The following is a 56,891-nucleotide window of genomic DNA, read 5'->3' as shown; positions in this document are numbered from 1 at the left end:
CGAACTGACGCTGGACTTCGCCGGGCAGCGGCGTGCCGATCTCTGCAACTTCCAGAACCGTTTCGCGGTGCGGCAGTGCCTGGAATTCGGACGAATCCAGAACTGCCTGGACCGATGGCAGGTGGCCGGTGCGGGCCCAGTCATAGTCGTTGTCATACATGAACTTCAGGAACTTGCCGATTGCGGCCTGCTCCTCATCCGAACGGTCCATGCGCGAAACGGCGAGGCTGTGGCCGTCGGCATACTGGCTGCGGGTGCCGGAGAAGATCTGCGGATAGGGAACGACGGTATAGCCGCCGGCATTCAGCGCCGTGCCGTCCTTTTCGGACTCGGCATTGTAGTCGCCGATCACCCATGTGCCGCCCTCATGCACGCCGGCATCGCCCGCCAGAAACGCATTCAGCGATGCGCCGTAGTCGAGGTCCTTGGTGACATAGCCTTCCTCATAGAGCGTCTTGTAGAGTTCCAGAACGGCCTTGGCTTCCGGTGTCTCGACGTTGATTTCCATCGGGTCGGCGAAGAAGTCGGAATCCTGCTGCTGCAGATAGGTGTAGAAATCGCGGGTATAGAGCGCGGTTTCATTGGCAAACGGCATGGTGAAATAGGGTTTGCCGGTCGCTTCCTTGAACTGTTCGGCCTGCGCCAGCAGTTCCTCGACCGAGGTCGGCAGGATCGGCGTGCCGTCGTCGTTCACAAGGCCGGCCTCGTCGAACAGCGCCAGGTTGATGTGCCAGAGCTGGCTCCAGTTATCGATCGGCAGGCCGTAGACCTCGCCGTCGCGGGTCACGCCGGTCAGGCTGGCCTTGGTGAAGCTGTCGGGCGAAATGCCTTCTTCGGACAACAGGTCATTGAGCGGTTCGAGCAGGTTTTTGGAAACATAATCGCCCAGAACCGACTGGTGGATGGTCACCACATCCGGCGGATCGCCGGCGGCGAACTGGGCGGTCAGCTGGTCGTAGCCGGGCCATTCGACGGTGGTGACATTGACCGTGATATCCGGATTTTCGGCCTCGAACTTGTTGACCAGCGAGGTGATGATGCCGCATTCGCCGACGGATGCGGAAACATCGGTATTGTCGCCCCATTCGGCATCGCAGGCGCCGAAGAAGCGCTGGAAATCGATGGTGGTGTCGGCAAGTGCCGGACTTGCCGCCGTCAGTGCTGCAACGGAAAGCGCGCCAAGCAGCGCTGTTTTCATACGGTATTTCATGTCTCTACTCCTCCACGAAGCGGGCCATGATCGGCCCTTGGTGTTCGCCCCGAAGGGCGGTAGCTGGATCGGTCGTGTCTCCCGCCTGCCCCTTTGCCGGGGCGCGGGCGTCTTCTCCTCCGGTTTATTGGCGCGCGCAAACGCTCTGCCGTTCGCGCGACATCACTTCTCCGCCGAACCGGAAACGGCGGTGACGATGTATTTCTGGAAAAACAGATAGACGATCAGGATCGGCGCGCTGGCGAAGACCGCCTGCGCCATCAGGAAGCCGAGCCCTTCCGTCTGTGCGAAATTCATCTGCGAGGAGGCAATCCCTACGGTCAGCGTGTACATCTCCTTGCGGGTCGCGGTGATCAACGGCCAGAAATAGTCGTTCCAGGCAATCAGGAAGGTGAAGATGCCAAGCGTTGCCTGCGCGGGCAGGGTCAGCGGCAGCAGCACCTTCCAGAAGATCTTGAACCGGCTGGCATTGTCCAGCAGTGCAGCCTCGTCATAATCCTTGGGGATCGCCCGGAAGAACTGTGTCATCAGGAAGACGCCGAAGGGCGCGGACAATCCGGGCAGGATCAGCGCGTAATAGGTGTTGTGCAGGCCGATCTTGGCGAAGATCTGGTGGCGGGCGATCAGCACCGCCTGTTCGGGGATGGCAAGGCCGAGCAGCACGATGATGAAGATGGTGTTGCGGAACGGGAAGTTGAGCCGCGCAAAACCGTAACCGGCAAGCGAAGTCAGCACCAGAATGCCGATCGTGATCGAGCCGGAAACGATGATTGAGTTCAGCACCCAGCGGAACACCGATGAATTGCCGAAGATATTGAGATAGTTCGCCAGCGTGTAGGGCCCATGAAAGACGGAATTCATGTTAGCCATCAGCTCGCCATTGTCTTTCAGCGAAAGCGCGATCACCCATAAAACCGGCGCCACCATGATCAGCGCCAGCACGATGACGGAGCCGAGAACGAGGCGGTCGCCGAGCGTGTTTTTCTTGGAAAGGCCGAAGGAACTCATTGGCCGTCTCCCTTCTTGCGCGAGACCATGAACTGGGCCATGGCGGCGATCAGGATCAACACGAACAGGACTTCGGAAGCCGCGGCACCCAGGCCGATATCCCAGCGAGTAAAGGCCATCTGATAGATGTAGAGCACCAGCGGCAGGGATTCGTTGTTCGGGCCGCCCTGTGTCATCAGGCGGGCCTGACCGAAGAGTTGGAACTGCATTACGATCTGGATGATGACCACCAGAATGATGGTGCGTTTGATCGAGGGCAGGGTGATGTAGCGTAAGGTCCGCCATCGCCCGGCATTATCCAGCGCGGCGGCCTCGTAGATCTCTTTCGGGATCTGCTGCAGCGCCGAGAGATAAAGCATCATTGGCAGGCCGATGCACCACCAGACGGTGGCAATGGCAATGCCGATCATCACCAGATCGGGATCGGAGAGAAAGGCCGGCGGGGTTGCGTCGAACCAGGCGTAGATCGTGGCGAGCAGGCCGAACTGGCCGATGAAGACGATGCGCCAGATCAGCGTGACGATGGTGACCGAAAGAACCGACGAGGAGAAATAAAGGGTCCTCAAGGCGGCGGCGGTCTTGGTCTGCCGGTTCAGCGCCAGCGCCAGAAACATACCGATCAACGCCAGCGGCGGGACGGTCAGAAAGACGAAATAGAAGGTGTTCCAGACGGCTTTCAGAAAGACGCCGTCATGCAACAGGCGGACATAATTGCCGATGCCGATGAAGCGCCCCATGGAAAAGGCATCGGCCCGGTGCAGGCTGAGCCAGATGTTCCACACCATCGGAAACACAAGCAGGGCGACGAAGAACACCATATAGGGCGCGATGAACAGCGCATTGGCCCAGCGCGGCGCGTTGATGTTGGCGGTTCCCGTCTTCAGCCCCTTCTTCCGCTCGTTGCGGGCAAGGGCCGCGCGGGTGGACTGGGCGTCAGACATGATCGGCCTCCCGCCCGGCGGCATTTTCTGCCGGGTGATAGGCCTTGCCGTCCGCATCGAAGAGGTGGCAGGCCGAACCGTCGAAAGCAAGATGCACCGTATCGCCGATCCGCGCCCGGCTGAGCCCGATATCCTCGGCGACGATGATGCTGTCATCGGTAAGCCGGGTGTAGAGCAGCGTACGGTCGCCAAGTCGCTCCAACACGTCGACCTTGCCCTCGGTGGTCGCCTGCGCCGCATCCGAAACGCATTTGACGGCTTCAGCACGAATGCCGAGCTTCATCTGCTTTTCCGGCAGGTCTGCCGTCGGAATATCGGTCTGCAATGAAGCGCCATCGGGGAATTTCGCCCGGGCAAAGCCGTTTTCGTCGGTGATCTCGACATCGAGAAAATTCATCGTCGGCGAACCGACAAAACGGGCGACGAATTCGCTGACCGGACGGCTGTAGATCTCCATCGGTTCGCCGATCTGCTCGATCTTGCGGTTGTTGAGCACCACGATCCTGTCGGCAAGCGTCATCGCCTCGATCTGGTCATGGGTGACGAAGATCATGGTGGAGGCAACACGGTTTCTCAGCTGCGCCAGCTCCACGCGGGTTCTGACCCTGAGTGCGGCATCGAGGTTCGACAACGGCTCGTCGAAAAGAAAGGCTTCCGGTTCCTTGACGATGGCGCGGCCGATGGCGACGCGCTGGCGCTGGCCGCCGGAAAGCTGGTTGGGCTTTCTGTCAAGCAGGTGGCTGATTTCCAGCATCCGCGCGGCTTCCTTGATCCGCGCATCGATGATCGACTGCTCGACCGCGATGTTCTTCAGCCCGAAGGCCATGTTTTCCGAAACACTCATATGCGGATAGATGGCGTAGTTCTGGAACACCATCGCCAGCCCGCGCTTGCCCGGCGGCAGATTGTCGATCCGCTTGCCGTTGATGGCGATCTCGCCTTCATCGACAGCTTCAAGACCCGCGATCATCCTGAGCAGCGTGGACTTGCCGCAGCCCGAGGGGCCAAGGAACACCATGAACTCATTGCCCGCAATCGACAGCGAGATGTTGTCGAGAACGGTCAGGCTCCCATAGCGCTTGGTAACATTCTTGATTTCGATCTGAGCAGTCATTCTGCCGTGCTCCCCGGCCGGAAAACCGGCCCATCCGACGACTTTTCCCAAGCTCCGCGCTTAAAGACGGGCCATTCGGCCTGTCTGAAAGCGCGCCGTCGAAGAGTGTGCGAGACGGAAACTTCAGTTCCCATCGTTTCCTCCCGATGCACATCCGACGCTTGCAAGGAAGCCTAAGACAAATCGTCCATTTGTCAACATGATTTCAGGTTCAAACCAAATATCATGGTTTAGTTAAGTTGCAGTCGAATGAAACGATAGCTGAGTGGCGCGACCGAGGCCGTCATACCCTTGCCGCCGATGGCCGCATCACCCGCATCGGCAGGCTTGACCGCATTCGGCGCCGCTGCCGTGTTGGTGACATTGATATCCGTATGGGCGATCACCTTGTCATCGAGCACGGTTTGCGGATCGAAACCTTCAAGCGCGATATCGAGGTCGGCCGCTTCGCTTTCACTCCGGTTGACGATGAAAAAGGACAGCGTTTTTTCATTCGCGTCATGGGTCGCCGAAACATCCACATAGGGAACTTCGCCAATGCCCTCGGAAGCGTAGGCCGGGCAATCCACGGCAAGCTTCAGCGCCGTGCCGCGGCCGAAGCGCGAGGCGAAATAGAACGGATAGAAGATCGTCTGCCGCCAGGCCGCGCCGCCGGGCTCGGTCATGATCGGGGCGATGACGTTGACCAGCTGTGCCAGGCAGCCGATCTTCACCACATCGGCGCGGTTGATGAAGGTGTTGAGAATGCAGCCGACCTGCAGCACATCCTCGAAATTGTAGTCGTCTTCCAGAAGCGGCGGGGCGAAAGGCCAGCCCGCTTCACCGGCAAGCGTGGCCTCATCGCGTTTCTTGGAATGGTACCAGACATTCCACTCGTCAAACGAGATGTAGACGTCCTTGTTCGAGCGTTTCTTGGACTTCACATAGGCAATCACGCCGGCAACCGTGTCGATATAATCGGCGAGCACCTTGGACTTGGCGAGGAAACGGGCGGTGTCCTTCTCGTAATTCTCGAAATACATATGCAGCGAGATATAGTCGACGGCATCATAGGTGTGGTCGAGAACCGTGGCTTCCCATTCCGGATAGGTCACCATATTGGCCGATGACGAACCGCAAACCACCAGTTCCAGGCTGCTGTCGAACTGGCGCATGGCCTTGGCGGTTTCATAGGCGAGACGGCCGTATTCATCCGCCGTCTTGTGGCCGGTCTGCCAGGGGCCGTCCATCTCGTTGCCGAGGCACCAGAGCTTGACGTTCCAGGGTTCCTCGCGGCCGTTTTTACGCCGCAGATCCGACCATTCGCTGCCGCCGGGATGATTGACATATTCGAGGAAATTGCGGGCCTCGTTGATGCCGCGCGTGCCCAGATTGATGGCCAGCATCATTTCCGTGCCGACGGCATCGCACCATTCGGAGAATTCGTGAATGCCGACCTGGTTGCTTTCCGATGTATGCCAGGCGAGATCGAGGCGGACCGGGCGGTCTTCCTTCGGGCCGATGCCGTCTTCCCAGTTATAGGCGGACACGAAATTGCCGCCGGGATAGCGCACCACCGGCACGTCGAGTTCGCGCACCAGCTCGATCACATCCTTGCGCATGCCGTTTTCGTCTGCGGTGGGATGGTCCGGCTCATAGATGCCGCTATAGACGGCGCGGCCCATATGTTCGACGAACGAGCCGTAGAGCCTCGGATCGATTTCGGAAATCGTGTAGTCTTTATGGACGGTAATCCCGGCGCGCATCTTGTCTCCTCCAAATTCCAGAATTTTGGTTTAAACCAATTTTCGTGATTAATAGAAACCCGATTATGCTTCCCGTCAAGCGTCTTTGCCGATGGCGGGGAAGTTTTTTGTTACCGCCCGCGCTTATGACGCGGTGGTGATCCTGAGGATGATGTCCTGGTCGTAATTGCCGAAACCCCGGCCGAAAATATTGACGCCGCCGGGGTGCCGGGCATCCTCGCGCACGCTGATTGACAGGCGGATGGAGTGGTGGCGGTCAAGCTGAAGATCGGCGAGACAGATATCCGAAATCCTGACGCCGTCGACATAAGCGCCGGTCGCGGTAACCCGGAAACGCTTCAGCATGCCGTATTGCGAGCCCTTGAGTTTCCACCAGCCGGGGGTGAAGACGCCGCGCCGGTCGCCGAAATCGCCGGGGGATGTCCATTCGCCGATATCGACGCCATTGATGCCGATGGTGATGTCCGACGGCCAGTCCGGATTGGTGCCGGGCACCTCGGAAGACAGCTCCATCGAAAATTCGATTTCGTCGATCGCCCGGTTGTCGAGCCGGGCATTGTTGGGAAACTGGTATTCCACGGAACCGCGGGTAAACCAGATCAGCCCCGCCTTCATGCGCGACGGGTCGAGGAAGGAATCGGGCACATCCAGAAGCCCGATAATGCCTTCATTGGTGCAAAGGCCGCAGGGGGCGCTGACATCGAAGGCGGTATAAAGCCCAACCGGCATCGCCACTTCGATGCCGTCATTGCGCCGCTCCTCGGAAGCGTCGCCAAAGACCACGACAACTTCATCATAAATACTGGTGCAGACTTTCTGATTGCCCTTGCGCGCCCGCTGGCTTTCCGTGCGGATCAGCCCGGCCTCTTCCAGAAGCTGCACGCTGAGCGATACCGTGGACTGCGGAAGCTCCAGTATCTGCCCGATTTCCTTGACGTTAAGCGGTCCCTTACGGCGCAGAAGCTTGAGCACGGCGATGCGCGCCGGCGCGGCCAGTCCCTTGATGACATTCATGTCCTTTTCAGGATCAACGACGAGGAAATTGCGCGGCATGGGTGGACTTCGCTGCTGGCGGTCAGTGTCAGAAAACTTTCATATCAGGATTTTTGGCGCGGTCAAACCGGAGCGGGGCCGCAGCCCGTCCGAACCGGGCAATCCCGGCCTGTGTGAGGCCTGTTTGAACAGGAAAATGCAAAATTGGTGCAAACTTTTTGCCGGGGATTGCCGCCGGTGTGGTTTCCCGGCTTATTGAGCGCGCCCGGCGCGTGATTCGGTCAATGTCTGCATCCTTTTGAAAAAACACAAGGAAATTGCAGAATTGCGTATTTTGTGAGCAATGCGCAATGTTGACAAAAGTTTAAGCGCCTTCTAGGATTTTGAACCAAATGGTCAAAGAGGGGTCTGTTTACATATGACGTTTGATTTTTCGCTGAGCCGCCGCTGTCTGCTGGCGTCCACGCTGGTTCTTGGCGCTGTCACGCTTGCGCCCGCAATCAGTGCCGCCGAGCCGTTCAAGGTTGCCGCCATCCATGCTTCGCCGGTTGAAAACGCATGGAACTCGGTCATGCATCAGGCGCTTCTGGAAGCGGCCGAAGAAGGCAAGATCGAATATGTGTTTTCCGAAAGCGTTTCCGGCACGGATTACCCGCGCGCCATGCGCGAATATGCCGAGCAGGGCGTCGACCTGATCATCGGCGAATCCTACGCGGTTGAATCCGAAGCCCGCGAAGTGGCGGCTGACTATCCCGATACGCCCTTCGTCATGGGCTCGTCGGGTGGTCCCTCCGGCGACAATTTCGGCGTGTTCGGCACCTGGAACCAGGACGGCGCCTATCTCGCCGGTATGCTGGCCGGCACGCTGACGGAAACCAACAAGGTCGGCTCCGTCGGCGCCATGCCGATCCCGGAAGTCAACATGCTGATTAACGCCTTTGCCGAAGGCGTGAAGGCGACGAACCCGGACGCCGAACATTCGGTGACCTTCATCGGCACCTTCTTCGACCCGCCCAAGGCGCGCGAAGCCGGTCTCGCCCAGATCGACCAGGGCGCCGACATTCTCTTCGGTGAACGGATCGGCACGGCTGACGCTGCCAAGGAACGCGGCATTCTCGCCGTCGGCTCGCTGATAGACTACACGCCGCGCTACCCCGATACTGTCTTTGCCAATGCGCTCTGGGGCTTCCGTCCGATCCTCGACGCCGCTGTCGCCGATGCCGAGGCCGGTAACCCGGTCGGTAAGAACTACACGGCCTATGGCATGCTGAAGGAAGGCGGCAGCGATATCGCCTATGTCGAGGGCGTTGCCTCGCCGGAAGCGGTCGAGGCCATGCTGAAGACCCGTCAGGAGATCATTGACGGCACGTTCGAGGTTCCGCGCAACATGGAAGAGCCGAAATAGGACATCGCCATGCAGGCCGATGCGACAACGCTTGCCGTTGCAATCGGCAAAGGTGAGATGACGGCGCGGCAGGCGATGGAAACATCGCTTGCCGCTTCTGCATCATGGGCAGAGCTGGGCGCGGTTATCCGCATTGATGCCGAAAAGGGGCGTGCTGCCGCCGGCCGGTTCGATGCGCGCTCTGCCGCTGAAAAGGCGGGCATGCCTTTCGGTGGGGTTCCCACACTGGCCAAGGATCTTGGCGGGCCGTTTGCGGGCTTTCCGGTTTCTGCGGGCTCGAACGCGCTGGAGGGGGCGGATGGCGAGGCCGACAGCGACCTTGCGGCGCGGTTTCGCGATGCCGGTTTCTGCCTTTTCGGCCTGACGACCAGTCCCGAATTCGGCCTGTCTCTCGGCTGCAAACCCGAAAAAGGTCCAATCTGCCGCAATCCGCTCGATCCTTCGCTGTCGCCCGGCGGTTCTTCCGGCGGCGCTGCTTCTGCCGTTGCGGCAGGCATTGTCGCCATCGCGCATGCCACGGATGCCGGCGGCTCCATTCGCGTTCCCGCAGCCTGCTGCGGTCTTGTCGGGCTGAAACCTTCGCGCGGGGCAATGGCGTCCGGGCCGGGCTATGGCAATTATCTCGGCGGCATTGCCACGGAACTGGCTATCTGCCGCTCCGTGCGGGATGCGATTGCGATTTTCACCGCTGTTTCCGGCAATGCACGCGGCCCGCTTCCGCCGCCGGCCTTTGACGCGCCGCAAACGGCAGGGCTGAAGATTGGCCTTCTCACCGAAACCGCCGCCGATGCGCCAGCCGATCCGCAACGGCTTGGCGCACTGGAAGAAGCGGCGAAAACGCTGGAAGCGCGTGGACACACGATCTGTCCGTTGCGCTGGCGCGATATCGAAAAACCGGCGCGTGCAGCGGCTGACGCTTTCACCGGAATTGCCGCGATCAACCTGGCTGAAACCGCTGACCGGTTTGCACTCGACATAACGAAAACCGAAAAACTGACGCAGGCCGTCATCGCTCGCGGGCGCAAGATGAGCGGCGCGGCCGTCTGGTCTCTTGTCAACGATATCGCCTTCATTGCCCGCGATTTCTGGCAGGTGTTTGACCGGATCGATGCCTTGGTTGCGCCGATGCTGACCACTGCGCCAAAGCCGCTTGGCGCGTTTTTGACAGATCACAGCGATATCGACGCGCATTTTGAGCGGATGCGCGCCTTTGCCCCGCTTGCAGCCCTTGCCAACCTCTCCGGCTTTCCGGCAATAACACTGCCGTTCGGTGCGGATTCGCGTGGGCTTCCGCTGCCGGTGCAGATGTTTGCGCCGATGGGGGCGGAAGCAACGCTTCTGGCGCTTGCCGACACACTCGAACGGGAAGAACGCTGGACGCATCCCTTTGAAATCGCAGGATTGGGCGCATGAGTGAGAGAGTGCTGGAAATTGCCGGTGTCAGTAAACGCTTCGGCGACACGCTTGCCAATGACGATATCTCGCTGACGCTCGACAAGGGCGAAATCGTTGCGCTTTTGGGGGAAAACGGCGCCGGCAAGACAACGCTGATGAGCATTCTCTTCGGTCATTACGTACCGGATACGGGGTCCGTCTCGGTCATGGGCGCGCCGCTGCCGCCGGGAAAGCCGCGTGCGGCCATTCGCGCCGGTGTCGGCATGGTGCACCAGCATTTCTCGCTGGCCCCCAATCTCACCGTGCTTGAAAACGTCATGACCGGCACGGAAAATCTCTGGAAGCTCGGCTCGGACCGGAGGGCCGGCCGGCAGAAGCTTGCGGATATTTCCGAGCGTTTCGGCCTTGCCGTCGATCCGGAAGCGCGCGTCGGTGACCTGTCCGTCGGCGAGCAGCAGCGCGTTGAAATTCTCAAAGCCCTTTATAACGACGCCCGCATTCTGGTGCTCGATGAGCCGACGGCGGTGCTGACCGGGCCGGAAGCCGAAAAACTGTTTTCGACGCTGAAGGAAATGGCAGCCCAGGGCCTGTCGCTGATCTTCATTTCCCACAAGCTGGATGAGGTGATGGCGACCGCCGACAGGGTCGTGGTGCTGCGCGGCGGGCGGCAGGTGGCCGAACGCAGGGCGGCGGACACCAGCAAGGCGGAACTGGCCGAACTCATGGTTGGCCGCAAGGTGGAGCGCCCCGTGCGCGAGGCGGCAACGCCCGGTCCGGTGGTGCTGGAAGCCGTCGGTGTGACGGTGCGCATCGATGGCGTCGACCGGCTGAAACAGGTGGATTTCACCCTTCATGCAGGCGAGGTGCTCGGCATTATCGGCGTGTCCGGCAATGGCCAGTCGGTTCTGGCCGGGCTTTTGAGCGGCACGGCGAAGCGCTCTGCCGGCGATCTCGTTCTCTTCGGCAAGGGTGTCGGCGATCTTTCGGTGGCAGAGGCCATCGCCCTTGGCATTGGCCGCGTTCCCGAAGACCGCAACGGCGAAGGCGCCATCGGCGAAATGGCCATCTGGGAAAATGCGGTTCTGGAACGTATTGACGATTTTTCGAAAAATGGCTTTGTCGACCGAAAGGGCGCTGTCGCCTTTGCAGGCGATATTATCGAAAGTTTCGATGTGCGCGGCGGCACACCGGTAAGCCGCACCCGGCTTTTGTCCGGCGGCAATATGCAAAAGCTCATTCTCGGCAGAAACCTGATTGAAAACCCGAAAATCCTGCTCGCCGCCCAGCCTGCGCGTGGGCTGGATGAAGGGGCCGTTGCCGCTGTGCATGAGCGCATTCTGGCGGCAAGACGGGCCGGAACGGCGGTTCTGCTGATTTCGGAAGACCTCGACGAGGTGATGGCGCTGGCCGACCGGATACAGGCGATTGTCGGCGGCAGGCTTTCCCCGCCTGTGGCTGCGGAAGACGCCAATGCACAAAAGCTCGGCCTGATGATGGCCGGTGAATGGACGGAGAATGCCGATGCGGTTTGAACGGCGCGAACACCGGCCCACGGCCCTTGTCATTGCCACGCCGCTGATTGCGGTTGCTGCCGCTCTCGGTATTGCCGGCATATTGATTGCGCTGGCAGGCGCCCCTGTTCTGGAAGCCTACTGGAAAATCCTGGTCGGCGCGTTCGGCTCGAAACTGTCGATCACCGAAACGTTGACGCGGGCAACGCCGCTGATCCTTACCGGTCTGGCCGCCGCCGTCGCCTTTCGCGCGCGGCTCTGGAATATCGGCGCGGAAGGCCAGTTTTATCTGGGCGCCATTGCCACCGCCGCCGTCGGCGCGCGCATCACCGAGGGCATGGCGCCGGTGATCCAGATCCCGATCTTGCTGGCGGCGGGTGCGGTGGCGGGGATGATCCTGCTGCTTCTGCCGCTCTGGCTTCGGCTGAAGTTTTCCGTCGATGAAGTGGTGACGACGCTGTTGTTGAACTTCATCGCCATCCTGTTCGTTTCGATGCTGATCGATACGGTGCTGAAAGACCCGCTGGCCTTCGGCTGGCCGCAGTCGGAAGCGGTGGAACGCGCCGCGCGCCTGCCGAAACTCATCGATCGCTCGCGGCTTCATATCGGCCTTCTGATTGCCGTGGCCTTTGCCTTCATTGTTCATTTCATCCAGTCGCGCACCACATTCGGCATGCGCTCGCGCGCCGCCGGGCTGAACCCCAAGGGCGCGGTCTTTGCCGGCGTGCCGCTCGGGCGCACGCTGGTGCTGGTCGCGATGTTGTCGGGCGGGCTTGCGGGCCTTGCCGGCAGTATCGAGGTGCTGGGCGTGAAGGGCTATGTCACCACCGATCTCTCGCCCGGCTATGGCTATTCCGGCATCGTGGTGGCGATGCTGGCCAATCTTCATCCCATCGGCGTGGTGCTGGCGGCACTCTTCACCGCCGTCATGTTCGTCGGTGCCGATGGCATGAGCCGCTCACTCGGCATCCCGACCTATATCGCAGACGTCACCGTGGCGCTGTCGCTGATCTCCATGCTGGTCGCCGTCTTCTTCACGCAGTACAGGATACGCCGATGAACACGATTGTCGATATTCTGGCCTCTGCCGGTCTCTGGGCCGCGGTTCTGCGCATCGCCACACCGTTGATCCTCGGCACGCTCGGCGCGTTGTTGTCGGAACGCTCCGGTGTGCTGAACCTCGGCATCGAGGGCATCATGACCTTCGGCGCCATGGTCGGCTGGCTGGCCGTCTTCAATGGCGCGGACCTGTGGACCGGGTTGCTGGTCGCCGCCCTCGGAGGCGCGGTGTTCGGCGCGTTGCATGCGCTGCTCACCGTCACGCTCGGGCTTTCCCAGCATGTTTCGGGCCTCGGCGTCACGCTGTTTGCCTCGAGCTTTGCCTATTATGTGTTCCGGCTGATGGTGCCGGTTTCAGGTTCGCCGCCCACGGTCGAGCCTTTCCAGCCGATCAGTATTCCGGGTTTTTCCGATCTGCCCTTCATCGGCTCTGCCTTTTTCACCCAGACCGCGCCGACCTATCTCGCCATCGTTCTGGCGCTGGTTCTGGCCTATGTGCTGGCGAAAACGCCGCTCGGCCTTGCCATCCGCATGGCCGGTGAAAACCCGCATGCGGCCGAAGCGCAGGGCGTCAACCCGATGGTGATGCGCTATGGTGCCGTGATCGCCGGAAGTGCGCTGATGGGCGTCGGCGGCGCGTTTCTCACGCTTTCGGCCTTCAACTCCTTCTTCCCGACCATGGTGCAGGGCCGGGGCTGGATCTGCATCGCGCTCGTGGTGTTTGCCTCGTGGCGGCCGGAGCGGGCGCTGTTCGGAGCGCTGCTGTTTGCCTTTTTCGACGGTTTTCAGCTGCGTTTGCAAACTGCGCTCGATGGCGCCGTGCCCTACCAGATTTTCCTGATGATCCCGTATATCCTGTCGATTGCCGCGCTGGCGGTGATGGCGCGCCGCGCACGGGTGCCGCAGGCGCTGATGCAGCCGTACCGAAGGGGCGAGCGGTGAGGCTCTGAAGGTTGCGCCGGTTTATCACGCAGGTATGCGATAACGGGTTCCTGAAGTAGTTTGTTTACAGGCCTCTTCTCCCTTTCTGCGTCATGCTCGGGCTTGACCCGAGCATCCATTGGCCTCTCCCTGCTGAGGGCCTTGAGTGGATCCTCGGGTCAAGCCCGAGGATGACGCATCTGAGAGAGGGAGGCGTTCAGAAAAAGAGAGTGCGAGCCAAGACCATGTTCGACCTGATCATCAAAAACGCCAACCTTCCCGATGGCCGCAGGGGCATCGATATCGGCATTGCCGGCGGTAAGATCGCCGCGATCGAGAAGAACCTCGCGGCAGAGGCCGGCGAGGTCATCGACGCGACCAACCGGCTGGTATCGCCGCCCTTTGTTGATCCGCATTTCCACATGGATGCGACGCTGTCGCTTGGTCTGCCGCGCATGAATACCTCCGGCACACTGCTGGAAGGCATTGCGCTTTGGGGTGAGTTGCGGCCGACGTTGACGAAAGAGGCGCTGGTCGAGCGCGCGCTTGCCTATTGCGACCTTGCCGTCAGCCAGGGCCTGCTGCACATCCGCTCCCATGTCGACACCTCCGACCCGAAGCTTGTCACCGTCGAAGCGATGCTGGAGGTGAAGGAGCGTGTTGCGCCTTATTTCGACCTGCAGCTCGTGGCCTTCCCGCAGGATGGTTATTACCGCGCTGAAGACGGCGTCAAATCGCTGGAGCGGGCGCTGGATATGGGCGTCGATGTCGTTGGCGGCATTCCGCATTTCGAGCGCACCATGGCGGACGGCACGAAGTCGGTGGAGGCGCTCTGCCGCATCGCCGCAGACCGCGGTCTGCCGGTCGACATGCATTGCGACGAAACCGACGACCCGATGTCTCGCCATATCGAAACACTGGCCGCCGAGACCGTGCGCTTCGGCCTTCAGGGCCGGGTGGCCGGCTCGCACCTGACCTCGATGCATTCGATGGACAATTACTATGTCTCCAAGCTGATCCCGCTGATGGCGGAGGCTGAAATCAACGCCATTCCCAACCCGCTGATCAACATCATGCTGCAGGGTCGCCACGACACTTTCCCGAAACGGCGCGGCCTGACGCGGGTGCGCGAACTGCTGGCCGCCGGCATCAACGTCGCCTTCGGCCACGACTGCGTGATGGACCCGTGGTATTCGATGGGCTCCGGCGACATGCTGGAAGTCGCCCATATGGCCGTTCACGTGGCGCAGATGTCCGGCGTGGGTGACAAGAAGGCGCTCTATGACTGCATCACCGTGAATTCGGCAAAGACGCTCGGTCTGGAAGGCTACGGCCTTGAGGCCGGCAACCCGGCCAATCTCGTTATCTTGCAGGCCGAGGATGTGGTGGAGGCCCTGCGGCTGAAGCCGACCCGGCTTGCGGTGCTGCGCGCGGGCAAGGTCATTGCAAGGACGACGCCGAAGATCGCCACGCTCTCGCTGCCGGACCGCGCGGAAACACTCGATTACGGCATCAACCCGACAGGGCGTCCGGCTTTGGGATAATGTGAACAAAATTTTGTCCCGGAACGTTCTGTCATCGATGTTCCGCATCTCTTACCTATGTCAGGTAAGAACAGGCAATTCACATAACCGGAAAGGATAAGCACATGCAGTATCGTTCACTCGGCCGTTCGGGCCTGAAAGTTTCGGCACTCACGCTTGGCACCATGACGTTTGGCGGCAAGGATGGCTTCTCCAAGACCGGCAGTACCGATCTGCAAGGCGCGAGGCGCCAGATCGATATGTGCATCGATGCCGGGGTCAACATGATCGACACCGCCGATGTCTATTCCGCCGGCGTGTCTGAGGAGATCGTCGGTGAGGCGATTGCCGACAAACGCGACCGGCTGCTGCTGGCCACCAAGGCGCGGTTCCCCGCATTTGAACAGGGGCCGAACGATCGCGGTCTGTCGCGGCATCATCTCATCCGTGCCTGCGAGGCCAGCCTGAAACGACTGAAGACCGATTATCTCGACATGTACTGGCTGCATGAATGGGATGGCCAGACACCGCTGGAAGAAACGCTTGCGGCGGTGGATGGTCTCGTGCGCGCCGGCAAGGTCCGTTATGTCGGGGTTTCCAATTTCTCCGGCTGGCACCTGATGAAAATGCTGGGCATTGCCGAACGGGAAGGGCTGGTGCGCCCCGTGGCCCAGCAGATTCACTATACGCTTCAGGCGCGTGAAGCCGAATACGAACTTCTGCCGATCGCGCTTGATCAGGAAGTCGGCGTTGTGGTGTGGTCGCCGCTTGCCGGCGGGCTGCTGTCGGGCAAATACCGGCGCAACCAGCCGGAACCCGAAGGCACGCGTCGCGCGGCAGAATGGAAGGAGCCGCCGGTCAGCGATATCGAGGCGCTTTATGACATTGTCGACGTACTGGTCAATATCGCCTCGGCCAAAGGTGCGACGCCGGCGCAGGTGGCGCTTGCGTGGCTTCTGGCGCGTCCGGGCATTGCCTCGCTGGTCATCGGTGCGCGCACCGATACCCAGCTTGCCGATAATCTCGGTGCTGCCGAACTGACGTTGACTGAGGAAGAGTTTGCCCGGCTTGAAGCCGTCAGCCGGCCGCCGCTCATCTACCCCTACTGGCATCAGGCCTGGACCGCCTCGGACCGCCTGTCAAAGGCCGATCTGGCATTGATCGCACCGTTTTTGGAAGACTGAGCGGCCGAAAACCGTTTGTGAACGCTCCCGCGGCAACAATGCTTCGGGAGCGCCTGAATACCGTCAGAGCGGCTCGCCGGCCAGAAGCTTCGGCTTGTCGTGCATGGTGCGGCCTGCAGCCTCTTCGATGAAGAAGCGCTTCAGGCCGGGCATGCGGTCGACAACACCGAGGCCGAAATCGCGGGCCATGCGCACGGGGCCGATATCGTTGGAAAACATCCGGTTGAGGATGTCCGTCGTCATGCCCATGCGCACCGTGTCGAAGCGTCGCCAGCTCTGGTAGCGCTCCAGCGTGTCGACAGCACCGATATCGAGGCCCATGCGGTCGGCCTCGACGATGGTCTGTGCAAGGGCTGCGACATCCTTGAAGCCGAGATTGAGGCCCTGGCCGGAAATCGGGTGGATGCCGTGGGCGGCATCGCCTGCCAGCGCCAGACGCGGCGCGATGAAAGACCGTGACAGCGTAAGCCCGAGCGGAAAGGCCCGCCTGCTGCCCGCAAGGCTGAGCTTGCCGAGATGATGACCAAACCGGCGTTCCAGCTCGACTTCGAACACCATGTCGTCGCTTTCGACAAGCCGTTTGGCATCGTCGGTGCGTTCGGTCCAGACCAGCGACGAACGATTGCCCGTCAGCGGCAGGATCGCGAAGGGGCCGGCGGGCAGGAAATGCTCTTCCGCGCGGCCGTTATGCGGGCGTTCATGGGCAACGGTCGTGACGATGCCGGACTGGCCGTAATCGAACTTCACCGTCTTGATGCCGGCCATGTCGCGCAGGCGCGAGCGCACGCCGTCGCAGGCAACCACCAGCCGCGTGGGGATTTCCTCACCGCCGGCAAGCGTGATTTTCGCATGGCCGCCGGTGTTTTCAAAAGCGGTCACAGCGGCCCCGTGGCGGATGGTGATGCCGAGTTCGCCGGCTTTTTCGCGAAGGGCCCGCACCATGGAAACATTCGGGATCATGTAGGCGAAGGGTTCGTCCGCCGAGGCGCGGTCGGCAAAGGTCAGGAACACCGGCTTCACCGGCTCGCCCGTTTTCGAATCGGTGACGATCATGTCGTTGATCGGCTGGGCGTCGTCCTTGATGCCGTCCCACAGCTCCAGCGTCTTCAGCATGTTGATGGCAGCGGAGATGATGGCCGAGGCCCGCTCGTCCTTCTGCCACACATGCTCGGGGGCGGCTTCCATCAACTCGATATCGAGGTGCGGCGCTGCCATCTTGGTGGCAACGGCAACGGAGAGACCGACATAGCCACCGCCGACGATGATGATGTCTTTCATTTCGCGCTCCCTTCGGGTTTTGCCGGCATTCACCGTTTGCATTCGCTGATCTATCGATCAGCACCTGCGAAGCTGCTATACGGCATTCAAATACTTAAAGCGATATATAGGGAACTGTTTTTGATGTCACAGGCCAATAACGCCCAAAGCGACAGCGTGCTTGCCGAACTGCTCGATCTCGAGCGGCTGGAAGAAAATCTTTACCGGGGGCAAAGCCCGGTCACGACATGGCAGCGCGTTTTCGGCGGGCAGGTGGTGGCGCAGTCGCTGGTCGCTGCCCAGCGCACGGTATCGGAAGGCCGGTTTGTCCATTCGCTTCACGGCTATTTCATGCGGCCGGGCGATACCCAGGTGCCGATCATCTTTCAGGTGGAGCGGTTGCGCGACGGCGGCAGCTTTTCCACCCGCAGTGTGCGGGCGATCCAGCACGGCGAGCCGATCTTCATCATGACGGCGTCCTTCCAGATCGAAGAGGACGGATTTGACCACCAGCAGGCAATGCCGGATGTGCCGCCGCCGGAAGCCCTGGTTGCAAGCGACATCATGAATGACAGGGAGAATGCTCCAGCGCCGATCCGCAATTACTGGAAGCGGGAGCGCCCGATCGAACTCAGGCCCGTCGATCTGGACGAGTTCCTGTGGCGCAACAAGAAATCCACACGCCAGTGTATCTGGATCAGGGGCAATGGCGTGCCGCCGAAGGGCAGGGACTACCAGACGGCATTTCTGTCCTACATGTCCGATATGACGCTTCTGGACACGACCCTCTATCCGCATGAACGCTCGGTGTTTTCCGACGGTATTCAGGCAGCAAGCCTTGACCATGCCGTCTGGTTTCACCGGCCCTTCGATATCGCCGACTGGCTTCTCTACGTGCATGAAAGCCCCTCGGCCGGCAGTGCGCGGGGGCTCGCCTATGGCAAGATCTTCACCCGTGACGGCACGCTGGTCGCCTCGGTGGCGCAGGAAGGCCTGATCCGGATCAACGAGAATGTCCGCCCGTTTTACGAGTAAGGCGGTGGCCGGCATCTTGCTGTCTCGGCCGCGGGCCTGAAGGGTCCGGGCAGGCCGGTTTTGACGGTTGTCAGAAGACGCTTTGAAATGACGATTATCATGAACCTTGGCGACGCATTGTGGCATGTGCGTAAAATTTAGGCATTTGCTGCAATTTGCGCATCGGCGCGCCCCAACTTTGCCGCTGTTTTGTCATGATGACAGTGCCGATATAAAAATATCATAAAAATCAATAGTTTATACAAGAACTTCGAATCTGGCACGGACTTTGTATGTGTAGGATAGGCCGCTGACGGATTCGCCTGTCCAGGCGGTAAGGAGATTCGGGTTCTCAGGAAGCCGAGGGTAAACAAAGGATGGGAAACCAGATGAAAATTGTGATGGCCATCATAAAGCCGTTCAAGCTGGATGAGGTGCGCGAAGCCCTCACCGCTGTCGGCATTCAGGGCCTGACCGTCACCGAAGTGAAGGGTTACGGTCGGCAGAAGGGGCACACCGAGATTTATCGCGGCACGGAATATGCCGTCAGCTTTCTTCCCAAGCTGAAGATCGAAGTCGCGGTCGCCGCCGATGTGGTTGAGAAGGCTGTCGAGGCAATCGCCTCCTCCGCGAAGACCGGCCAGATCGGTGACGGCAAGATCTTTGTCTATTCCATCGAACAGGCCGTGCGCATCCGCACCGGCGAAACAGATTCCGAAGCGCTGTAAGTCAGCAGGGGGTAATCAGTCTATGTCTTCCAAACTCAAACTTTTTGCGGGCGTTACTGCGATTGCGGCGGTCTCTCTCGCTCTCCCGGCCCTGGCGCAGGAAGAAGTGGTTGAGGTCGCTGAAGTTGCCGGCATGTCGGCCGCGGCGACCGAAGTATTCAACACACTGCTGTTCCTCGTCATGGGCTTCCTGGTCATGTGGATGGCCGCTGGCTTTGCCATGCTCGAAATGGGCCTGGTGCGCAAGAAGAACGCGTCCATGCAGGGCCTCAAGAACGTCGCCATCTATGCCATTGGCGGCCTGATGTTCTGGTTCACCGGTTATAACCTGATGTATACCGGCGTTGACGGCGGTTTCATCGGTTCGTTTGGTCCTTACGTCTTCCCGGGCCCCGGCATGGATGACGGTTCCGCCGGCTATTCGGTTGCTTCCGACTGGTTCTTCCAGATGGTGTTCTGCGCCACGACCGCTTCCATCGTTTCCGGTACGGTCGCCGAGCGTATCAAGCTCTGGCCGTTCCTGATCTTCACCGTCATCCTGACCGGTATTCTCTATCCGATCACCGGCTCCTGGCAGTGGGGCGGCGGCTGGCTCGCTGAAATGGGCTTCTCCGACTTCGCAGGTTCGACGCTCGTTCACTCCGTTGGCGGCTGGGCCGCTCTGGCCGGTGCTCTGGTTCTGGGCGCGCGTACAGGCAAGTACTCGGCTGACGGTACGGTTAACCCGATGCCCGGTTCCAACATTCCGCTGGCTGTTCTTGGTACCTTCATCCTGTGGCTCGGCTGGTTCGGCTTCAACGGCGGTTCGCAGCTTGCTCTGGGTTCGATTGCCGATGCCGGTGACGTTTCGAAGATCTTCGTCAACACCAACCTGGCTGCCGCATCCGGTGCCGTTGTCGTCATGATCCTTCTGCAGATCATCTACAAGAAGGTCGATGTCACCATGGTTCTCAACGGTGCACTCGCCGGCCTGGTCTCGATCACGGCCGAACCGCTGACGCCGTCTGTTCCGGCAGCGCTGTTCATCGGTGGTATCGGTGGCGTTATCGTCGTCATCGTTGTTCCGCTGCTCGACAAGCTGAAGGTCGACGACGTCGTCGGTGCGATCCCGGTTCACCTGGTTGCCGGTATCTGGGGCACCTTCATCGTACCGCTCACCAATGACGGCACCTCCTTTGGTACCCAGATCGTCGGTATTGTATCCATCGGTGCCTTTACCTTCATCGTATCGCTGGTGATCTGGTTCATCCTCAAGGCTGTCATGGGTATCCGTGTCTCGCCGGAGGAGGAAGCCGACGGTCTCGACAAGTCGGAAGTGGGCGTCGAAGCCTATCCGGAATTCATGTAGTTCCGCTGATCCCATACGGTCCGCGTCATGCGGGCCGCACGAACCCGGGCCTTGTGGCCCGGGTTTTTTATTGCGCCGAAGCGGTGCTGTTTTCGATGGTTAAAGAGGCTTTAACCCATGGCTGCTAGCCTTGCCGGCGATGCCCCTTGTCCCGGTGCCTGTCGCGCCGGGACAAGGGCAGAACCGAATCAGAACTCAGTTTCAGGAACGGATGGACATGGCGGCACGAGCAGAGCGATACGGGGAAAAGAGCAGCGGAGAATTTTCCTTTACCGGATTTGTGCGGCGCTATGTTGCAGCCCTTTTCGGCTTTGCGCTGTTCGTTGCCCTGTGCCTGGCAATCGCTGCAATGGCGACGTGGAATGTCGACGACCCGAGCGGCTCGCACGCAACCGGACGACTGCCGACCAATATTCTCGGATATGCCGGCGCCAATTTTGCCGATCTCACGATGCAGTCTTTCGGTCTGGCAAGCGTGTTCGCGCTGCTGCCGGTGCTGTCGTGGTCGCTGGCGCTGATGGCGGGCCGCCGGATCTATCGCAAACCGTCGCGCTTCTTTGCCTGGGTCGGCGCCGCCCTTGTGACCGCGGCCGTGCTCGGCTGCTTTCCCGCACCGCCGACCTGGCCGCTGCCGAACGGTCTCGGCGGGGTTTCCGGCGATCTGATCCTGCGGTTTCCCGCGCTTTTCATCGGCCATTACCCCTCCGGCATGTCCGCACTGATCGTCGGCGCCATCTTCGTGGTGCCTGCCTTGTTCCTGCAGCTTTATGCCGCCGGCCTGATCGTGCGTCAGCCGCCGGTGATTGTGGAAAAGCCCGCTGCTCGTGAGTTCGATCATGACCCCGGCGCTCCGTCGGTCGCCGATCTTTCCGAAGAGCGCGACGGCTTCTTTTCATTTGCGCCGCTGCTCGGCCATCTGGCCCATTTCTGGTACATTACCCGCGCCCGTCTGAACCGTCTGTTTGCCCGAAAGGACAAGGACGACGACGACATGTTCGACGAGCCTTATGATTTCAACGAGGACAATTTCGAGCGGCTCGATGACGATGGCGCTCAAACTGGTCCGGCCTATCTGCGGCGCGGTGAACCGAGCCTTGTCGACCCGGAAGCCTGGCGTGAAGAAGGTTATGCCCCCGTCGATCCGCCGCCTTTCGATTATGACGACCGCAATAACGGCTTCGATCCGGGATACGATGAAGACGACGACTATGACGACCTGCCGGACGGTGTCCTGAGTGCCGATTTCGATATGCCCGCAGGCCGGCAGAACGGCGCCGGGGCGGTGGACAGCCCCGCGGCCAATCGCACCACGGTGTCGCGCGAACAGCCGCGCGCACCCGTTGTGGCCGCGCCCGCGCCGCCGCCGCGCCCGGCCAGTGTCGAAACGGTGCGCCGCCCCATGCGCGACGCAAAGCCGCATTCCGGTCATTTCGAGCTTCCCTCGCATGCGCTTCTGGCCGAGCCCAAGGGGCTTTCGCGCGACAAGGCGCTGTCCAAGGACGTTCTGGAAGACAATGCCCGCACGCTGGAAAAGGTGCTGGCGGATTTCGGCGTCAAGGGCGAGATCATCCACGTCCGGCCCGGCCCCGTGGTCACGCTTTACGAGCTGGAACCGGCCCCCGGCATCAAATCCTCGCGCGTCATCGGCCTTGCTGACGATATCGCCCGGTCCATGGCCGCGATCTCGGCGCGTGTCGCCGTCATTCCCGGCCGCAATGCCATTGGTATCGAACTGCCGAACCCGCACCGCGAAACCGTGTTCCTGCGCGAGATCGTCGCCAGCCAGGATTTCCAGAATTCCAAGGCCAAGCTTGCCATGGCGCTCGGCAAGACCATCGGCGGCGAAAGCGTCACCGTCGATCTTGCCAAGATGCCGCATCTGCTGATTGCCGGCACCACCGGCTCCGGTAAGTCGGTTGCCGTCAACACCATGATCCTGTCGCTGCTTTACCGGCTTTCGCCGGAACAGTGCCGGCTGATCATGATCGACCCGAAAATGCTCGAACTTTCCGTTTATGACGGCATCCCGCATCTCCTGTCGCCGGTGGTGACCGACCCGAAAAAGGCGGTCGTCGCGCTGAAATGGACCGTGCGCGAGATGGAAGAGCGCTACAAGAACATGGCCAAGCTCGGCGTGCGCAATATTGACGGCTTCAACAGCCGCGTGCGTCAGGCGGCGGAAAAGGGCGAGACCCTGTCGCGCACCGTCCAGACCGGCTTTGATCGCGAAACCGGCGAGGCGATCTACGAGACGGAAGAATTCAATCTGGAGCCGATGCCCTATATCGTCGTGATCATCGACGAGATGGCCGATCTGATGATGGTGGCCGGCAAGGATATCGAAGGCGCTGTCCAGCGTCTGGCGCAGATGGCGCGTGCCGCCGGTATCCATGTGATCATGGCGACCCAGCGCCCGTCGGTCGATGTCATTACCGGCACGATCAAGGCGAACTTCCCGACCCGCATTTCCTTCCAGGTGACGTCGAAGATCGACAGCCGCACCATTCTGGGCGAGCAGGGCGCCGAACAGCTTCTCGGCCAGGGCGACATGCTGCATATGGCCGGTGGCGGACGCATTCAGCGCGTTCACGGGCCGTTCGTTTCCGACCCGGAAGTCGAGGAAATCGTCGCCTATCTGAAGACCCAGGGCACGCCCGATTATCTCGACGCGATCACGGCCGACGACGATGAGGATATGGTCGATTCCGACGGCGGCAGCACCTCCAATCTTTCCAAGTCGGATGACCCTTATGATCAGGCCGTGGCGATTGTGTTGCGCGATGGCAAGGCCTCGACGTCATACGTCCAGCGCCGGCTCGGCATCGGCTATAACCGCGCGGCCAGCCTGATCGAGCGGATGGAGGACGAAGGCGTCATCGGCCCGGCGAACCATGCAGGGAAACGCGAAATTCTGGTGCCCACGGAGCGCGATATCATTGAAGGGAGCAATTGACGCCCCATCTTTGTCTGCACGCACATTCCGGCGGACCTGCCCAGAAAAAGCCGTCTTGGCCGGGCAGGGAGCCTCTATCAGAGTTTCAGGATGTTGACACATGAATGACCGCAACGTGACCACGACCCTTCGCACCAACCGGTCGCGCCGGCTTTTTCTGGGCGGGATTGCCGCAGGGACGGCGCTGTTGATGACAGGGGCCGCGCTGGCGCAGACCGCGCCGACATCCGGCGATGTGCCACTGCCGACCAAAAGGGATGGCGCACAGCAGGTGGCGCAGGTTGCCGCCGCCCCGTCCGACGTTGCCCAGAAAATCGCCAATCATTTTTCCTCGGTAAAATCGATGACCGGCGAGTTCATGCAGTTCGGCCCGCGCGGCGATCAGACCGGGGGCAAGTTCTACCTCGAACGGCCGGGAAAGCTCCGCTTCGATTACGACGCGCCATCGACACTGAAGGTGATCGCGGATGGCCGCAATGTCGCCGTCGGCAATGGCGATCTCGATACCTGGAATTTCTATCCGCTGTCGCGCACGCCGCTCAGCCTGCTGCTGGCGGACCGGATCGACCTGCAGAACCGCATGGTGCGCGATGTGCGCCAGCAGAGCGGGCTGACCGTCATCGTGCTTGGCGACAAGTCGGTGTTCGGCGATCAGGTGATCACGCTGATGTTCGATTCCAGCACGTTCGAGCTGCGCCAGTGGACGATTACGGACGCCCAGGGCAAGGATACCACCGTGATCCTGTCCAATGTCCGCACCGGCGTGAAATTCGGCCGTTCCGTTTTCCGCATTCCCTACGACCAGATCATGGCCAGCCCCGGCAGCAGCGACTGACGGCCTTCCGGTCAGCTTGAGAATCGCCTATTGCTGATGCCGCTTGAGCAAAGGCAGGAAAGGCGTGGATTTGGAACTGAAGCTTACCACCTGGAATATCAATTCGGTGCGCCTGCGCCTGCCGATCGTCTCGCAATTCCTTGAGGAACACGCGCCGGACGTTCTGTGTCTTCAGGAAATCAAGTGCCTGAACGACCAGTTTCCCTACAAGCCGCTGCGCGCGCTTGGCTACGAGCACATCGCGGTCCATGGGCAGAAGGGTTATCACGGCGTGGCGATCGTCTCGCGCCTGCCGTTGGGTGAGGGATTTTCGACCGATTACTGCGCCATGGGCGATACCCGCCATATCGCCGCCGTGATCGATGTCGGCGGCCGCAAGATCCGCCTGCATAATTTCTATGTGCCGGCCGGGGGTGACGAACCGAACCCCGAGATCAACCCGAAGTTCCGCCACAAGCTTGATTTCATGGAAGAGATGAAGGCGCTGAAGGCGGATGCCGGCGATGGCGTCAGTTCAATTCTGGTGGGCGATCTCAACATCGCGCCGATGGAACATGACGTCTGGTCGCACAAACAGCTGCTGAAGGTGGTCAGCCACACGCCGGTGGAAACCGAAGGCATGAAGGACCTGATTGCCGCGGGCGGCTGGACCGACCTGATGCGCCATGTCACGCCGGCGGAAGAAAAACTCTACACCTGGTGGAGCTACCGCGCCAAGGACTGGAAGGCGGCCAATCGCGGGCGCAGGCTCGACCACATCTGGTCTTCGGCCGATCTTGTCCCGGCGTTCAAGCGGTTTGAAATCCTCACCGATGCGCGCGGCTGGGAAAAACCGTCCGACCACGTGCCGGTAACCGGTTGGTTTAAATTTGGTTGACGGATTGTATTTACAAAGTATAATCTGACGTTAGGAAGAATAGTTAAAGGCCACCCCATCTCAAAGGGCTTTGCCCTTTGAGATGGGGTGGCCTGCAAAAATTACTTAATTTAAATATATTTTTTCTTGTTAAGGAATTAATTTTATTAAAGTCTAAAGAATTAATATGGAACTCATTTCTATTATTTTGCATTATCTTTAGTTTTATTTTTTTAATTATTGTATTTTTCCTATTGATTTTCATTTTTGTTAACTCGAAAGAGGTGTTGATCGGGGTTTTGTCTTCAATTATTATAGCATTTTTTAGTCAAAAAAAGAAATAATATTTATTTTTTCTGAGGGTGGATTTGTAATGTCGGCGGCATCGCCCTGACCGTGCCCAACAGCAGAATGCCAAGCACCGTGGCATTCAGGATGTGCCACAGGAAATGCGTGCCGAGCCCGCCCGTCATCACGCATGAGGCCTGATCGAGGCTTCGAAATGTCAGCGACATGATGAAGATGGCCGTAGCACCGGCGAAATAGCGCCACACCGGATGGCCGCGAAAAGCGGCAATTGCCGAGGCCAGCGCCATGGCGATCAGCGCCGGTGCATATTGCAGCGAGCCGTTGAGCGGTGCGCCGTCGCGGCTCGTCAGACCGACGAGATAGACCACGGCAACAAAGCCGAACAGCGTGGCGACCATGTAGCCGATGATGTCGAAGGTCTTGCCGCCGGTGATCCGGATGAAGATCAGCAGGATATAGGCAAAGAAGAACAGCCAGATCGGTATGACATCCGCCGCGCCGGAAAGGGGCGTGGCCAGCGTGTGGAACAGGAAGGAGCCGACGCCGATGGCGGCGACCAGTGCAATCACGGTCAGCTCGATTGCGGAACGTTCCGGCCTGCGCCATGCCGCCGGCCAGGCAATCAGGGCGGCGATGATGAAGGCAAGATTGGTCAGCGCATTGACCGGCTCGTTCCAGAAACCGGCGGCAGTGCGTTCGCAATAGAGATCTACGAAATTGTCCATCTCTCAGTAGGCCTTCATGTCCCACATCTGTTTGAGCGACTGCCGGTAATTCGGGAATTCGAATTCATAGCCGAGCTTTCTCAGCTTGGCATTGCTGACCCGCTTGTTTTCGCCCCAGAACGAGCGCGCCATCGGCGAGAGATCGGCATCCTCGAATGCGACGGCCGGCGGCGGTTCGATACCCATCAGTCGGGCGGCTTCCTCGATCACATCCTGCGGCGGCGAGGGTTCGTTGTCGGTCACGTTGAAAATACCGCCGAAACCGTGCTCGGCAAGGAAGGCCGTGGCATAACCGATATCCTCGACCCGGATGCGGTTGAAGACCTGGTTTTCCTTGATCACGCGTTTCTGGGTGCCGTCCATCAGTTTTCGGAAAGCATTGCGGCCGGGGCCGTAAATGCCCGAAAGGCGCAGGATCGCCACGGGAATGCCATGCTTTTCGCCGGTTTCCAGCCATTGCTGCTCGGCCTCGAGGCGGCGTTTCGAGCGCTCGGATGTCGGCCGGCATTCCGATGTTTCGTCCACCCAGGCACCGTCATGATCACCATAGACGCCGACGGTGGAGAGGTAGCAGACCCATTGCAGCGACGGCAATTCGTAATGCACCGCCTTGCGCGCGATCCTGAGAAGCGGATCGCCATCCTCACCCGGCGGAATCGACTGCACGATATGGGTCGCCGAGCGCAGCTTGTGGGCAAGCGAACGGTCGATTGTCTGGCCGTCGAAAATGAAGGTTTCGATGCCGCATGCACCAAGGGCTGCGGTATTTTCTGCCGAACGCGTGGTGCCGGCGACATGTCCGCAGTCCGGCGCCAGTGCCGAACCGATCGTCCGCCCGGAATATCCCGCGCCGAAAACAATCAGATGCATAACATTTCCTCCTCGCGTTGCCATTCACGGCGAACATCTTCATCTGTGTCACGGGGACGCGCTCTTGCCAATGCCGCAAATTCCGCCTGCGGCAGCAGCCGCGCCAGCGCCCAGACTGCCATGGCGCGCACCTCGGGGCTTTCGTCATCGGCGAGCACGCGACACTGGCCAGCCAGAAACCCGTGTCCGCTGTTTCCCGCGGCGATCAGACAGTTGCGGACAAACCGGTTGCGCCCGATACGCTTGATCGGCGAGCCGGTGAAGAATTTCCGGAACGCGGCGTCGTCAAAGCCTAGAAACATGGAGAGTTCCGGCGCTTTCAGGTCGTCGCGGGCGGCAAGCTTCATCTCCGATGCACTTTGGGCGAATTTGTTCCAGGGGCAGGCCGCAAGACAATCATCGCAGCCATAGATGCGGTTGCCCATTGCTTCGCGAAATTCTTCGGGGATCACACCGTGGTGTTCGATGGTGAGATAGGAAATGCAGCGCCGGGCGTCGAGCTTGTAGGGCGCGGGAAATGCCGCGGTCGGGCAGGCGTCGAGACAGGCCCGGCAGGAGCCGCAGAAGTCCTTTTCCGCCCGGTCGGGTTCCAGTTCCTCGGTGGTGAAGATCGAGCCGAGAAACAGCCAAGAGCCGAATTCCCGGCTGACCAGATTGGTGTGCTTGCCCTGCCAGCCGATTCCGGCCTTGGCGGCAATCGGCTTTTCCATCACCGGGGCGGTGTCGACAAACACTTTCACATCCGCGCCGGAGCGGGCGGCGAACCGGCCGGCCATCTGTTTCAGCTTGCCCTTGATGACATCATGATAGTCGCGGTTGCGGGCATAAACGGAGATGTTGGCGCGGTCGGGCTGTTTAAGAAGCGGGCGCGGGTCCTCCTCCGGTCCGTAATTCATCGCCAGCATGATGACCGAGCGCGCTTCGGGCCAGAGATTGAGCGGCGAGGAACGCCGTTCCAGCGTTTCCGCCATCCATTTCATCTGGCCGTAATAGCCCTTGGCGACGAATTCACCGAGCGCTGCGGCGGCTTCCGGCATGTCTTTGGCGCGCGCAATCCTGCAGGCGTCGAAGCCGATTGCCTTCGCCTCCTCCTGCACAAAGCGTTTCAGTTTTTCCCGGCGTTCAGCCATTGATCCACCGCTCGGTTGCGCCGCTTCTCCTGAAGGTGGCGTCTTGCGGCTCAAAAATCCAGATCGGCGTAGTGGGAAACCGGCACAACGCCGCGTACGCGGTCGGCCAGAAGCGTGCGGAAGGCCGGGCGCGACTTCAGCCGCTGGTACCATTCCTTGGCGGCGGGAACCTCGTCCCAGTTGATTTCGCCCAGATAATCGAGCACGGAAATCGCGCCGCCGGCGGAAAGGTCGGCATAGCTCATGCGTTTGCCCGCAAGCCAGCCCCGGTTTCCCGCAAGCCAGGCCAGATATTTCATGTGCTGGCGGATATTGGCGCGGGCCGCGCGCAAAACCCGCGAATCCGGTGCGCCGCCGCCGCGTTCGCTGCTCATCTGCAGTTTGTAGACGCGTTCCCGGCAAAGCGGATAGGTGACATCCTGCTCAAGCTTGAGCAGGAACCACTCGGTCAGCCGGCGGATTTCGGCGCGCTGGAACGGTTCTTCGGCCAGAAGCCGGCGTTCGCGCTGCAAAACCCCATGGGTCTCGTCCATGAATTCGGCGATCACAAACGGGCCACAAAGCGCGCGCATGTTGTCATCGACATAAACCGGCAGCGTGCCCGCCGGGTTTGCAGTCAGAAAGGCCTTGCGCTTTTCCCAGGGGCGTTCCTCGATCAGGTCGATCTCGAAGGCATATTCGCCGATGACGAGACGAATGAACCGCGAGGCGGCGGACATGGGATGATGGTAGAGCGTAGACATCTGGCTTTCGTCGCTTGGAGCATGAGCACAGTCACGGCCCGTTCCCGTTTCAAATACGGAGCAGGGGCTGTGAGTGGCCGGTCAAGTCGTTCGGGTTCAACGTCTTCATTCTATCGCCGAAGGATTAACGATGGGTGACCGGACTGCGCGCTAGGTTGTGCCTCCGCCGGGGCTGATCACGCCAAGAGCCAGAAGCACGAGCAGCGCGCCGCCCAGAAGCAGCCGGTAATAGACGAAGGGCATGTAGTTGCGGGTGGAAACCAGCCGCAGGAAGAAAATGATCACCGCGTAACCGACGACGAAGGCAATCAGGGTTGCAAGTGCGGTTGCGCCCCAGCCGACCGGATTGTCCTCGCCGATGCTCTTGAACAGCTGGTAGAAGCCCGACCCGAAAACCGCTGGCACGGCCAGCAGAAACGAATAACGCGCCGCCGCCTCGCGGGTGTAGCCGAGCAGCAGTCCGGCGCTGATGGTGCCGCCCGAGCGCGAAACGCCGGGAATCAGCGCCATCGCCTGGGCAAACCCGTAGAGAATGCCGTCACGCCAGCCGAGCTTGTCGAGCGTGACCTTCTTGGCGCCGACCTTGTCGGCATAGCCCATGATCAGGGCGAAGACGATCAGCATGGTCGCGGTGATATAGAGATTACGCAGCGAATGCTCGATCTGGTCCTTGAAGAGCAGGCCGAGAACCACGATCGGGACGGAACCGACGATGATCAGCCAGCCCATGCGCACATCCGCTTCCGCGTGCCGGCCCGGATAGTCGCCGAATTTCAGATTTTTGGCGAGCCAGGCGCTGGCGATGCGCATGATGTCGGACCAGAAATAGACGAGAACGGCAGTTTCCGTGCCGATCTGGGTGATCGCGGTGAAGGCAGCGCCCGGATCGGCGCCGGACGGCAGAAACTCGCCCGCAATGCGCAGATGCGCACTCGAGGAAATCGGCAGGAATTCTGTCAGCCCCTGCAACAGGCCGAGAAAGGCGGCTTCGATCCAACCGATATCCATGCGCTCAAATATCCCTGATCTTTCAAAACGAAACGTGAAATATGATCTGAAAAAAACAAAAGTCCGGCGTTGGCGCAATCACCCGATATGACAACGCGACCGCCTTTTCTTAGTAGAGGAACATGGAGAGATTTGGAAGTGCGGCACGGGCAGGGGCGCCGGCAGCCTTGCCCTCACCTCAGCGTGATTGGCGATATGGCCTTTTTCTTTTTCGAGGCCTTCCGTGTTCATCTTTCGGTAACCATGTTCTTTGAAGATCGCGCGCGAAGGAGAATTGCCGATGTTCAGGTTCCGCCCGCTGCATGCCGCCCGTGTTGTCTTTGCGCTTGTCGCCTTCGTGCTCGCTTTTGCGGCAGGCGCCGGCCTTTCCGGTGTCGCCAATGCCTATGACCGCGGCCAGGTCGACCGCCAGTTCCAGAACTGGCTCGGTTCCGATATGCGCAGCGCCGCCTTGCGGTCGGGCGTTTCGGCAAACGTCTATGACCGCGTAACGCGAGGGCTCACCATCAACTGGTCGCTGCCCGATCTTGTGCCGCCGGGGACCAAGCCGCCGCAGAAACGCAGACAGACCCAGCCGGAATTTTCCGAACCTGGACCTTATTTTTCCGAGAACAATCTGAACTATCTCGCCGTCAGGGGCCGCAAGCTCTACAACCAGTACAAGCCGGTTCTGGACCAGATCGAAGCGCGCTACGGCGTTCCCGGGCGCATCGTGCTGGCGATCTGGGGCCGTGAGATGGGCTATGGCGCGGCAGAAGAAAAATACGACATTCTGCAGGTGCTCGGCACCAAGGCATTCATGACCGGTTCGCGCCAGGAGCTGTTCCAGCGCGAATTCATCGCCGCGCTGCAGATCATCCAGAGCGGGGCCGCCCCCCTCGACAAGCGCAAGGCGTCATGGGCGGGCGCCTTCGGCCAGCCGCAGCTGATGCCGACGAATTTCCTGAACTATGCCGTCGATTTTGACGGTGACGGCGTTATCGACGTCTGGGATTCGGTGCCGGATTCGCTGGCGACGATTGCCAAGCATCTGGCAAGCGACGGCTGGGAGCGTGGGCGCGACTGGGGCTATGAAGCCGTGATTCCCGACAACGTATCCTGCGCACAGGAAGGGCCGGACAATGCGCGCGCCATTTCGGCCTGGGTGAAGCAGGGCATTGCCCGCGTTCAAGGCAAGAGCTTTCCGGCAGACGAATTGCGCAAGCCCGGCATGATGCTGGTGCCGCAGGGGCGCTACGGGCCGGAGTTCATCGTCACGCCGAACTTCTACGTGCTGAAGAAATACAACAATTCCGACCTCTACGCGCTGTTCGTCGGCAATCTCGCCGACCGGATTCAATATGGCATGGGGCCGTTCGTCCAGCCGTGGCAGAGAACCGGTACGCTGCTGCGTTCCGATGTCGCGGCCATGCAGCGCAAACTGATGGGCATGGGCTATGACACCGGCGGCGCGGATGGCCTTGTCGGCTACAAGACCCGCCGCTCCATCGGCGACTGGCAGATGCGCAACCGCGTCCAGCAGACTTGCTGGCCAACGCCGACGCTCAAGAACGAATTGCTGCGGTAGGTGTGGGGGGGCGTGCTGAAGCAGATGTCGTTTGAGTAGCTGCATAGCCCGTGTTGGGGCATCTCCCTCTTGAGGGGACGGTTATAGTAGATGGCCTTGGATCTTGCTCCATGTACTCTCTCCCGCTTGCGGGAGAGATGCCCCGAAAGGGGCAGTGAGGGTGAAGCAGCGTTTCAAAATCGTGAGGGCGTCCGCGAGGGTACTCTCCCCCCTCACTGTCGCTGTCGCGACATCTCTCCCCTCCGGGGCGAGAAGACTTGGGGGCTATGCGGAAAAGCCATCTGCGCCAGCCCTGCCCCTAAGGGGGAGAATGATGGCTGCGAGCTTGTCGGGATAACACTTTCGCAGCAACGGTCTGCCGCTCATAGGAGCGTTCGTACGCGCCGCCGCGCACACCGTCAGTGATGCTGATGGTGCATGTGGTAGGGGCGGTTGAAGACCTCGTCGCGCGGCGGGATGGCCTGCCGCTCGATCATGCGCCGGACTTCCGGGCGTCCCTCTCCGCGATGCAGAGCGCGGATGCGGTCGAGGTTTTCGGCATCGGCCACGGTGCGGCGCTGGTTGTGGCGGACATAATCCACCCATGTCGGCGCATGATAGGTCTCGATCCACACTTCAGGGTCGGCGATATCGCGCATCAGCGCCCATTTGCGCGCACCGTCCCGTTTGCGGATGCGCCGCCGTTCGACCATCAGCCGCAGGAATTCCTGCGTATCGTCCGGGCTGATGATGAAGCGGGTTTCAACGACGACGGGACCGCTGCGCGCCAGAAGGTCGAGCCTCGGCTCGGGCATCTGGAACCGGTTCAGCGGGTCGAGATTGAGGCTTTCGAGCGCCGGCATCTTGAGAACAAGACCGATCGATGCACCGATTGCCATGACGGCGGCGGCGGCCAGAAATGCTGCCGTGATCGACTGGTTTTCCGCAACCTGTCCCCATATCCAGCTACCGAGCGCCATGCCGCCGAAGGAGGCGGTCTGGTAAAGCGACAGTGCGCGGCCGACAACCCAGCGCGGCGTCGTCAATTGCACGACGGTATTGAACAGCGACAGCGCCAGCACCCAGCAGGCGCCGGCAAACAGCAGCGCAAGACAATCGATCATCAATGACGTCGAAACGCCGATCACCACCGCGCTTGCCGCAAACAAAAGGAAGGAGAGCCTGACGATCGTTTCGTTGGAAAGCCGGGCGCGCGCATGCGAATTGGCAAAGGCGCCGCCGATGGCGCCGATACCGAAAGCGCCGAGCATGATGCCGAAGGTCTGCGGGCCGCCGACGATCACGTCGCGCGCCACGATCGGCAGCAGCGCCAGCACCGAAACCGATGCGAGGCCGAAGACGAACGCGCGCAGAATGACCTTCAGGATGTTCGGTGACATCGCGACATAGCGCAGGCCCGCGCCGATTGCGGTGGTCATTTTCTCGCGCGGCAGCGGGCTTTCCGGGCGGCGGAATTTCCAGCGGTAGATCACCGTCAGAAGACCGAGATAGCTGAAGGCGTTGACCGTGAAGGCCGCCGCCCCGCCGCCAACGGCAACGATGGTGCCGCCGACGGCCGGACCGAGGCTGCGGGTGATATTGAAGCCGACGGAATTCAGCGTGACGGCGCCGGGAAGATCGGAACGCGGCACCATGTCACCGACGGATGCCTGCCAGGACGGGTTGTTCATCGCATTGCCGCAGCCGATGAGAAAGGTGAAGGCCAGAAGCAGCCACGGCGTGATCAGGCCGGTGAAGGTGGCGACAGCCAGAAGCACGGAGACCGTGAACATGAAAAGCTGGGCGGAGAGAATCACCCGCCTGCGGTCAAAACCATCGGCAATGGCGCCGGCGACCAGAGCAAACAGCATCACCGGCAGCGTGGTCGAGGACTGGACCAGCGCCACCATGCTTTCCGATCCCGAGATCGAGGTCATCATCCATGCCGCGCCGACATTCTGGATCATGCTGCCGAGATTGGACGCGACGGAGGCCAGCCAGATATTGCGGAATGTGGGATGCGCGAAAGGGGCGAAAAGCGATTTCGGATCGGGCGCGGGCTGCATGAACTGTTCTCTGTCCTGATCTGCCGGGTTTATGCCGGTGCGAATCCGGCAGCACATTACATTATAGGGCGTTGTTTAGCCTCTTGCCTATATGCGCTGCACCGTGCGTGGTCGCTGTCACTGGCGATAAAACTTGCAATTTGGATGACGAGGGCGTATTTAAAGCTCAAATTCTTGATCGTCAGATGAAGAGTGGGACCTCGCGGACCCGCTCTTTTTTATTTGGCGCGGGAGGCGGTCGTGACCGCCTGGAGCAACCTTTTGGCAGATTTGAAACAGATGGCGGACAAAGAAAGAGAAGAACGGCTGATCGTGGAAACGGGCGTCGACAAGCGGATTGCCGACATGATCGAGCCTGTTCTGGAAGATATCGGCTTCAAGCTGGTGCGTGTCAGGCTTTCGGGCCAGAACGGGCTGACGCTGCAGATCATGGCCGAGCGTTTCGACGGCACCATGACGGTGGAGGATTGCGAGGAGGTCTCGCAGGCCATCTCGCCGGTGCTGGATGTCGAAGACCCGATCGACCGGGCCTACCACCTGGAAGTTTCCTCGCCGGGGATCGACCGGCCGATGGTCCGCAAGTCCGATTTTTATCGCTGGAAGGGCCACCTCCTGAAGTGCGAGACCTCGGTGCTCGTCAATGAGCGCAAGCGCTTTCGCGGGCGGATCATCGAGGCCGATGTCGATGGCTTCACGCTTTTGCGCGACGGCGTTGCCTATGGCGAACCGTCCGAAGTGACGATTCCGTTTTCGGCGCTTTCGGACGCAAAGCTGATTCTGACGGACGAACTCATTCGCGAGGCGCTGAGGGCCGACAAGCTGGCCAAGCAGAAGGCGGCCAATGAAAATGACGACGACGAAGACGTCGCCGACAGCGAAGACAACTGATGAGCGCCGGACCCGGTTGACGGGCGGCATTCGATTTTAGGATATTCACGGAACCGGTGCGGTTCCGGTGGCAAGGACGGAGACCAGGAAAATGGCAGTAAGTGCGAACCGGCTTGAACTGTTGCAGATTGCCGATGCGGTGGCGCGTGAAAAATCCATCGATCGCGAGATCGTTCTCACCGCCATGGCCGACGCCATTCAGAAGGCGGCCAAGTCGCGTTACGGATCGGAAACCAATATCCGCGCCGACATCAACCCCAAGACCGGCGAGATCCACCTGCAGCGTCTGCTGGAAGTGGTCGAGGAAGCCGAGGATTACAGCACCCAGATCCCGCTGACCCTGGCGCTCGACCGCAACCCGGAAGCCAAGCTCGGTGATTTCATCGCCGATCCGCTGCCGCCGATGGATTTCGGCCGCATTGCCGCCCAGTCCGCCAAGCAGGTGATCGTGCAGAAGGTGCGTGAAGCCGAGCGCGACCGCCAGTTCGATGAATACAAGGATCGCATCGGCGAGATCGTCAACGGCACGGTCAAGCGCGTCGAATACGGCAATGTCATCGTCGATCTCGGCCGTGGCGAGGCAATCATCCGTCGCGACGAGATGATCCCGCGCGAAGTGCCGCGCTATGGCGACCGCATCCGCGCCTATGTCTACGATGTCCGCCGCGAACAGCGCGGTCCGCAGATTTTCCTGTCGCGCACCCATCCGCAGTTCATGGTCAAGCTGTTCACCATGGAAGTGCCGGAAATCTACGACGGCATCATCACCATCAAGTCGGTTGCCCGTGATCCGGGCTCGCGCGCCAAGATCGCGGTGATCTCGTCCGATTCGTCGATCGATCCGGTCGGCGCCTGTGTCGGTATGCGCGGTTCCCGCGTTCAGGCCGTTGTCGGCGAGCTTCAGGGCGAGAAGATCGACATCATTCCGTGGTCGGAAGACCCGGCGTCGTTCATCGTCAATGCGCTGCAGCCGGCCGAAGTCGCCAAGGTGGTGCTGGACGAGGATGCCGAGCGTATCGACGTCGTCGTGCCGGACGACCAGCTCTCGCTGGCGATCGGCCGTCGCGGCCAGAATGTCCGTCTCGCCTCGCAGCTCACCGGCTGGGATATCGACATCATGACGGAAAACGAGGAATCGGAACGCCGTCAGAAGGAATTCAACGAACGTTCGCAGCTGTTCATGGATGCGCTCGACGTTGACGAGATGGTCGGTCAGGTTCTGGCTTCCGAGGGCTTTGCGGCCATCGAGGAACTGGCTTATGTCGAGCTTGAGGAAATCGCCGCCATCGAGGGTTTCGATGAAGAGACGGCCGAAGAAATCCAGATGCGCGCCAAGGAATTCCTGGAACGCCAGGAAGCCGAGCTGGACGAGAAGCGCCGCGCACTGGGCGTTTCCGACGACCTGCGCCAGATCGACGGCATGACGCTTGCGATGATGGTGGCCCTTGGCGAAGACGACATCAAGACCATGGAAGACTTCGCCGGTTGCGCTGCCGACGATCTCGTCGGCTGGACCGAGCGTCAGAACGGACAGACCAAGCGTTTCGAGGGGACCCTGTCCGGTTTCGACCTGTCGCGGGTCGAGGCTGAAAACATGGTCGTTCAGGCCCGTCTTGCCGTCGGCTGGATCACCGAAGAAGACCTCGTGGTTGCCGAAGAGGTGAGCGAAGATGAGGAGGGTGTTGCCGAAGAGGAAGCCGGTGAAGAGGCCGTGTCTTCCGATGATGAAGGCAATACGAGCGCGTAAGGCCCCGTGAGCACACCCCGCAAAGTGGCTGAAGAGGCGGCGATGAACGCGCGCACCTGTATCGTGACCCGCAATGCCGGCGGGCCGGACGATCTGATCCGCTTCGTCGCCGGCCCTGACGGTCAGGTCGTTCCCGATCTCAAACGGGAACTGCCGGGCCGGGGCTGCTGGGTGACGGCGGAACGCTGGGCTGTCGACAAGGCCGTGTCGAAAAATCTGTTTTCCCGGGCGCTGAAACAGAAGGTGGAAGCCCCGGCAGATCTCGGCGACATGGTTGATGTGTTGCTGGCGCGTAATCTTGCGGGTATGATCAACATGGCCCGCAAGGCGGGTGAATTCGTCGCCGGTTCGGCCAAGGTCGATCTTGCGGTGAGAAGTGGTGCTGCGCTTGCCGTATTCCATGCCGCCGATGCTGCGCCCGATGGCAGGCGCAAGCTTGACCAGGCCCGCAAGGCCTTCTGTCTGCAGATGGAGACCGACGGGCCGATTCCGGCACTTGCCCCTTTCGGGGCTGCGGAAATCGACACTCTTTTGCATGAGAATGCGTTTAAACATGCCGCGGCGCTTGCGGGAAAGGCCGGAGAGGGTGTAGTGAAGCGCGCGATGATGCTTCAAAGGTACCGGGCCGCTCCCGGAACTGAAGGAAAAGCCGCGATGACGAACAAATGACGACGTCACGGAATTTGGCCGTGCGCCAGAGCATGAATTTCAAGGCGGGAATTGCGTCTGTCTAGATGACGGCGGTTCCCGCGCCAAGGAACGGGAACCGAATGACGGACAGTAAAGACGACAAGACATCCAACGATACCGGCAAGAAGACACTGAAGCTCAAGCCGTCGGGTGTCAGCCAGGGTACCGTACGCCAGGATATGGGCCGCGGTCGCACTAAGGCGGTCGTGGTGGAAACACGCAAGCGCCGGCTGCACAAGCCGAGCGAGGAAACAAGCTCGGCAGCCAAGCCGGCCCCCGCAGCAGCACCGCGCAATCCGGCGCCGGCCAAGCCGCAGGCAGCCGAAAGCCAGACGCGTCGCGCCGACGATGCCAGCCGGCAGCAGCGCCAGCCCAAGGGACAGCCTTCGCGTCCCGGCGGCCAGAACCGCCAGCGCGGCGGGCAGCAGCCCGACCGCGGCAATGGCGGCCAGGGGCGCCAGCGCGGCAATGTTCTGCACGATCTTTCCCAGGGCGAGATGGATGCCCGTCGCCGTGCACTGGTGATGGCACAGCAGCGCGAGGTCGAAGAGGCCGAACGCCGCAAGCGCGAAGAGGAAGAACGCCGCCAGGCCGAAGAGGCCGCCAAGCGCGAAGCCGAGGAACAGGCAAAGCGCGACGCCGAGGAAGCCAAGAAACAGGCAGCCCTGGACGCGGCCAAGGAAAAGGAAGAAGCGGCGGAAACGCCGGCAGCCGCGGAAGCGCCTGCCGCAGCCGATCTGCCGCCCGGCGAAGACGCCAAGCCGAGCCGTGCCGCACCGCGCCACCGCCCGCAGGCCCGTACGGATGCCGAGGATGAAGGCGATGCCGGTCGTGGACGCAAACCGCGCCGCGAGACGGAAGAAGCCGGTGCACCCGCACGCGGCAAGACGCTTCGCCCCGAAACGCCGGCCAACAAGCCTGCATCCCGTCCCAAGGGCACGGGCGAGCGCCGCCGTGGCAAGCTGACGGTTACCGCCGTCACCGGTGACGATGATGGTGGCAACCAGCGCGGCCGTTCGCTTTCGGCCATGCGCCGCCGTCAGGAAAAGATGCGCCGTGCCCAGACGCAGGAGCCGCGTGAAAAGGTTCTGCGCGAGGTCGTGCTGCCGGAAACCATCACCATTCAGGAACTGTCGCAGCGTATGTCCGAACGGGCCGTTGACGTCATCAAGTACCTGATGAAGGAAGGGCAGATGATGAAGCCCGGCGACGTGATCGATGCCGATCTCGCCGAGCTGATTGCCACGGAATTCGGCCATACCGTCAAGCGCGTTGCCGAATCGGATGTCGAGGAAGGCATTTTCGACGTTTCCGATGACGAGGCCGATCTGGAGCCGCGTGCACCGGTCGTGACCATTATGGGCCACGTCGACCACGGCAAGACTTCGCTGCTCGATGCCATCCGTCATGCCAATGTCGTTTCCGGCGAGGCCGGCGGCATTACCCAGCATATCGGCGCCTATCAGGTCGAGCAGGACGGTCAGAAGATCACCTTCATCGATACCCCCGGTCACGCCGCCTTTACCGCGATGCGTGCCCGTGGTGCCGAAGTGACGGATATCGCCATTCTGGTGGTGGCTGCCGACGACAGCGTCATGCCGCAGACGATTGAATCCATCAATCACGCCAAGGCGGCCGGTGTTCCGATCATCGTTGCCATCAACAAGATCGACAAGCCGGCGGCCGATGCCCAGAAGGTGCGTACCGAACTGCTTCAGCATGAAGTGTTCGTCGAAACCATGGGTGGTGAGGTGCTGGAAGTCGAAGTTTCGGCCAAGACCGGCAAGAACCTCGACAAGCTTCTGGAAGCGATCCTGCTGCAGTCGGAAATCCTTGACCTCAAGGCCAATCCCGACCGTACGGCCGAAGGGGTCGTCATCGAAGCCCAGCTCGACCGTGGCCGTGGTTCGGTCGCGACCGTTCTGGTGCAGAAGGGCACGCTGAAGCCGGGGCAGGTTCTTGTTGCCGGTGACCAGTGGGGCCGTGTACGCGCGCTGATCGACGATCACGGCGAACATGTGAAGGAAGCCGGACCGTCCATGCCGGTCGAAATCCTCGGCCTCGGCGGCACGCCGTCAGCCGGCGATCGCTTTGCCGTCGTTGAAAACGAGGCGAAGGCCCGTGAGGTTTCCGAGTATCGCCAGCGGCTTGCCCGCGACAAGGCGGCGGCTCGCCAGTCCGGTTCGCGCGGTTCGCTCGAACAGATGATGAGCCAGCTGCAGGATACCGGCCTCAAGGAATTCCCGCTTTTGATCAAGGGCGACGTGCAGGGCTCGGTTGAAGCCATCAATGCCGCACTTGAGAAACTGGGAACCGACGAAGTGCGCGCCCGTGTCGTTCATGCGGCAGCCGGCGGTATCACCGAATCGGATATCTCGCTGGCGGAAGCCTCCGATGCGGCAATCATCGGCTTCAACGTCCGTGCCAACGCACAGGCCCGCCGGGCCGCCGAACAGGCCGGTATCGAGATCCGCTACTACAACATCATCTACGATCTGGTGGACGATGTGAAAGCGGCGATGTCGGGTCTTCTGTCGCCGGAACGGCGCGAGACCTTCCTTGGCAATGCCGAGATCCTCGAGGTCTTCAACATTACCAAGGTCGGCAAGGTTGCAGGTTGCCGGGTTACCGAAGGCAAGATGGAACGTGGCGCCGGTGTTCGCCTCATCCGCGACAACGTGGTTATCCACGAAGGCAAGCTGAAGACGCTGAAACGCTTCAAGGACGAGGTTTCCGAAGTGCCGGGCGGCCAGGAATGCGGCATGGCCTTCGAGAACTACGAAGACATCCGCGCAGGCGACGTCATCGAGGCCTTCCGCGTCGAGCACATCACCCGCTCGCTCTGATTTCGGGGCAGTGAGGACAGAATTGAGAGAACCGGCTTCGGCCGGTTTTTTCATGCGTGGACAAAGCTCGCCCCTCACTCCGGGCCATTCTCGGGCTTGACCCGAGGATCCAGGGCCACACGATGTACGATCAACTTAAACCCTTTCTTATCAAAGGGTTGAGTGGAATGGATGCTCGGATCACGTCCGAGCATGACACCTGTGGGGACGGCTGACGGAAGCAACAACGTGCACGTCTTTGGGTTTGTCAGCAGTCTGAAACCGGCTTCGGCCGATTTTTGCGTGCGCGCCGGCGACCACAAACGCTTAAAACAGAAAGCCCGGCGAACAACTCTTGAGGAGCAGCGCGCCGGGCTTTTCCGGTTGGACCGGAACTGAAACGGATCGTTTGAGGCGATCCGTTTATTCCCCGCAATTGAGAGGAGGGAGATTGGCCTGCGGGACGGCCTTACAAAGCGTTTCAGCTATTGAAGGAGGAGGAGATCGTGAAACGCCCTGAGCTTTGAATTCCTTTTGCTATTTGAGGCGGGTACGTGCCTCATCTGTCTGAAGTCAGTTCTAGCGCCGAATCGGGCCGGACGATTTGCGCTGAATCAAATGATCGCGCTTCAGCGCTGAAACGTCGTTTTTTTTGATGGCCGCCGTCGATGGGCTTTCCTGTTTCCCGGCCGGTGGCGGTTCTGCGATTGACCTTCTGCCGCCGAAGGGTTACACGACCCGCCAGTCATCGGAGCATGTCCGCGCGGGTTCGAACCCCGTCAAATGGCGGGCACCAGACAAACACGAACGATTTAAAGACCAAGGTTGATATGACGAGAGCTACCTCCTCGGCGCCCTCCCAGCGCATGCTTCGCGTTGGTGAACAGGTTCGCGCCGCCATTACCAAGGTTCTCCAGCGCGGCGATGTTCTCGATCCGCTGCTGGAAAACACCGTTGTCTCGATTTCCGAGGTGCGGATGTCGCCGGACCTGAAAATCGCGACCGCCTATGTCACCCCGCTGGGCGACAGGGACCATGACGCGACCGTGCGCGCGCTGAACCATCATGCGAAGTTCATCCGTGGCCGCATCAGTCGCGAGATCCGGCAGATGAAATACATGCCGGAACTGCGTTTCCGCGACGACACGAGCTTTGAGAATTTCCGCAAGATCGATGAGCTGCTGCACTCGCCGGAAGTGGCGCGCGATCTGGAACACGACGACGACAACGAAGACAAAGAATAAATTCAGCATATGGCACGACAGAGAAAACCCAAGGGCCGCCCCGTTTCAGGCTGGCTGATCCTCGACAAGCCGATCGATTTCGGTTCGACCGAAGCCGTTTCCAAGGTGAAGTGGCTGTTCAAGGCCCAGAAGGCCGGCCACGCCGGCACGCTCGATCCGCTTGCCTCCGGCATGCTGCCGATTGCGCTCGGTGATGCCACCAAGACCGTGCCTTATGTGATGGACGGCCGCAAGATCTACGAATTCACCGTCACCTGGGGCGAGGAACGGGCGACTGACGATCTTGAGGGTGATGTAACGCAGTCATCGGACAAGCGTCCGGCGCGGGCCGACATCGAAGCGCTCTTAGAGAAATATACCGGCGTGATCGAACAGGTGCCGCCGCAGTTTTCCGCCATCAAGATCGACGGCAACCGGGCCTATGATCTGGCGCGCGAGGGCGAAACAGTCGATATCCCCACGCGCGAGGTCGAAATCCACCGGCTGACGCTGATCGGCTGCCCGGATGAAAACTCCGCCGATTTCGAGGTCGAATGCGGCAAGGGCACCTATGTGCGTGCGCTGGCCCGCGACATGGGCCGTGATCTCGGCTGCTACGGCCATATTTCGGCGCTGCGCCGGCCTTTCGTCGCGCCGTTTTCGGAGGACATGCTGGTGCCGCTTTCAGAGCTGACGGCGCTGGAAGAGGTTGAGGGCGATGCCGAACGCTTCGCAGCCCTCGAGGCGTTTCTTGTCGATACATCCGAAGCGCTTGCCAACCTGCCGCATGTGCCTGTCACCGACGAGCAGGCGCGCCGCCTCAAGCTCGGCAACCCGATCATTCTGCGCGGCGCCCACGCCCCGGTCGAAGAACCGGAAGCCTATGCCTCCATCGGCGGGCGTCTCATTGCCATCGGCGAGATTGCCGAAGGCCAGTTCAAGCCACGCCGGGTGTTCGGCTAGCTATTTGCCGCTTTCGGCCAACTGATGCGCAAGGCGCGTGAACAGACCGACCGCCGTCGTTTCATCGATGGCGGTCTTGTTATTGATGGTGACGGAAACGCAGATTTTGCGGCCATCTTTGCCGGTCAGCGCTGCCGTCAGGTTCAGCACGCCGGTTTCGCTGCCGCCCTTGTAGGCGACCGACTGCCAGTCTCTTGTCCGCACCGGGCCGGGATTGACGGAAAAGACATCCGCCTCGGCCACCACGCGCATCAGGGCGCACAGTTTCGCGTTGGAAAGATGCCATTCGACGCCGTCGGTCGCCGGTCCGGTGACGGACGCGATGGCCGGCAACGGGCGTGAAATGGCCCGATCGGCGATCGCCGCCCTGTCCCGGGGCGATGCGGCGGCATATTGCGCGGCCAGGGCAGGGTCGGCCTTCAGCGCAAACATGGCGCGGGTGGTAAGCACGCTCTCAAGGCCAAGAGCGCCCGCAACCCGACCGGGACCGAGAATGCGCATCAGCATATCGGTTGCGGTATTGTCGCTTTCGGCAATCATCAAGGTCGCAAGCGTGTGAAGCGTCAGCGGCGACCCGTCCGGAAAATCCTGCAGACGACCGGTCGGCAGGGATTTGTCTTCCGGTTGAAGGGTGGCGATATCCTGCCAGTCCCTCGTGCCCGACGCGATATCATCGAGCAATACCTTGAGGACGCCGAGCTTGAATGCCGAGGCGACGGCAAGCGCGCTGTCGGCCTCTTTCGCAAACAGTGTTTCGTCGTCCGATCGCACCAGATAGGAAATTTTTCCGGGCATCGCCTCGAAGGCGTTAAGCGTTGCCGCCGGACCCTCGGTCAGGGCCTCGGGCGGACTGAAAAACAGACCCGTTATCTGGCCGTTTTCATCAAGCGCGATCTGGACGGGAATTTCATGGGTTTCGGTATGTATCATATAGACGCCCTGGTCGCCTGTCACGGAAAGTGCCGCGCCGGTCTCATCGCGCAGGCGATTGATGATGGCCGTGAGCTCGTCGTCGGGAACCGCCCGCGCAAAGCTTTCGGCGGTGAGCGCGCCAGCATCCTGCGGGTTTTGCCAGAGGGCTTCGATGGCCTTGATTTCTGCCGGGGTCGCAAACGCCTGCGGGGCTGCCGCAAGCACGGTCATGGCGCCTGCGGCAATGGTGTTGCGATAGGTCATGTCCGAGGTTCCTTGCAGTTCGCCCAGACTGTCGCATGGCGGCGCGCCGGCGGCAATGCGCCGGACTTGTCGGGCGGCCCGGCGCGGTGCATTTTCATGGGCGTAGCATGACCTTGCCCTTCCGTCCCTGCTTCAAGGCCGCGTTGACGGCATCAACCACATGTTCCAGCGGAAAGATTTCGTCGGTATCAAGCTGCAAATCGCCCTTTGCGGCAAGCGCGACCAGTTCGCCGATCAGCGCCTTGCGTTTGTCGTCATCCATCTCCTTGCCTACGCGCGCACCCCAGAAGCCGCGAACGGTGATGTGCTTCATGATAAGCGCGCCGGAGGAAAGCGGCATTGGTGCGCCGGTGGCCGTTCCGAAAACCACAAGCTCGCCGTTCACGCCCAGAAGATCGACGAGATCGGCAGCAATGCTGCCTCCGACGGAATCGATTGCGGATGCCGCGCCATCCTGTCCGATCAGGGCGCGCACATCGTCCTTCCAGTTTTCATCGGCTGTGGAGAACACATTGTCGATGCCGAGGTCGTGAAGCTCGGTGACGGCTTCTTTCCTGCGCACGAGACTGACGAGGTTGATACCGCGGTTTTTCGCCAGCGTGGTCATCAGTTTTCCGACCGCGCCGTTGGCAGCCGTCTGAATGATCCAGTCGCCGTTTTTCGCGCGCAGCGTTTCCAGAAGCGAGATGGCGCTGAAGGGCATGGCGATCAGCTGCGCGCCATCCGTATCCGAGATTTCATCGGGCAGCGGCAGCACGCTCGCTGCCGGCGCGATGAGAAATTCAGCCCAGCTGCCATGGACGCCTGCAACGGCTATGCGCTTGCCGATCATGGCGGGATCGACGCCGTCGCCGACCGTCTCGATCTCGCCAAGTGCCTCACTGCCGCCGATGGCCCCCGGCAGATCCGGCTTGTAGCCATAGCTGCCGCGAATGGTCCAAAGGTCGTGATTGTGGATGGGACTGAGCGCCATGCGCACGCGCACCTGGCCCGGGCCGGGCTCCGGCGTGGTTGTGTCCCTGGCAACGAGAACGTCGGCCGGTTCACCGAATGTGTCGTGAATGGCTGCAAGCATTGGAAGGCGCTCCTTTTTTAACACCGCGCTCCGGGGGGATGCTTTGCCGGCATTTCGCGGAAAACGTGGTTTCGGTCTCCGGAATTGATCTGCCTCGAAAACGCGGCGTTTATGTTTTACCGTTGGCGCTGATATAGGAGAGCCTCACCGCTCTGGCCAGAGGATGATGATTGTCGGTTTCCCCTGAGGCGGGAGACGGTCATCGCGCGTTCCGGGGTGCAAGGCCAAAGGCCGGGTTTTGCGGGATGAAGGCCGGTAGCGGGCGCCCTTTGCCATGACACTCGACAATCATGCGCTTTTGCCCTATATGGCGGCCAGCATTGGAACAAATGCGCTTAAACGGCCCTTGCTGGACGACATCCCGGCCCGGGCGACCCAAAACACCCTCATTTCGAAAGGATGACCCGATGTCGATTACTGCTGAACGCAAGGCAGAACTGATCAAGGAATTCGCAACGAAGGAAGGCGACACCGGTTCTCCGGAAGTTCAGGTTGCTATCCTCACCGAACGGATCACCAACCTGACCGAGCACTTCAAGGACCACAAGAAGGATAACCATTCCCGCCGTGGTCTGCTGACGCTGGTTTCGACCCGCCGTTCGCTGCTCGACTACCTGAAGCGCATCGACGAAAGCCGTTACACGACCCTTATCGGTCGTCTGGGCATTCGCCGCTAAGCCTCATGACCGGCGGGCGTGTTTTGCGTCCGCCGCTTTTGTTTTCGCGCATGATGATGCGCCGGTTCCAAACCGTGGCGGGCGAAGGAATCTGAAACGCGAGGCCGGGATGATGGCATTCCGGTTACGCTTGGCCTTAACGGACCTGTCATGGGGCAGGATTGCTGGCCGCTTCGATACCGGAAGCGGCGCGCTGTCTTGCCCGTGACGTGTCGAACGAAACGTTGGATCGCGTTGCGCACCTTTCAATCAGGAAAGGCGCGCGCGCATTGATTGAAGGACAAGACATGTTCAACACCCACACAGTGGAAATCGAGTGGGCGGGACGCACGCTCAAGCTTGAGACCGGCAAGATCGCCCGTCAGGCTGACGGCGCCGTTCTCGCAACCTACGGCGAAACCGCGGTTCTCGCCACCGTCGTCTCCGCCAAGGAGCCTAAGCCCGGTCAGGATTTCTTCCCGCTGACCGTCAACTATCAGGAAAAGACCTATGCTGCCGGCAAGATCCCCGGTGGCTATTTCAAGCGCGAAGGCCGTCCGAGCGAAAACGAAACGCTGGTTTCCCGCCTGATCGACCGCCCGATCCGCCCGCTGTTCCCGGAAGGCTACAAGAACGACACGCAGGTCGTGATCACCGTTCTCCAGCACGACCTTGAAAACAACCCGGACGTTCTGGCCATGGTCGCAACGTCTGCCGCGCTGACGCTTTCCGGGGTTCCCTTCATGGGCCCGATCGGCGGTGCGCGCGTTGGTTACATCAACGGCGAATATGTGCTGAACCCGCATATCGACGAAATGCCCGAAACCGCGCTCGACCTCGTTGTCGCCGGTACGGGTGACGCCGTTCTGATGGTGGAATCGGAAGCCAAGGAACTCCCCGAGGACGTCATGCTCGGCGCCGTCATGTTCGGCCACAAGGGTTTCCAGCCGGTCATCGACGCGATCATCAAGCTCGCCGAAGTTGCCGCCAAGGAACCGCGTGAATTCGAGCCGGAAGATCAGTCCGAACTCGAAGCCGACATGCTCTCCTTCATCGAAGGCGAGCTGCGCGACGCCTACAAGATCACCGACAAGGCTGCCCGTTACGCCGCCGTCGATGCTGCCAAGGCCAAGGTCAAGGAGCGTTACGCACCGGCCGAAGGCGAGGAAGCGAAGTACACGGCCGAGGAAATCGGCGCTGTCTTCAAGCACCTGCAGGCCAAGATCGTTCGCTGGAACATTCTCGACACCAAGAGCCGTATCGATGGCCGCGATCTCGAGACCGTCCGTCCGATCGTTTCCGAAGTCGGCCTTCTGCCGCGCACCCATGGTTCGGCGCTGTTCACCCGCGGTGAAACCCAGGCCATGGTTGTTGCCACGCTTGGCACCGGCGAAGACGAGCAGTTCGTTGATGCCCTGACCGGCATGTACAAGGAACGCTTCCTGCTGCACTACAACTTCCCGCCCTATTCGGTCGGTGAAACGGGTCGCATGGGCTCCCCGGGCCGCCGCGAAATCGGCCACGGCAAGCTTGCATGGCGCGCGATCCGCCCGATGCTGCCGGAAGTCGAGCAGTTCCCCTACACGCTGCGCGTCGTTTCCGAGATCACCGAATCCAACGGTTCGTCCTCGATGGCGACCGTGTGCGGCACCTCGCTGGCGCTGATGGATGCCGGTGTTCCGCTGGCAAAGCCGGTTGCCGGTATCGCCATGGGCCTGATCAAGGAAGACGAGCGCTTCGCCGTTCTCTCCGACATTCTCGGTGACGAAGACCACCTCGGCGACATGGACTTCAAGGTTGCCGGTACGGAAGCCGGCGTGACTTCGCTGCAGATGGACATCAAGATCGCCGGTATCACCGAAGAGATCATGAACATCGCGCTGAACCAGGCCAAGGGCGGCCGTCTTCACATTCTCGGTGAAATGTCCAAGGCCCTTGCCGAAAGCCGCGAGCAGCTCGGCGAATACGCACCGCGCATCGAGATGATGTCGATCGCCGTCGACAAGATCCGCGACGTTATCGGTGCGGGTGGCAAGATCATTCGCGAAATCGTCGAAAAGACCGGCGCCAAGATCAACATTGACGATGACGGCACGATCAAGATCGCGTCTTCCTCGGGCAAGGAGATCGAGGCCGCCAAGAAGTGGATCCACTCCATCGTCGACGAGCCGGAACTGAATGCGATCTACGAAGGCACGGTCGTCAAGACCGCCGACTTCGGCGCCTTCGTCAACTTCTTCGGCCCCCGCGACGGTCTGGTGCACATCTCGCAGCTCGCGCAGGAGCGCGTCGGCAAGACCACCGATGTCGTCAAGGAAGGCGACAAGGTCTGGGTCAAGCTCATCGGCTTCGATGAGCGCGGCAAGGTCAAGCTGTCGATGAAGGTTGTCGACCAGGAAACCGGCAAGGAACTGGCCTGATCCGGCTTAAATTCGAAGACCGGCGCCGCCGAACAGGCGTCGCCGGGCCATGCTTCGGTGTTGCCGCTTGCAGCCACCGTTCAGGCATTGCTTTTGAAACAAGACTATCAGGCGTGAGCATAAAGCTCGCGCCTTTTTAACAGGTGCAATTCCATGTCCCGCGAAACACTGAAAACGCTGTTTCACCCCTTTGAAAGCGGCACGCTTGAACCCGTGACCGGCCGTGTTCTGTTTCTCGGTGCTGAAGCGGGGTATCGTCTGCCGGATGGCTTTTCCGATGACATTGCTGCCGTGCAGCCATTCCGCTCGTTTTATAACGCGCTCGAAAAGGCCGGCGTTGCTGTCGAGCCGGAAGTGGGCGAGGGGCCTTATGACCTGACGCTGATCCTGCTGACCAAGCATCGCGGCGAAAACGAGAACCGCGTGGCCGAGGCCCTGCAAAAGACCGTGCCCGGCGGCTTCATCGTGATTGCCGGCTCGAAGGAAGACGGCGTGCAGTCGATGCGCAAGCGTCTCGGCAAGATGTTTGCCGATCTGGAAGCCATGCCGAAATATCACGGCGTTGCGTTGTGGTTTACCCGGCCTGATGACGTGAAGGCCGCGGTTGAGGCCATGACCCATCCAACCGTCGAAATCGATGGCCGCTTTACCACGGTGCCTGGATTGTTCTCGCATGACCGGGTGGATGAGGGGTCGCGTATCCTGGCCGAGCGGCTGCCGACCGATTTTTCCGGACTTGCGGCCGATTTCGGCGCAGGCTGGGGCTATCTTTCGGCCATGCTGGCGGAAACCGCGCCGTCAACTGTCGGTATCGACCTTTACGAGGCGGACTGGCGGGCGCTTGAACGGGCAAAGGTCAATCTTCGCTCTGCCGCGCCCCAGATGCGGTTTTTCTGGCAGGACCTTGCCCTTGAGCCGGTCAAGAACCGCTATGACCTGATCATCATGAACCCGCCTTTCCACACCGGAAAGGCCGCTGAGCCGTCACTCGGCAAGACGCTGGTCAAGGCCGCGGCCGGTGCCCTGAAGCCCGGCGGCAGGTTGCTGCTGGTTGCCAACCGGGGCCTGCCTTACGAGGATGTGCTGGCCGAAAACTGCAAGAAAAGCGGCGAGGAATATCGCAACGCCCGCTTCAAGCTGTTGTGGGGCGTGAAGTGAAATTCAATGCTCTGATACCGGAACTCGGCATCACGAGCCTTGCGGCAAGCCTTGATTTTTATGTCGGCATCATCGGTTTTTCGGTGGTCTATGACCGGTCGGAAGAAGGGTTTGCCTTCCTTCGACTCGGTGATGCACAACTGATGCTGGACACGGTCGGCATGGGGCGCACCATTGGCGATGAAGCGCCGGTGCGCGGCGGCGGTATCAACTTTCAGCTCGAGGTCGACGATTTCGACGGCATTGTCGCGCGTCTGAAGGCCGCCGGATGGCCTCTCCTGAAAGCGCCGGAAGAGCGCTGGTACCGCACGTTCAAGGGCGAAAAAGGGCAGCGCCAGCTATGGGTGCGCGACCCGGACGGCTATCTGTTGAGGCCGTTCAGCCCGCTCGGACAAGCGGATTGAAGCCGTTTCAGTTTTACTGCTCGCCGAGCTTGATCGAGGGATCATACTCCTTGCCTTCGACCTCCTTGATCACGGCCTGTCCGCAATAGGTCTTGCCGAGGAGCGGGTCGTAGGTGAGCTGGGGCGAGCCGTGCAGCTCCCAGCCCTTGTTCAATGCATCGGTCACCCGGTGGCAGAAGCTGGAATCGTCGGGGCCGGTCAGAAAACGATAAAGTTTCATCAACGTTCCTCATTCGCGTGGTTTGCCTTGGCGATGAGCGCTTCGGCCTGTTCAAGATGCAGGCGTTCCACCATGCGGCCGTCAAGGTCAATAACGTTATGCCCTTCCGCCTCCGGTTTCGCAAATGCCGCGACAATGGCGCGTGCTTCCGCCAGGGCTGCTTCCGACGGGCTGAAAAGCGCGTTTGCCGGTTCGATCTGGCTTGGGTGGATCAGCATCTTGCCGTCAAAGCCCATGGCGCGTGCTTCCGCGCACTCTGCCTCAAACCCTGCGGTGTCGGTGAAATCATTATAGACACCGTCGATCACGGCAATGTCATAGGCGCGGGCGGCAAGCACCACCTGCATCAGCCAGGGCACCAGATAGGAGCGGCCGGAGGCGGGTGCAACACCGGTTGCCGAGCGCAAATCATTGACGCCGACGATCAGCGCTTCCAGCCTGCCGCCGGCGGTTTCGTGCGAATAGGCGCCGGCAATGGCGGCAGCATTGACGATGCCTGCCGGCGTTTCGAGCATGACCCAGAGGCGAACGCGCAACGGTGCGCCGTTGCGGTTCAGCATCGCGCTGGCGGCTGCCACATTGGCAAGTGTTTCCACCTTGGGCAGCAGGATTGCATCCGGCTGGCAGGCCAGCGCCGTCTTCATGTCTTCCTGACCGGCCTCGGTATCGAGCGGGTTGATGCGGATGGCTGTGGTCATGCCGGTGGGGCGGTTATGGGTGAAAAGCTGTTCCAGATTTTCGCGCGCCTCGGCCTTGCGACCTTCGGCAACGGAATCCTCGAGATCGTAAATGACGGCGTCGGCGGCCAGTGTTTTCGATTTTTCGAGTGCGCGGCGGTTGACGGCGGGCACAGACAGGGCGGAGCGCCAAAGTTTGATCTCTTTCACGGCCATAATCCTAACAATATTCGGACTCATCGTCCTTTTAGTCACATCGAATTGAAGCTTTTCAAAAAAAGTGGCGGCAATCAATGAGACAAAATGGCTTTGGCCCTCTTGCGAAAGCCTGATCGACACGCCAGATTATCGAATGTGAAAGGAATTTGACGATGGAAAATATCCGCACCGTTCTCATGGCAATTGTCGGTTTGGCCGCTGTGGCGTTCGTGACTGTCTTTGCTGCTTCCATTGGCCTTGCTCTGATCGCCGTGCTTGCCGTCCTCACGGTGGCGCGAATGATCGCTTTCAAGATGAGCCATGCTGCCGTTCCGGTGCGCACCCGCGAGCGTCGCAGACGCGGCGATGATATGCGTGTCTGGGATGACGGTCGCGGCAAGATCATCGACCTGTAAAGGCTGAAACCGCTTCTGATCCGGGTTGCCGGCTTTCCGGCTGCCCGTTGCGGCTGCGTACTCCAAAGTACAGTTTTTCGTTGAAATTGTCGGGAAAGCGCTTTAGATCGAAGCCCTGTTCTAAGCTTCAACAGCGCTGAGGGATCAAGCATGGAAAAATTCGTCAAGCTGACGGGCGTTGCCGCGCCGCTGCCGGTGGTCAATGTCGATACCGACATGATCATTCCGAAGGATTACCTCAAGACCATCAAGCGCACCGGGCTTGGCAAAGGCCTTTTCGCCGAGGCGCGTTACAATCAGGATGGCACGGAAAACCCGGATTTCGTCTTGAACAAGCCGGCTTACCGCAATGCCAAGATCCTCGTTGCGGGCGACAATTTCGGCTGCGGCTCCTCGCGTGAGCATGCGCCGTGGGCGCTGGCGGATTTCGGTATCCGCTGCGTTATCTCCACAAGCTTTGCCGATATCTTCTACAACAACTGCTTCAAGAATGGCATTCTGCCGATCACCGTGTCGCAGGCGGAACTCGATGCATTGATGGATGATGCCGAGCGCGGATCCAATGCGGTGGTCACCGTCGATCTGGAAAACCAGGAAATTTCCGGTCCCGATGGCGGTTCGGTCAAGTTCACGATCGACGCTTTCAGGCGTCACTGCCTGCTGAACGGGCTTGATGATATTTCGCTGACTCTGGAAAAGGGTGACAGCATCGCAAGCTATGAATCGAAGCTTGCCGTCGAGCGTCCCTGGGCCTGACCCTTCAGGAACGTCACGTTTTACTTCGAAAAAAGGCCGGTCCCTGCGACCGGTCTTTTTTTGTTATGCCCCGCAAGCAGTCACGGTTTTGCCTCCTTTCCTGCCGTCATTCCGGCCTTGAGTCGGAAGTCAGTAAGGGCCAAGTCCTTGCGCGCAAAGACTCTTTCTGAAAGCGCACAACAAGCGGCCCTGGATACCGGCTCAAGGCCGGTATGACGGAAGAGAGCGGGGCGAGCTTTGTCAGCAGTCTGGCCGGTCTCTGTGACTGGTCTTTTGGTTACACGCCGGTCGCTTCTCCTGCTGCTACAAAAACCAACCGCAACCTAAAATAAGTATATTATTGTGATGCAATTCATAATAGGTTTGCATGTGATGATGTGCTTATGGAGGGGAAGATGAAGTACCGTTTACTCGCATTTCCGGTTGTCCTTGTGGCGCTCATGTCGTTTGCGCCCGTCGGGCCGACGGAGCCGCAGGTTTCGCAACCGTCGATCGACGACTGGGGTCGCGACAGGCTGGCCTGGACCTGTGAATTCGAGGACGAAGACGATGACGGTTTCGACAAGATCTGCGTCTACGACTGCTTCGGTTCGCGCAAGGAGATCAAGGTCGACAGTTTCGACGACTGCCCCTCGTCCATCAGGGATTGACACTTGGTATGAGACGATACGGGCCGATCATGCCGGGCAGTGAAGCATTGCCCGGCACGGTCTTTCAGATCGGCACACCGAAATGGCGCAGTCCCTCGATCACGCCGTCGGCGATTTCGCCGTTGGCCTGGTAAATCCGGTCATTGCCATCGGCCAGCTTTCTGAGCTCCTCGAAGCCATTGGCCGGGATAATGCCGCGCACGCCCGGAACCTCGAACATGGCGGCGTCATTGCCGGTATCGCCGGCAACAACAACGTCGTCATGGGCAATGCCGAGTTTTTCGCAAAGCCAGGACAGGCAGGCGCCCTTGTCTGCCGCCTGCGGCAGGATGTCCAGATCACGGTCCGACGAATAGACGAGTTTCACCGCAAGGCCCTCGGCGACAAGCGCCTCTTCTATCGCTAAAAGTCTGCTTTCCTTGGCATTGTGCAGATACCAGCTCGACTTGAAATCGTGCTGGTAGCGGGTGGGCTGATAGCTGACATCCGGGATTTCACCGAGGATCCGCCCCACCTTTGCGGTGTCGAAATCGGCGCCCAGATAGTCATGAAATCCGTCCACCGGCCTGTCGGCCTTGTGATCATGCACCATGGTGCCGACGCCGCCGATCAGGAAATCGGGCTCCGGCAGGCCCACCTTGCCGATCAGCGTGCGGATATCATCGACGAGCCGCCCGCTGTTGTAGACCAGGATCGGACGGTCGCTCTTAGGCATGGCCTCGAAGGCCTGCCGGAAGCGGGCCGTCGAACCGTTATCGCCGACAAGCGTGCCGTCGAGATCGGAAGAAAAAAGCCTGATGGTCATGCTCAGTCGCCGTCATTCCAGGGTTCTGCCCAGTCACTGTCCTGAAGCGACTGGCGCATGGGCCGGCCCTCGACCAGCGAGATCAGCTGCTGGGCAATACCGGTCCAGGTGAACAGGCTGCGTGCCTTGTGCGCGCCCATGCGGGCCAGACGGTTATAGAGCCGCTGGTGCTTGAACGGTTTCATCATGATGATGCCGAGGTCGTATTTGTCGAACGAATCGGCAAACAGGGCGTGGCGGCCGAAGCTGATGGCGCGATAAAGACCGCCATTGGTCGTCACCACCGTCGGCGTGCCGGAGGCCATCGCCTCGATTGCCGTCATGCCGAATGGCTCGTAGCGGCTCGACAGTACGAACATGTCGGCGGCGCGATACATGTCCGGCAGGTCTTCGTCGGAGACATAGCCGGAGAAGTGGACCTTGTCTTCCAGCTCCAGCGTTTTTACCTGATCCTTCAGCTCGTTGAGGATCCGGGTTTCCAGTTCGTCCATATCCTCACCGCCAACGGCGAGATGCAACTCGGCATCCGGCACCCGCTCGACCATGACGGAAAAGGCGTCGATCAGAAGATCGTACCCCTTGTTGGTGGCCAGCCTGCCGAGTGCAAGAACCGTCTTGCCCTTGAAGCCGAACTGTTCGCGCAGCATGTTTCGTGAGGCGGCCGAGATCGGGTAGAACCGGTTGTCGTCGTAGCCCGGCGGGATCATGTAAACACGGTCTTCGCGGATGCCGTAGTCTTCAACGAGCATGTCGACCTGGATCGGCGTTGTCGCGATCACACTGTCGCAGGCGCGGTAGATCTTGTTTTCGTGCTTGATCCGTTCGGTGAAGTTGAAGTCCTTCTCGAACTGTTCCTTCTTGTCCGGATAGTCTGTTTCCATCGTCCGCTTCTTCCACAGGCCCAGCGAGTGCGGGGTGTGGAGATGGGGAATGGACAGCGCTTCGGCAAGTCTGAGCCCGGCATAGCCGGCATCCCAATAATGCGAATTGATGAAATTATAGCTCAGATCATGCTCGCGCATGTAGCGTAGCGCGTTTTCGCTCCATTCCAGAAGGTGCTTGTACAGATATTCCTTGGGAATGAATTCCTTGCCGCCGCAGGGAATGCGCACGACACGCACGCGTTCGTCAACCTCATCGATCTCCGGCTGGTCCTCGAAACGGCGTGTATAGATGTCGACGGAAAAGCCGAGCTGGGCGAGTTTTTTTGAAAGTTCTAGAATATAAACAACCTGTCCACCGGTGTCGGCTGCGCCAAGCGGCGGGTCCGCGGCGACATAACCGTGGGTGGAAACAAGAGCGATACTGGGAAATTTATCGGACTCGTTCATGTGAGCCATAATGGGTCCTTCCTTGCAATACGTCGGGTGACATTGCGCAACGGTCGGTTTCAATAGCTAGCATGAGAGCCGCCTGGTGTGAAATCCAAGGCAACGGAAACAGCCGGGCGCACGTCCCGCTTTTTTGCAACGCATCACCGGGGCAAAGGTTCCGAAGAAACTTGAGAAGCATGGTTTTATGTGGAAGATTTGATCCAGCCATAGCTTATGCCCTACAGGAAAAACCATGCAATATAATGACGATCCGACCGGTTTTCTGCGCTCACTGTTTGACGTCGCGGTGGCGGCCGCCGATCCGATGGAGCAGGTTTCTGCTTATCTTCCCGAGCCGCCGAAGGGCCGCACCGTCGTTGTTGGCGCCGGCAAGGGATCTGCCCGCATGGCCGAGGCGCTGGAAGCCTGTTGGGACGGCCCACTGGAAGGCGTGGTGGTGACCCGTTACGGCCATGAGGCGCCGTGCAACAAGATCGAAATTCTCTCCGCATCGCATCCTGTGCCGGATGAAGCCGGTGAGCGGGCTGCGAAACGTATCCTCGAGACCGTGTCCGGCCTGACGGAAGACGATCTCGTGATCGTGCTGATTTCCGGTGGTGGTTCGGCGCTTCTGTCGCTGCCAGCGGAGGGGCTGACGCTTGACGACAAGATATCGATCAACAAGGCGTTGCTCAAATCGGGCGCCTCGATCGACGAGGTCAACTGCGTGCGCAAACATCTCTCCGCGGTCAAGGGCGGGCGGCTGGCCGCTGCGATCCATCCGGCGCGCTGCCACACGCTGCTGATTTCCGATGTTCCGGGGGATGACCCGGCAATCATCGCCTCGGGCCCGACGGTCGGCGAGGCGACGACGGCGGAAGATGCCAAAGCGATTATCAGGCGTTATCGCATCGCGCTGCCGGATCACGTGGCCCAGCATCTCGATTCACCGCTTGCCGCCTGTGTTGCGCCGGATGATCCGCGTCTTGCGCGGGCCGAAAACCACATTATCGCAACGCCGATGATGTCGCTTCAGGCGGCAGCGGAAAAGGCCGGGTCTGCCGGGCTGAACGTGCTGGTGCTTGGCGATACCATCGAAGGAGAGGCAAGCGAGGTCGGCATTGTGCATGCGGGGATTGCTGAGGCCATCCACCATCATGATGTTCCTGTTAGCCGTCCGGCCCTGGTGCTTTCGGGCGGCGAAACCAGCGTGACCGTTAAGGGCGACGGACGCGGCGGGCGCAATGTCGAGTTCCTGTTGTCTCTCGCCGTGCAACTGAATGGTCTGGACGGTGTCTATGCGCTGGCCGGCGATACCGATGGCGTCGACGGACGCGAAGAGGTTGCCGGCGCCGTTATCGATCCCGACACGCTTGCGCGGGCAAGGGAAGCTGGCATCGATGCGCGGGCTTCGCTTGAAAACAATGACGGTCACAGTTTTTTCGAGGCGCTGGATGACCGGGTGGTGACCGGACCGACGCTGACCAATGTCAATGATTTCAGAGCGATCCTTGTGCTTTGAGGCCCCGTGAAGAGCCGCTTGCAGGTATGAAAACTGCAACTTTGAGGCTCAAATGTACGTGCAGATTTACTCTTTGGTAACCATATTGCCACATTTTTTTATGAAACACGCGCCGGCGATTTCCGCCGGCCCTGCTTCATAAGTCTTTGGCTGAACTGGATTACCAATGCACCGTTTGCTGAGCGGCCTTTTCGGCCTGGGCGTTCTCGCGCTTGCCTCATGCGCATCCACCGGACATCGTGATACAACCGCACTGCAGACGGCGCTTGTGAAAACTGAAAAACCGGGTGAAGCCGACATCAGCTCTCCGGAGGCGATCGAGGCCATTGTGACCGGTTCCATCGAGAACGATGCGGCGCCATTGCCGGTGCCGCTGCAGATCGCGTCGATCCACTCGCGCATTGTGCCGGGGGCGGATGCGGCGGTGGCGCAGCAGCCGGTTCATTTCGTTGCTGATGCTGCGCCGCATTATTATCCGCTGACTGGCCGCACCATCTATCTGGATGAGACCCGCGATATCACGCTGGCGCCGAAGGAAGTCGTGCTGACCTTCGATGACGGTCCCGTACCCGCCAAGACGCCGGCGGTTCTGCAGGCGCTGGAGGCGCATGGCGTCAAGGGTCTGTTCTTCATGGTCGGGGAGATGGCGCATTACCATCCCGAAATCGCGCAGCAGGTCGTTCTTTCAGGCCAGACGATCGGCACTCACACCTATTCGCACCCCCATCTGCCGGCACTGTCATTCGCGAATGCGGTTTCCGATATCGACCGCGGGCGGGATGCGGTCGAAACGGCAACGGGAATTCTGCCGCACTTCTTCCGTTTTCCTTATCTGGCCGAAAACAAAAGTCTCGACGAAGCGCTGCAGGAGCGCGGCATGATCCCGGTGGGGATCGATGTCGATTCCCGTGACTACGAGAAGGCCACGACCCAGGAACTGGTAGACCGGATCATGGCAGGGCTCGACAAGCGCGGCGGCGGCATCGTCCTGATGCATGATCTGCAGGGCCGTACGGCGCGTGCGATCGGCCCGCTTCTCGACCGGCTCGAAGCCGAAGGCTACAAGGCTGTCCAGCTGAAATACGGTGTTCCGCCGGAGCCGAAACCCGAGACGCTGATGGCGCGTCTTGCGCGCAATGCCCGGTCTGTGCGCTGACAGTGCGTCCCGCGGTGTACCGCAACCCGGTTATCCGGCTTGAAAAGGGGCTGCCAGGGGGCTAGAACCGCGACGATCCGGCGGATGCGATTATGATCGGCCCGCCACTGATGCGCTGGCCGGGGGCTTCGCTCTCAAGCGGGCAGCGTGCGGGTTTCAGCAAAATGGGAGGCTTCCTTGAGCCATCGTAAACTCTTTCTTCTGCCCGGCGACGGTATCGGTCCGGAAATCACCGCGGAACTTGAAAAGGTCATCGCCTTCATGAACACGAAGGCCGATGCCGGTTTCGAGATCGAAAAGGGCCTTGTCGGCGGTTCCGCCTATGATGCACACGGTGTCGCGATTTCCGATGACGATATGGCCCGCGCCATGGCTGCCGATGCCGTTATCCTTGCCGCTGTCGGCGGTCCGAAATGGGACAGCGTTCCCTACGATGTGCGCCCGGAAGCCGGCCTGCTGCGCCTGCGCAAGGATATGCAGCTTTTCGCCAATCTGCGCCCGGCCATCTGCTATTCGGCGCTGGCCGCCTCTTCGTCGCTGAAGCCGGAACTGGTTG

The 56,891-nt window shown here is 60.5% G+C and carries 50 protein-coding genes (2 of these 50 cut by a window edge); 31 read left to right on the top strand and 19 right to left on the bottom strand.

The genetic code is table 11. The features are described 5' to 3' along the window. From ABID12_RS04170 to ABID12_RS04145, 6 genes are all read right to left on the bottom strand, one after another. Positions 1-1,210 carry the 5' portion of an extracellular solute-binding protein gene (locus ABID12_RS04170; RefSeq protein WP_354433218.1) on the bottom strand. It extends 116 nt beyond the left edge of the window, so the window shows 1,210 of its 1,326 coding nt (coding positions 1-1,210); the start codon lies at positions 1,208-1,210; its stop codon lies off the left edge, out of view. 162 nt (positions 1,211-1,372) lie between these two features. Continuing rightward, the gene (locus tag ABID12_RS04165; RefSeq protein WP_106303607.1) at positions 1,373-2,218 is read right to left on the bottom strand and encodes a carbohydrate ABC transporter permease; all 846 of its coding nucleotides are present in this window, start codon (positions 2,216-2,218) and stop codon (positions 1,373-1,375) included. Then, positions 2,215-3,036: a carbohydrate ABC transporter permease gene (locus ABID12_RS04160; protein WP_435528165.1), complete on the bottom strand. Its 822-nt coding sequence runs from the start codon at positions 3,034-3,036 to the stop codon at positions 2,215-2,217. The genes ABID12_RS04165 and ABID12_RS04160 overlap by 4 nt, the downstream gene beginning before the upstream one ends. 115 nt (positions 3,037-3,151) lie before the next feature. Further along, entirely contained in the window at positions 3,152-4,273 is a 1,122-nt protein-coding gene (locus tag ABID12_RS04155; RefSeq protein WP_354433216.1) for an ABC transporter ATP-binding protein, read from the bottom strand. A gap of 230 nt (positions 4,274-4,503) precedes the next feature. Next, the gene (arfA, locus tag ABID12_RS04150) at positions 4,504-6,018 is read right to left on the bottom strand and encodes an arabinosylfuranosidase ArfA (protein WP_354433215.1); all 1,515 of its coding nucleotides are present in this window, start codon (positions 6,016-6,018) and stop codon (positions 4,504-4,506) included. A gap of 123 nt (positions 6,019-6,141) precedes the next feature. Beyond that, positions 6,142-7,071, bottom strand: coding sequence for an ArsR/SmtB family transcription factor (locus ABID12_RS04145; protein WP_319519204.1), 930 nt, complete (start codon positions 7,069-7,071; stop codon positions 6,142-6,144). A 358-nt stretch (positions 7,072-7,429) separates the two neighbouring features. Between ABID12_RS04145 and ABID12_RS04140 the strand changes: the two genes are divergently transcribed. The 7 genes from ABID12_RS04140 (at position 7,430) to ABID12_RS04110 (ending at position 16,009) form a co-directional block, all read left to right on the top strand. Beyond that, the gene (locus ABID12_RS04140; RefSeq protein ID WP_354433214.1) at positions 7,430-8,416 is read left to right on the top strand and encodes a BMP family protein; all 987 of its coding nucleotides are present in this window, start codon (positions 7,430-7,432) and stop codon (positions 8,414-8,416) included. A gap of 9 nt (positions 8,417-8,425) precedes the next feature. Next, complete coding sequence (locus tag ABID12_RS04135; RefSeq protein WP_354433213.1) at positions 8,426-9,829, top strand: amidase; 1,404 nt, start codon at positions 8,426-8,428, stop codon at positions 9,827-9,829. After that, entirely contained in the window at positions 9,826-11,343 is a 1,518-nt protein-coding gene (locus tag ABID12_RS04130) for an ABC transporter ATP-binding protein (RefSeq protein WP_354433212.1), read from the top strand. Before ABID12_RS04135 ends, ABID12_RS04130 begins: the two co-directional genes overlap by 4 nt. Further along, the gene (locus ABID12_RS04125) at positions 11,333-12,382 is read left to right on the top strand and encodes an ABC transporter permease (protein ID WP_354433211.1); all 1,050 of its coding nucleotides are present in this window, start codon (positions 11,333-11,335) and stop codon (positions 12,380-12,382) included. Before ABID12_RS04130 ends, ABID12_RS04125 begins: the two co-directional genes overlap by 11 nt. Then, a complete protein-coding gene (locus tag ABID12_RS04120) occupies positions 12,379-13,323 on the top strand; it encodes an ABC transporter permease (protein WP_354433210.1) in 945 nt (314 codons plus the stop codon). The genes ABID12_RS04125 and ABID12_RS04120 overlap by 4 nt, the downstream gene beginning before the upstream one ends. 224 nt (positions 13,324-13,547) lie before the next feature. Further along, positions 13,548-14,846 (top strand): amidohydrolase family protein, encoded by a 1,299-nt coding sequence (locus tag ABID12_RS04115; RefSeq protein ID WP_354433297.1) that lies wholly within the window; start codon positions 13,548-13,550, stop codon positions 14,844-14,846. A gap of 104 nt (positions 14,847-14,950) precedes the next feature. Further along, complete coding sequence (locus ABID12_RS04110; RefSeq protein WP_354433209.1) at positions 14,951-16,009, top strand: aldo/keto reductase; 1,059 nt, start codon at positions 14,951-14,953, stop codon at positions 16,007-16,009. A gap of 63 nt (positions 16,010-16,072) precedes the next feature. On the opposite strand, the gene ABID12_RS04105 is transcribed toward ABID12_RS04110, so the two are convergent. Next, on the bottom strand, positions 16,073-17,287 hold the full coding sequence (locus tag ABID12_RS04105; protein ID WP_435528158.1) for a ubiquinone biosynthesis hydroxylase: 1,215 nt from the start codon (positions 17,285-17,287) through the stop codon (positions 16,073-16,075). Positions 17,288-17,410: 123 nt separating this feature from the next. On the opposite strand from ABID12_RS04105, the gene tesB reads away from it, so the two are divergent. From tesB to xth, 6 genes are all read left to right on the top strand, one after another. Then, positions 17,411-18,301 (top strand): acyl-CoA thioesterase II, encoded by an 891-nt coding sequence (gene tesB / locus ABID12_RS04100; protein WP_106303571.1) that lies wholly within the window; start codon positions 17,411-17,413, stop codon positions 18,299-18,301. Between the two features lie 356 nt (positions 18,302-18,657). After that, entirely contained in the window at positions 18,658-19,008 is a 351-nt protein-coding gene (locus ABID12_RS04095) for a P-II family nitrogen regulator (RefSeq protein ID WP_018064835.1), read from the top strand. A gap of 22 nt (positions 19,009-19,030) precedes the next feature. Next, the gene (amt, locus tag ABID12_RS04090; RefSeq protein WP_354433207.1) at positions 19,031-20,356 is read left to right on the top strand and encodes an ammonium transporter; all 1,326 of its coding nucleotides are present in this window, start codon (positions 19,031-19,033) and stop codon (positions 20,354-20,356) included. Between the two features lie 217 nt (positions 20,357-20,573). Next, positions 20,574-23,309, top strand: a complete 2,736-nt coding sequence (locus tag ABID12_RS04085) for an FtsK/SpoIIIE family DNA translocase (protein ID WP_354433206.1) — start codon at positions 20,574-20,576, stop codon at positions 23,307-23,309. Positions 23,310-23,409: 100 nt separating this feature from the next. Beyond that, entirely contained in the window at positions 23,410-24,144 is a 735-nt protein-coding gene (locus ABID12_RS04080) for an outer-membrane lipoprotein carrier protein LolA (protein WP_354433205.1), read from the top strand. Between the two features lie 64 nt (positions 24,145-24,208). After that, on the top strand, positions 24,209-25,021 hold the full coding sequence (gene xth, locus ABID12_RS04075; RefSeq protein WP_435528157.1) for an exodeoxyribonuclease III: 813 nt from the start codon (positions 24,209-24,211) through the stop codon (positions 25,019-25,021). Between the two features lie 326 nt (positions 25,022-25,347). Here the strand turns inward: xth and ABID12_RS04070 are convergent, their stop codons facing one another. From ABID12_RS04070 to ABID12_RS04050, 5 genes are all read right to left on the bottom strand, one after another. Then, on the bottom strand, positions 25,348-26,034 hold the full coding sequence (locus ABID12_RS04070; RefSeq protein WP_354433203.1) for a ceramidase domain-containing protein: 687 nt from the start codon (positions 26,032-26,034) through the stop codon (positions 25,348-25,350). Between the two features lie 3 nt (positions 26,035-26,037). After that, complete coding sequence (locus tag ABID12_RS04065) at positions 26,038-26,904, bottom strand: SDR family oxidoreductase (RefSeq protein WP_354433202.1); 867 nt, start codon at positions 26,902-26,904, stop codon at positions 26,038-26,040. Beyond that, positions 26,895-28,034 carry a tRNA epoxyqueuosine(34) reductase QueG gene (gene queG, locus ABID12_RS04060; protein WP_354433201.1) on the bottom strand — a complete coding sequence of 380 codons (1,140 nt, stop codon included), beginning with the start codon at positions 28,032-28,034 and terminating at the stop codon, positions 26,895-26,897. Before queG ends, ABID12_RS04065 begins: the two co-directional genes overlap by 10 nt. Before the next feature lie 50 nt (positions 28,035-28,084). Beyond that, the gene (locus tag ABID12_RS04055; RefSeq protein WP_106303553.1) at positions 28,085-28,777 is read right to left on the bottom strand and encodes a glutathione S-transferase family protein; all 693 of its coding nucleotides are present in this window, start codon (positions 28,775-28,777) and stop codon (positions 28,085-28,087) included. Between the two features lie 150 nt (positions 28,778-28,927). Beyond that, positions 28,928-29,785, bottom strand: a complete 858-nt coding sequence (locus tag ABID12_RS04050; protein ID WP_354433200.1) for an undecaprenyl-diphosphate phosphatase — start codon at positions 29,783-29,785, stop codon at positions 28,928-28,930. 280 nt (positions 29,786-30,065) lie between these two features. Here ABID12_RS04050 and ABID12_RS04045 point away from each other — a divergent pair, with 280 nt between their 5' ends. Next, positions 30,066-31,352, top strand: coding sequence for a lytic murein transglycosylase (locus ABID12_RS04045; RefSeq protein ID WP_354433199.1), 1,287 nt, complete (start codon positions 30,066-30,068; stop codon positions 31,350-31,352). Between the two features lie 398 nt (positions 31,353-31,750). Here ABID12_RS04045 and ABID12_RS04040 read toward each other — a convergent pair whose 3' ends face one another. After that, entirely contained in the window at positions 31,751-33,397 is a 1,647-nt protein-coding gene (locus ABID12_RS04040) for an MFS transporter (RefSeq protein WP_354433198.1), read from the bottom strand. Positions 33,398-33,676: 279 nt separating this feature from the next. Here ABID12_RS04040 and rimP point away from each other — a divergent pair, with 279 nt between their 5' ends. The 6 genes from rimP (at position 33,677) to truB (ending at position 41,733) form a co-directional block, all read left to right on the top strand. Next, the gene (rimP, locus tag ABID12_RS04035) at positions 33,677-34,285 is read left to right on the top strand and encodes a ribosome maturation factor RimP (protein ID WP_394706062.1); all 609 of its coding nucleotides are present in this window, start codon (positions 33,677-33,679) and stop codon (positions 34,283-34,285) included. 91 nt (positions 34,286-34,376) lie between these two features. Next, a complete protein-coding gene (gene nusA, locus ABID12_RS04030) occupies positions 34,377-36,032 on the top strand; it encodes a transcription termination factor NusA (RefSeq protein WP_354433197.1) in 1,656 nt (551 codons plus the stop codon). A gap of 6 nt (positions 36,033-36,038) precedes the next feature. Beyond that, positions 36,039-36,701, top strand: a complete 663-nt coding sequence (locus ABID12_RS04025) for an RNA-binding protein (protein ID WP_354433196.1) — start codon at positions 36,039-36,041, stop codon at positions 36,699-36,701. Between the two features lie 101 nt (positions 36,702-36,802). Further along, a complete protein-coding gene (gene infB / locus ABID12_RS04020) occupies positions 36,803-39,568 on the top strand; it encodes a translation initiation factor IF-2 (protein WP_354433195.1) in 2,766 nt (921 codons plus the stop codon). Between the two features lie 809 nt (positions 39,569-40,377). Beyond that, complete coding sequence (gene rbfA / locus ABID12_RS04015; protein ID WP_106303532.1) at positions 40,378-40,791, top strand: 30S ribosome-binding factor RbfA; 414 nt, start codon at positions 40,378-40,380, stop codon at positions 40,789-40,791. Positions 40,792-40,800: 9 nt separating this feature from the next. Beyond that, the gene (gene truB / locus ABID12_RS04010) at positions 40,801-41,733 is read left to right on the top strand and encodes a tRNA pseudouridine(55) synthase TruB (RefSeq protein ID WP_354433194.1); all 933 of its coding nucleotides are present in this window, start codon (positions 40,801-40,803) and stop codon (positions 41,731-41,733) included. On the opposite strand, the gene ABID12_RS04005 is transcribed toward truB, so the two are convergent. Both ABID12_RS04005 and ABID12_RS04000 read right to left on the bottom strand, forming a co-directional pair. Next, on the bottom strand, positions 41,734-42,909 hold the full coding sequence (locus ABID12_RS04005; protein ID WP_354433193.1) for a serine hydrolase: 1,176 nt from the start codon (positions 42,907-42,909) through the stop codon (positions 41,734-41,736). Between the two features lie 94 nt (positions 42,910-43,003). Continuing rightward, positions 43,004-43,984 (bottom strand): zinc-binding dehydrogenase, encoded by a 981-nt coding sequence (locus ABID12_RS04000; protein ID WP_354433192.1) that lies wholly within the window; start codon positions 43,982-43,984, stop codon positions 43,004-43,006. A gap of 274 nt (positions 43,985-44,258) precedes the next feature. Between ABID12_RS04000 and ABID12_RS03995 the strand changes: the two genes are divergently transcribed. The 5 genes from ABID12_RS03995 to ABID12_RS03975 all read left to right on the top strand — a co-directional run bounded on the left by ABID12_RS03995 (position 44,259) and on the right by ABID12_RS03975 (position 48,622). Further along, a complete protein-coding gene (locus tag ABID12_RS03995) occupies positions 44,259-44,387 on the top strand; it encodes a hypothetical protein (protein ID WP_354433191.1) in 129 nt (42 codons plus the stop codon). 4 nt (positions 44,388-44,391) lie between these two features. After that, positions 44,392-44,661, top strand: a complete 270-nt coding sequence (gene rpsO, locus ABID12_RS03990) for a 30S ribosomal protein S15 (RefSeq protein WP_106303520.1) — start codon at positions 44,392-44,394, stop codon at positions 44,659-44,661. A gap of 287 nt (positions 44,662-44,948) precedes the next feature. After that, the gene (gene pnp, locus ABID12_RS03985) at positions 44,949-47,060 is read left to right on the top strand and encodes a polyribonucleotide nucleotidyltransferase (protein ID WP_106304244.1); all 2,112 of its coding nucleotides are present in this window, start codon (positions 44,949-44,951) and stop codon (positions 47,058-47,060) included. A 153-nt stretch (positions 47,061-47,213) separates the two neighbouring features. Then, positions 47,214-48,218, top strand: coding sequence for a class I SAM-dependent methyltransferase (locus ABID12_RS03980; RefSeq protein WP_354433190.1), 1,005 nt, complete (start codon positions 47,214-47,216; stop codon positions 48,216-48,218). Further along, entirely contained in the window at positions 48,215-48,622 is a 408-nt protein-coding gene (locus ABID12_RS03975) for a bleomycin resistance protein (RefSeq protein WP_354433189.1), read from the top strand. The genes ABID12_RS03980 and ABID12_RS03975 overlap by 4 nt, the downstream gene beginning before the upstream one ends. A 13-nt stretch (positions 48,623-48,635) precedes the next feature. Here ABID12_RS03975 and ABID12_RS03970 read toward each other — a convergent pair whose 3' ends face one another. Further along, positions 48,636-48,842 carry a DUF1737 domain-containing protein gene (locus tag ABID12_RS03970; protein ID WP_106303511.1) on the bottom strand — a complete coding sequence of 69 codons (207 nt, stop codon included), beginning with the start codon at positions 48,840-48,842 and terminating at the stop codon, positions 48,636-48,638. After that, positions 48,842-49,735: an HpcH/HpaI aldolase/citrate lyase family protein gene (locus tag ABID12_RS03965; protein WP_354433188.1), complete on the bottom strand. Its 894-nt coding sequence runs from the start codon at positions 49,733-49,735 to the stop codon at positions 48,842-48,844. The genes ABID12_RS03970 and ABID12_RS03965 overlap by 1 nt, the downstream gene beginning before the upstream one ends. A gap of 155 nt (positions 49,736-49,890) precedes the next feature. On the opposite strand from ABID12_RS03965, the gene ABID12_RS03960 reads away from it, so the two are divergent. From ABID12_RS03960 to ABID12_RS03950, 3 genes are all read left to right on the top strand, one after another. Further along, the gene (locus tag ABID12_RS03960; RefSeq protein ID WP_106303505.1) at positions 49,891-50,133 is read left to right on the top strand and encodes a hypothetical protein; all 243 of its coding nucleotides are present in this window, start codon (positions 49,891-49,893) and stop codon (positions 50,131-50,133) included. Positions 50,134-50,283: 150 nt separating this feature from the next. After that, positions 50,284-50,889, top strand: a complete 606-nt coding sequence (gene leuD, locus ABID12_RS03955) for a 3-isopropylmalate dehydratase small subunit (protein ID WP_354433187.1) — start codon at positions 50,284-50,286, stop codon at positions 50,887-50,889. A gap of 395 nt (positions 50,890-51,284) precedes the next feature. Beyond that, positions 51,285-51,539 carry a hypothetical protein gene (locus ABID12_RS03950; protein ID WP_354433186.1) on the top strand — a complete coding sequence of 85 codons (255 nt, stop codon included), beginning with the start codon at positions 51,285-51,287 and terminating at the stop codon, positions 51,537-51,539. 64 nt (positions 51,540-51,603) lie between these two features. On the opposite strand, the gene ABID12_RS03945 is transcribed toward ABID12_RS03950, so the two are convergent. Continuing rightward, complete coding sequence (locus ABID12_RS03945) at positions 51,604-52,344, bottom strand: HAD-IIB family hydrolase (protein WP_354433185.1); 741 nt, start codon at positions 52,342-52,344, stop codon at positions 51,604-51,606. A 2-nt stretch (positions 52,345-52,346) separates the two neighbouring features. Continuing rightward, complete coding sequence (locus ABID12_RS03940; protein ID WP_106303494.1) at positions 52,347-53,684, bottom strand: glycosyltransferase; 1,338 nt, start codon at positions 53,682-53,684, stop codon at positions 52,347-52,349. A 226-nt stretch (positions 53,685-53,910) separates the two neighbouring features. Between ABID12_RS03940 and ABID12_RS03935 the strand changes: the two genes are divergently transcribed. From ABID12_RS03935 to leuB, 3 genes are all read left to right on the top strand, one after another. Continuing rightward, positions 53,911-55,179 carry a glycerate kinase type-2 family protein gene (locus ABID12_RS03935; protein WP_354433184.1) on the top strand — a complete coding sequence of 423 codons (1,269 nt, stop codon included), beginning with the start codon at positions 53,911-53,913 and terminating at the stop codon, positions 55,177-55,179. A 166-nt stretch (positions 55,180-55,345) separates the two neighbouring features. Further along, positions 55,346-56,335: a polysaccharide deacetylase family protein gene (locus tag ABID12_RS03930; RefSeq protein WP_354433183.1), complete on the top strand. Its 990-nt coding sequence runs from the start codon at positions 55,346-55,348 to the stop codon at positions 56,333-56,335. 177 nt (positions 56,336-56,512) lie between these two features. Beyond that, on the top strand, positions 56,513-56,891 hold the start of the coding sequence (gene leuB / locus ABID12_RS03925; protein ID WP_354433182.1) for a 3-isopropylmalate dehydrogenase. Its footprint extends 737 nt past the window's final position; the window shows 379 of its 1,116 coding nt (coding positions 1-379); its start codon is at positions 56,513-56,515; the stop codon falls past the right edge of the window.

This window comes from Martelella mangrovi (assembly GCF_040545495.1).
Classification (GTDB): Bacteria; Pseudomonadota; Alphaproteobacteria; order Rhizobiales; family Rhizobiaceae; genus Martelella; species Martelella mangrovi.
This window is presented reverse-complemented; position numbering and strand designations above follow the sequence as displayed.

Excerpts from the sequence above, each read along its gene's own strand:
- ABID12_RS04005 (WP_354433193.1), bottom strand. The coding sequence starts at position 42,909 with ATGACCTATCGCAACACCATTGCCGCAGGCGCCATGACCGTGCTTGCG.
- ABID12_RS03960 (WP_106303505.1), top strand. The coding sequence starts at position 49,891 with ATGGAAAATATCCGCACCGTTCTCATGGCAATTGTCGGTTTGGCCGCT.
- ABID12_RS04120 (WP_354433210.1), top strand. The coding sequence starts at position 12,379 with ATGAACACGATTGTCGATATTCTGGCCTCTGCCGGTCTCTGGGCCGCG.
- ABID12_RS04045 (WP_354433199.1), top strand. The coding sequence starts at position 30,066 with ATGTTCAGGTTCCGCCCGCTGCATGCCGCCCGTGTTGTCTTTGCGCTT.
- ABID12_RS04160 (WP_435528165.1), bottom strand. The coding sequence starts at position 3,036 with ATGGTGTTCTTCGTCGCCCTGCTTGTGTTTCCGATGGTGTGGAACATC.
- ABID12_RS04105 (WP_435528158.1), bottom strand. The coding sequence starts at position 17,287 with ATGAAAGACATCATCATCGTCGGCGGTGGCTATGTCGGTCTCTCCGTT.
- truB (WP_354433194.1), top strand. The coding sequence starts at position 40,801 with ATGGCACGACAGAGAAAACCCAAGGGCCGCCCCGTTTCAGGCTGGCTG.
- ABID12_RS04130 (WP_354433212.1), top strand. The coding sequence starts at position 9,826 with ATGAGTGAGAGAGTGCTGGAAATTGCCGGTGTCAGTAAACGCTTCGGC.
- rbfA (WP_106303532.1), top strand. The coding sequence starts at position 40,378 with ATGACGAGAGCTACCTCCTCGGCGCCCTCCCAGCGCATGCTTCGCGTT.
- arfA (WP_354433215.1), bottom strand. The coding sequence starts at position 6,018 with ATGCGCGCCGGGATTACCGTCCATAAAGACTACACGATTTCCGAAATC.
- ABID12_RS04115 (WP_354433297.1), top strand. The coding sequence starts at position 13,548 with ATGTTCGACCTGATCATCAAAAACGCCAACCTTCCCGATGGCCGCAGG.
- ABID12_RS03945 (WP_354433185.1), bottom strand. The coding sequence starts at position 52,344 with ATGACCATCAGGCTTTTTTCTTCCGATCTCGACGGCACGCTTGTCGGC.
- ABID12_RS04155 (WP_354433216.1), bottom strand. The coding sequence starts at position 4,273 with ATGACTGCTCAGATCGAAATCAAGAATGTTACCAAGCGCTATGGGAGC.
- pnp (WP_106304244.1), top strand. The coding sequence starts at position 44,949 with ATGTTCAACACCCACACAGTGGAAATCGAGTGGGCGGGACGCACGCTC.
- ABID12_RS04125 (WP_354433211.1), top strand. The coding sequence starts at position 11,333 with ATGCGGTTTGAACGGCGCGAACACCGGCCCACGGCCCTTGTCATTGCC.
- ABID12_RS04135 (WP_354433213.1), top strand. The coding sequence starts at position 8,426 with ATGCAGGCCGATGCGACAACGCTTGCCGTTGCAATCGGCAAAGGTGAG.
- ABID12_RS04080 (WP_354433205.1), top strand. The coding sequence starts at position 23,410 with ATGAATGACCGCAACGTGACCACGACCCTTCGCACCAACCGGTCGCGC.
- ABID12_RS04040 (WP_354433198.1), bottom strand. The coding sequence starts at position 33,397 with ATGCAGCCCGCGCCCGATCCGAAATCGCTTTTCGCCCCTTTCGCGCAT.
- tesB (WP_106303571.1), top strand. The coding sequence starts at position 17,411 with ATGTCACAGGCCAATAACGCCCAAAGCGACAGCGTGCTTGCCGAACTG.
- ABID12_RS03970 (WP_106303511.1), bottom strand. The coding sequence starts at position 48,842 with ATGAAACTTTATCGTTTTCTGACCGGCCCCGACGATTCCAGCTTCTGC.
- amt (WP_354433207.1), top strand. The coding sequence starts at position 19,031 with ATGTCTTCCAAACTCAAACTTTTTGCGGGCGTTACTGCGATTGCGGCG.
- ABID12_RS03995 (WP_354433191.1), top strand. The coding sequence starts at position 44,259 with ATGACACTCGACAATCATGCGCTTTTGCCCTATATGGCGGCCAGCATT.
- ABID12_RS03940 (WP_106303494.1), bottom strand. The coding sequence starts at position 53,684 with ATGGCTCACATGAACGAGTCCGATAAATTTCCCAGTATCGCTCTTGTT.
- infB (WP_354433195.1), top strand. The coding sequence starts at position 36,803 with ATGACGGACAGTAAAGACGACAAGACATCCAACGATACCGGCAAGAAG.
- ABID12_RS04070 (WP_354433203.1), bottom strand. The coding sequence starts at position 26,034 with ATGGACAATTTCGTAGATCTCTATTGCGAACGCACTGCCGCCGGTTTC.
- nusA (WP_354433197.1), top strand. The coding sequence starts at position 34,377 with ATGGCAGTAAGTGCGAACCGGCTTGAACTGTTGCAGATTGCCGATGCG.
- ABID12_RS04110 (WP_354433209.1), top strand. The coding sequence starts at position 14,951 with ATGCAGTATCGTTCACTCGGCCGTTCGGGCCTGAAAGTTTCGGCACTC.
- queG (WP_354433201.1), bottom strand. The coding sequence starts at position 28,034 with ATGGCTGAACGCCGGGAAAAACTGAAACGCTTTGTGCAGGAGGAGGCG.
- ABID12_RS04145 (WP_319519204.1), bottom strand. The coding sequence starts at position 7,071 with ATGCCGCGCAATTTCCTCGTCGTTGATCCTGAAAAGGACATGAATGTC.
- ABID12_RS03935 (WP_354433184.1), top strand. The coding sequence starts at position 53,911 with ATGCAATATAATGACGATCCGACCGGTTTTCTGCGCTCACTGTTTGAC.
- leuD (WP_354433187.1), top strand. The coding sequence starts at position 50,284 with ATGGAAAAATTCGTCAAGCTGACGGGCGTTGCCGCGCCGCTGCCGGTG.
- ABID12_RS04000 (WP_354433192.1), bottom strand. The coding sequence starts at position 43,984 with ATGCTTGCAGCCATTCACGACACATTCGGTGAACCGGCCGACGTTCTC.
- ABID12_RS04065 (WP_354433202.1), bottom strand. The coding sequence starts at position 26,904 with ATGCATCTGATTGTTTTCGGCGCGGGATATTCCGGGCGGACGATCGGT.
- ABID12_RS04055 (WP_106303553.1), bottom strand. The coding sequence starts at position 28,777 with ATGTCTACGCTCTACCATCATCCCATGTCCGCCGCCTCGCGGTTCATT.
- ABID12_RS03950 (WP_354433186.1), top strand. The coding sequence starts at position 51,285 with ATGAAGTACCGTTTACTCGCATTTCCGGTTGTCCTTGTGGCGCTCATG.
- ABID12_RS03980 (WP_354433190.1), top strand. The coding sequence starts at position 47,214 with ATGTCCCGCGAAACACTGAAAACGCTGTTTCACCCCTTTGAAAGCGGC.
- ABID12_RS04085 (WP_354433206.1), top strand. The coding sequence starts at position 20,574 with ATGGCGGCACGAGCAGAGCGATACGGGGAAAAGAGCAGCGGAGAATTT.
- ABID12_RS04050 (WP_354433200.1), bottom strand. The coding sequence starts at position 29,785 with ATGGATATCGGTTGGATCGAAGCCGCCTTTCTCGGCCTGTTGCAGGGG.
- rimP (WP_394706062.1), top strand. The coding sequence starts at position 33,677 with ATGGCGGACAAAGAAAGAGAAGAACGGCTGATCGTGGAAACGGGCGTC.
- ABID12_RS04140 (WP_354433214.1), top strand. The coding sequence starts at position 7,430 with ATGACGTTTGATTTTTCGCTGAGCCGCCGCTGTCTGCTGGCGTCCACG.
- ABID12_RS03965 (WP_354433188.1), bottom strand. The coding sequence starts at position 49,735 with ATGGCCGTGAAAGAGATCAAACTTTGGCGCTCCGCCCTGTCTGTGCCC.
- ABID12_RS04165 (WP_106303607.1), bottom strand. The coding sequence starts at position 2,218 with ATGAGTTCCTTCGGCCTTTCCAAGAAAAACACGCTCGGCGACCGCCTC.
- rpsO (WP_106303520.1), top strand. The coding sequence starts at position 44,392 with ATGTCGATTACTGCTGAACGCAAGGCAGAACTGATCAAGGAATTCGCA.
- ABID12_RS03930 (WP_354433183.1), top strand. The coding sequence starts at position 55,346 with ATGCACCGTTTGCTGAGCGGCCTTTTCGGCCTGGGCGTTCTCGCGCTT.
- ABID12_RS04095 (WP_018064835.1), top strand. The coding sequence starts at position 18,658 with ATGGGAAACCAGATGAAAATTGTGATGGCCATCATAAAGCCGTTCAAG.